Source organism: Shewanella goraebulensis (assembly GCF_030252245.1).
Lineage (GTDB): Bacteria > Pseudomonadota > Gammaproteobacteria > Enterobacterales > Shewanellaceae > Shewanella > Shewanella goraebulensis.
In genome coordinates, this window is sequence record NZ_CP126972.1 from 2,595,219 (window position 1) to 2,652,889 (window position 57,671).

Annotated in this window: 41 protein-coding genes and 5 tRNA genes (2 of these 46 cut by a window edge); 27 read left to right on the forward strand and 19 right to left on the reverse strand. The window is 39.8% G+C overall.

The genetic code is table 11. The annotated features are described in order from the left end of the window. The 6 genes from QPX86_RS10945 to malQ all read right to left on the reverse strand — a co-directional run. Positions 1–1,176: the 5' portion of a glycogen synthase gene (locus tag QPX86_RS10945; RefSeq protein ID WP_285162660.1), read on the reverse strand. The gene continues 573 nt to the left of window position 1, outside the view; 1,176 of the gene's 1,749 nt are visible here — the first part of the coding sequence; the start codon lies at positions 1,174–1,176; the stop codon falls past the left edge of the window. Positions 1,177–1,243: 67 nt separating this feature from the next. After that, a complete protein-coding gene (gene glgC, locus QPX86_RS10950; RefSeq protein WP_220754644.1) occupies positions 1,244–2,506 on the reverse strand; it encodes a glucose-1-phosphate adenylyltransferase in 1,263 nt (420 codons plus the stop codon). 46 nt (positions 2,507–2,552) lie between these two features. Continuing rightward, on the reverse strand, positions 2,553–5,123 hold the full coding sequence (locus QPX86_RS10955) for a glycogen/starch/alpha-glucan phosphorylase (RefSeq protein ID WP_285162661.1): 2,571 nt from the start codon (positions 5,121–5,123) through the stop codon (positions 2,553–2,555). Between the two features lie 127 nt (positions 5,124–5,250). Continuing rightward, entirely contained in the window at positions 5,251–7,488 is a 2,238-nt protein-coding gene (gene glgX, locus QPX86_RS10960; RefSeq protein ID WP_285162662.1) for a glycogen debranching protein GlgX, read from the reverse strand. Between the two features lie 2 nt (positions 7,489–7,490). Continuing rightward, on the reverse strand, positions 7,491–9,719 hold the full coding sequence (glgB, locus tag QPX86_RS10965) for a 1,4-alpha-glucan branching protein GlgB (protein ID WP_285162663.1): 2,229 nt from the start codon (positions 9,717–9,719) through the stop codon (positions 7,491–7,493). A 46-nt stretch (positions 9,720–9,765) separates the two neighbouring features. Beyond that, positions 9,766–12,051 (reverse strand): 4-alpha-glucanotransferase, encoded by a 2,286-nt coding sequence (malQ, locus tag QPX86_RS10970; RefSeq protein WP_285162664.1) that lies wholly within the window; start codon positions 12,049–12,051, stop codon positions 9,766–9,768. A gap of 430 nt (positions 12,052–12,481) precedes the next feature. Here malQ and QPX86_RS10975 point away from each other — a divergent pair, with 430 nt between their 5' ends. After that, the gene (locus tag QPX86_RS10975) at positions 12,482–13,063 is read left to right on the forward strand and encodes a CoA pyrophosphatase (protein ID WP_285162665.1); all 582 of its coding nucleotides are present in this window, start codon (positions 12,482–12,484) and stop codon (positions 13,061–13,063) included. Positions 13,064–13,104: 41 nt separating this feature from the next. Here QPX86_RS10975 and QPX86_RS10980 read toward each other — a convergent pair whose 3' ends face one another. Next, positions 13,105–13,440, reverse strand: a complete 336-nt coding sequence (locus tag QPX86_RS10980; protein WP_220754650.1) for a hypothetical protein — start codon at positions 13,438–13,440, stop codon at positions 13,105–13,107. Positions 13,441–13,688: 248 nt separating this feature from the next. Between QPX86_RS10980 and asnS the strand changes: the two genes are divergently transcribed. From asnS to QPX86_RS10995, 3 genes are all read left to right on the forward strand, one after another. Beyond that, a complete protein-coding gene (gene asnS / locus QPX86_RS10985; protein ID WP_285162667.1) occupies positions 13,689–15,089 on the forward strand; it encodes an asparagine--tRNA ligase in 1,401 nt (466 codons plus the stop codon). Between the two features lie 339 nt (positions 15,090–15,428). Further along, on the forward strand, positions 15,429–17,312 hold the full coding sequence (locus QPX86_RS10990; protein ID WP_285162669.1) for a DUF294 nucleotidyltransferase-like domain-containing protein: 1,884 nt from the start codon (positions 15,429–15,431) through the stop codon (positions 17,310–17,312). A gap of 3 nt (positions 17,313–17,315) precedes the next feature. Further along, entirely contained in the window at positions 17,316–18,032 is a 717-nt protein-coding gene (locus QPX86_RS10995; RefSeq protein ID WP_285162670.1) for a 3'-5' exonuclease, read from the forward strand. Positions 18,033–18,112: 80 nt separating this feature from the next. On the opposite strand, the gene QPX86_RS11000 is transcribed toward QPX86_RS10995, so the two are convergent. After that, positions 18,113–19,690, reverse strand: a complete 1,578-nt coding sequence (locus tag QPX86_RS11000; protein WP_220755656.1) for a BCCT family transporter — start codon at positions 19,688–19,690, stop codon at positions 18,113–18,115. Between the two features lie 302 nt (positions 19,691–19,992). Further along, the gene (uvrB, locus tag QPX86_RS11005) at positions 19,993–22,032 is read right to left on the reverse strand and encodes an excinuclease ABC subunit UvrB (protein WP_285162672.1); all 2,040 of its coding nucleotides are present in this window, start codon (positions 22,030–22,032) and stop codon (positions 19,993–19,995) included. Between the two features lie 1,465 nt (positions 22,033–23,497). Here uvrB and QPX86_RS11010 point away from each other — a divergent pair. The 15 genes from QPX86_RS11010 (at position 23,498) to gloA (ending at position 35,291) form a co-directional block, all read left to right on the forward strand. After that, positions 23,498–23,573 (forward strand) — tRNA-Asn (locus QPX86_RS11010). Positions 23,574–23,612: 39 nt separating this feature from the next. After that, positions 23,613–23,688 (forward strand) — tRNA-Asn (locus tag QPX86_RS11015). A gap of 23 nt (positions 23,689–23,711) precedes the next feature. After that, positions 23,712–23,787, forward strand: a tRNA-Asn gene (locus tag QPX86_RS11020). 29 nt (positions 23,788–23,816) lie between these two features. Then, positions 23,817–23,892 (forward strand) — tRNA-Asn (locus QPX86_RS11025). A gap of 21 nt (positions 23,893–23,913) precedes the next feature. Beyond that, a tRNA-Asn gene (locus QPX86_RS11030) sits at positions 23,914–23,989 on the forward strand. A 188-nt stretch (positions 23,990–24,177) separates the two neighbouring features. Beyond that, positions 24,178–26,079: an EAL domain-containing protein gene (locus QPX86_RS11035; protein ID WP_285162673.1), complete on the forward strand. Its 1,902-nt coding sequence runs from the start codon at positions 24,178–24,180 to the stop codon at positions 26,077–26,079. Positions 26,080–26,203: 124 nt separating this feature from the next. After that, entirely contained in the window at positions 26,204–26,782 is a 579-nt protein-coding gene (rsxA, locus tag QPX86_RS11040) for an electron transport complex subunit RsxA (RefSeq protein ID WP_285162674.1), read from the forward strand. A gap of 2 nt (positions 26,783–26,784) precedes the next feature. Beyond that, positions 26,785–27,402, forward strand: coding sequence for an electron transport complex subunit RsxB (gene rsxB, locus QPX86_RS11045; RefSeq protein ID WP_285162675.1), 618 nt, complete (start codon positions 26,785–26,787; stop codon positions 27,400–27,402). Then, positions 27,396–29,948, forward strand: coding sequence for an electron transport complex subunit RsxC (gene rsxC / locus QPX86_RS11050; RefSeq protein WP_285162676.1), 2,553 nt, complete (start codon positions 27,396–27,398; stop codon positions 29,946–29,948). The genes rsxB and rsxC overlap by 7 nt, the downstream gene beginning before the upstream one ends. 2 nt (positions 29,949–29,950) lie before the next feature. Beyond that, positions 29,951–31,000: an electron transport complex subunit RsxD gene (gene rsxD, locus QPX86_RS11055; protein WP_285162677.1), complete on the forward strand. Its 1,050-nt coding sequence runs from the start codon at positions 29,951–29,953 to the stop codon at positions 30,998–31,000. 33 nt (positions 31,001–31,033) lie between these two features. After that, positions 31,034–31,669, forward strand: a complete 636-nt coding sequence (rsxG, locus tag QPX86_RS11060) for an electron transport complex subunit RsxG (RefSeq protein WP_285162678.1) — start codon at positions 31,034–31,036, stop codon at positions 31,667–31,669. After that, on the forward strand, positions 31,662–32,357 hold the full coding sequence (locus QPX86_RS11065; RefSeq protein WP_220754292.1) for an electron transport complex subunit E: 696 nt from the start codon (positions 31,662–31,664) through the stop codon (positions 32,355–32,357). Before rsxG ends, QPX86_RS11065 begins: the two co-directional genes overlap by 8 nt. Positions 32,358–32,392: 35 nt before the next feature. Next, positions 32,393–33,025: an endonuclease III gene (gene nth / locus QPX86_RS11070; RefSeq protein WP_285162679.1), complete on the forward strand. Its 633-nt coding sequence runs from the start codon at positions 32,393–32,395 to the stop codon at positions 33,023–33,025. 262 nt (positions 33,026–33,287) lie between these two features. Beyond that, a complete protein-coding gene (locus QPX86_RS11075) occupies positions 33,288–34,520 on the forward strand; it encodes a Vgb family protein (RefSeq protein ID WP_285162680.1) in 1,233 nt (410 codons plus the stop codon). Between the two features lie 360 nt (positions 34,521–34,880). Continuing rightward, positions 34,881–35,291 carry a lactoylglutathione lyase gene (gene gloA / locus QPX86_RS11080; protein WP_220754295.1) on the forward strand — a complete coding sequence of 137 codons (411 nt, stop codon included), beginning with the start codon at positions 34,881–34,883 and terminating at the stop codon, positions 35,289–35,291. 68 nt (positions 35,292–35,359) lie between these two features. On the opposite strand, the gene QPX86_RS11085 is transcribed toward gloA, so the two are convergent. The 7 genes from QPX86_RS11085 to QPX86_RS11115 form a co-directional block, all read right to left on the reverse strand. After that, positions 35,360–37,873, reverse strand: coding sequence for a TonB-dependent receptor (locus QPX86_RS11085; RefSeq protein WP_220754296.1), 2,514 nt, complete (start codon positions 37,871–37,873; stop codon positions 35,360–35,362). Between the two features lie 734 nt (positions 37,874–38,607). Beyond that, positions 38,608–39,615, reverse strand: a complete 1,008-nt coding sequence (gene ruvB, locus QPX86_RS11090) for a Holliday junction branch migration DNA helicase RuvB (RefSeq protein ID WP_220754297.1) — start codon at positions 39,613–39,615, stop codon at positions 38,608–38,610. 10 nt (positions 39,616–39,625) lie between these two features. Then, positions 39,626–40,243, reverse strand: a complete 618-nt coding sequence (gene ruvA, locus QPX86_RS11095) for a Holliday junction branch migration protein RuvA (RefSeq protein WP_220754298.1) — start codon at positions 40,241–40,243, stop codon at positions 39,626–39,628. Further along, positions 40,240–40,761 carry a crossover junction endodeoxyribonuclease RuvC gene (gene ruvC, locus QPX86_RS11100; RefSeq protein WP_102526060.1) on the reverse strand — a complete coding sequence of 174 codons (522 nt, stop codon included), beginning with the start codon at positions 40,759–40,761 and terminating at the stop codon, positions 40,240–40,242. The genes ruvA and ruvC overlap by 4 nt, the downstream gene beginning before the upstream one ends. Positions 40,762–40,784: 23 nt before the next feature. After that, positions 40,785–41,531: a YebC/PmpR family DNA-binding transcriptional regulator gene (locus QPX86_RS11105; protein WP_220754299.1), complete on the reverse strand. Its 747-nt coding sequence runs from the start codon at positions 41,529–41,531 to the stop codon at positions 40,785–40,787. 126 nt (positions 41,532–41,657) lie between these two features. Further along, positions 41,658–43,439, reverse strand: coding sequence for an aspartate--tRNA ligase (gene aspS, locus QPX86_RS11110; RefSeq protein ID WP_285162685.1), 1,782 nt, complete (start codon positions 43,437–43,439; stop codon positions 41,658–41,660). 258 nt (positions 43,440–43,697) lie between these two features. Next, entirely contained in the window at positions 43,698–46,529 is a 2,832-nt protein-coding gene (locus QPX86_RS11115) for a diguanylate cyclase domain-containing protein (RefSeq protein WP_285162687.1), read from the reverse strand. A 305-nt stretch (positions 46,530–46,834) separates the two neighbouring features. Here QPX86_RS11115 and cmoA point away from each other — a divergent pair, with 305 nt between their 5' ends. The 8 genes from cmoA to QPX86_RS11155 all read left to right on the forward strand — a co-directional run bounded on the left by cmoA (position 46,835) and on the right by QPX86_RS11155 (position 55,775). Further along, the gene (gene cmoA / locus QPX86_RS11120) at positions 46,835–47,566 is read left to right on the forward strand and encodes a carboxy-S-adenosyl-L-methionine synthase CmoA (RefSeq protein ID WP_220754302.1); all 732 of its coding nucleotides are present in this window, start codon (positions 46,835–46,837) and stop codon (positions 47,564–47,566) included. Beyond that, the gene (gene cmoB / locus QPX86_RS11125) at positions 47,563–48,555 is read left to right on the forward strand and encodes a tRNA 5-methoxyuridine(34)/uridine 5-oxyacetic acid(34) synthase CmoB (protein WP_220754303.1); all 993 of its coding nucleotides are present in this window, start codon (positions 47,563–47,565) and stop codon (positions 48,553–48,555) included. Before cmoA ends, cmoB begins: the two co-directional genes overlap by 4 nt. 77 nt (positions 48,556–48,632) lie before the next feature. Then, complete coding sequence (locus QPX86_RS11130) at positions 48,633–49,400, forward strand: ATP-dependent zinc protease family protein (protein WP_220754304.1); 768 nt, start codon at positions 48,633–48,635, stop codon at positions 49,398–49,400. Between the two features lie 8 nt (positions 49,401–49,408). Beyond that, positions 49,409–50,914 (forward strand): inactive transglutaminase family protein, encoded by a 1,506-nt coding sequence (locus tag QPX86_RS11135; protein ID WP_220754305.1) that lies wholly within the window; start codon positions 49,409–49,411, stop codon positions 50,912–50,914. After that, positions 50,914–51,873 (forward strand): alpha-L-glutamate ligase-like protein, encoded by a 960-nt coding sequence (locus QPX86_RS11140; RefSeq protein WP_220754306.1) that lies wholly within the window; start codon positions 50,914–50,916, stop codon positions 51,871–51,873. The genes QPX86_RS11135 and QPX86_RS11140 overlap by 1 nt, the downstream gene beginning before the upstream one ends. Then, positions 51,836–53,617: a hypothetical protein gene (locus QPX86_RS11145; protein ID WP_285162689.1), complete on the forward strand. Its 1,782-nt coding sequence runs from the start codon at positions 51,836–51,838 to the stop codon at positions 53,615–53,617. The genes QPX86_RS11140 and QPX86_RS11145 overlap by 38 nt, the downstream gene beginning before the upstream one ends. After that, positions 53,595–54,725 (forward strand): DUF3541 domain-containing protein, encoded by a 1,131-nt coding sequence (locus tag QPX86_RS11150; protein WP_285162690.1) that lies wholly within the window; start codon positions 53,595–53,597, stop codon positions 54,723–54,725. The genes QPX86_RS11145 and QPX86_RS11150 overlap by 23 nt, the downstream gene beginning before the upstream one ends. 147 nt (positions 54,726–54,872) lie before the next feature. Next, complete coding sequence (locus QPX86_RS11155; RefSeq protein ID WP_220754309.1) at positions 54,873–55,775, forward strand: LysR family transcriptional regulator; 903 nt, start codon at positions 54,873–54,875, stop codon at positions 55,773–55,775. Positions 55,776–55,812: 37 nt separating this feature from the next. Here the strand turns inward: QPX86_RS11155 and QPX86_RS11160 are convergent, their stop codons facing one another. The 3 genes from QPX86_RS11160 to thiH all read right to left on the reverse strand — a co-directional run. Further along, complete coding sequence (locus tag QPX86_RS11160) at positions 55,813–57,003, reverse strand: putative metalloprotease CJM1_0395 family protein (protein WP_285162691.1); 1,191 nt, start codon at positions 57,001–57,003, stop codon at positions 55,813–55,815. A 9-nt stretch (positions 57,004–57,012) separates the two neighbouring features. Then, on the reverse strand, positions 57,013–57,297 hold the full coding sequence (locus QPX86_RS11165; protein WP_220754311.1) for a chemotaxis protein: 285 nt from the start codon (positions 57,295–57,297) through the stop codon (positions 57,013–57,015). Positions 57,298–57,482: 185 nt separating this feature from the next. Further along, a protein-coding gene (gene thiH, locus QPX86_RS11170; protein ID WP_285162693.1) for a 2-iminoacetate synthase ThiH crosses the window boundary here: on the reverse strand, positions 57,483–57,671 show its final stretch. The gene runs 921 nt beyond the window's last position; 189 of the gene's 1,110 nt are visible here — the last part of the coding sequence; the start codon falls outside the window, past its right edge; the stop codon is at positions 57,483–57,485.

Sequence of the window (57,671 nt, forward strand, 5' to 3'; positions counted from 1 at the left end):
TAAGCGCCCTACTGACGTCATTAAAAAATCGCACTCTGTGCTAGGTTTTGACTGCTTTGTCGTTAATATTTGCAGACGGCTTAAGGCAATTTGATCGACACTTTTTATCCATTCAGATTTACCTAGCCACTTAATTACTGCTTGCTGGGCACCTTCAAATACTTGGCTAATATCTTTGGTCGTTACAGGTTTTATTGCTTTTATCCGCTCAACTTTAGTATTCGACTTACTATTTGATTCGTCATACACACAGCCGTTAAGAATACCGACGATATCACCACGATGATGTTTATCTTGAAGTGAACCTTCTAATCCCTCGCCGCCAAAAAATCCGTTTTGATGATCGGATGGCATTAATACTTCATTGGCATAAGTCGGCGAAACTAAGTGAACTTTATCGCTGAGTTCAATACCCATTTTCATAGGATTTATACAATGTGGATAGCGAGGATCGCATATTTGCGCTTTTTGCTCTTGGGTTAACAATCTTGAGAGTTCAGGAAACCATGCAGTGAATGACGATACATCATCCCGAATTGGCCGAATGCCCTGCAGTGCCAAATTATGAATTGAAAACACACAAGGAATACCTTTAAGCGCTGCATATTCAGGTGCAAAAGCGCGCAGCATAACTAACATACCAGCATGCCAATCATGCATATGTAAAGTATCAACAGGTTTTATCACGCCATCAACATACGCCTGTGCGACCGCTAAGTTAAATAAAGCAAACTTGGTGGCATCTTCAGCGAAAGGACGATCGGCACAGCCTTCGGTATACACTTGATTGTCTGGACTGTTGAAAAAGTGATGGTCAAATAGATACACAGAACTGGTTAACTGGCCATTTTGAGCTTGCGAGTTTTTAGCTTGCGAGTCACTAGCAGTTAAATATGGCGCAGGTATTTTATAGACATCGATTGTTTCGAGGTTTGCGCCAAACTTTACTACGACTTTGGCAATGAAGTCTGCATTATTGTCTTTAGCAATAAAACCATAATTAGGCATTGCGACATCTACATAAACATCAACTTTGGCGAGTGCGGGCGGCAAGTCACGAATAACATCCGCCATTCCACCTACTTTAGCCCCTTTTATGGCGTCATTTTCAGCTGCAATCATCAACACTTTTTTCACGTTAGTTGTTACCTTTTCAATATTAATTCTAGAACTCATTACGCCTAAAGAGATTTCAAAAATAAAAAGCGGCTATTTAGCTTAATAGCCGCTAGTTTATTAAGTCCTACTCGTAGCCCACAGGTAAACCAAGCATTTTACGGGTCACTAATGTGATGCCTTTCTCTGACACTCTAAATCCACGGGCTAAATCCTGCTCTCGGCTGTATCCAATTTCCATTCCTTCAGGAATAACACAGCCACGATCGATAATCGCATTTTGAATTTTGCAATTCTTCAGCACCACAACATCAGGCAATAATACTGAGTCTTTTACAAATGAGTATGAGCACACCCGTACTTCATCAAACAGCACACTACGTTTTACTTTAGCCCCTGAGATAATACAGCCACCAGACACTATTGAGTCCACTGCCATGCCGCGACGGTCGTCATCATCGAATACAAATTTAGCTGGAGGTAATTGTTCTTGATAAGTCCAAATCGGCCACTTAGCGTCATAAAGATTTAAAGCTGGTGTTGGCGATAACAGCTCCATATTGGCCTGAAAAAACGAGTCCAAGGTGCCCACGTCACGCCAATAAGCAGGCTCGTCAGGTACGGCACTGGTAAATGGGAAAGCGAACACGTTGGCATGTTCTATTATCGATGGAATAATATCTTTGCCAAAGTCTCTGTCAGAGTTTGCGTTATCTGCGTCTTTACGTAATTGCTCAAACAAAAACTTAGTGTTAAATACATAATTGCCCATTGACGCTAAGCAATACTCTTCGTTACCTGGAATAGATTTAGGCAGTTCAGGTTTTTCTTCAAAACCGATCACTCGTTTGTCTTCATCAACTTCCATCACACCAAACGCCCCAGCAGCTTCAGGTATTGGGGTTTCTAAACAACATACTGTCATGTCAGCGCCAGATTCCGCATGCGCTGCTAATAAGCCTGCGTAGTCCATACGATATACGTGATCACCAGAAAGAATCATCACGTATTTGGGGATTTCATGACGAATAATATCAATATTTTGGAATACCGCATCGGCAGTGCCTTCGTACCAATTACCCGATGTTTGCTGCGAGGCTGGTAATATTTCAACCGACTCACCAAGCTCCTTTTTAAAGTGTCCCCAACCACGACTGACATGGCGAATTAATGAGTGCGATTTATATTGGGTAACAACACCCACTCGGCGAATGCCTGAGTTAATGCAGTTCGATAACGGAAAATCGATAATGCGGAATTTACCTCCGAAGTACAGCGCAGGTTTTGCGCGCCAATCGGTTAGCTCATGCAATCGAGAGCCTCGTCCACCAGCTAAAATAAGCGCATATGTATCACGGGTAAGATTACTTATATAACGAACATTCGACATAGATATTAACTCCTAACTTTACGACTTTAGTTATAGCAATCGATAACTATTTGGTTAACCAAATTTCGTCACGGTATGCACTAATAGTGTTGTCACTTGAAAAACGTCCGCTTGCTGCAGTATTTCGAATACTCATTCGCGTCCAATGTTGCTTGTCTGCATAGGCTTGTGACACCTTGTCTTGGGCAACTTTATAAGCTTCAAAATCTGCGGCGATCATCCATTGATCAAAAGGATCTTCAATAGCATGAATAATGCTGTCGAAAATACCCGGTTCCACTAGGTTGAAATGACCACTCTTAAGCATTAATAAAACTTGATTAAGTGCGGTCGACTGTTGAATAAATTGTTGAGGGTTGTAGTTGGTTTTTAGTTGGCTCACTTGTTCAGCATTCATGCCGAACAAAAAGAAGTTTTCTTCTCCCACCTCTTCTAGCATTTCGATATTAGCGCCATCGAGTGTGCCGATAGTCATTGCGCCGTTCATCATGAATTTCATGTTGCCAGTGCCTGATGCTTCTTTGCCTGCTGTTGAAATTTGTTCAGACAAATCAGTACCCGGACAAATTTTTTCCATCGCACTGACGTTGTAATTGGGTAAGAAGGCAAATCGAAGGTATGGCGTGACGACAGGATCTGAATTGACCATGTGAGCGACATTGTTAGCTAATTTAATAATTTGCTTTGCCATCGCATAACCAGGCGCTGCTTTACCACCAATAAGCACACAACGTGGATGCAATCCTACGGTGTCACCTGCGACAATGCGTTGATACAGGTGTATCACGTGCATAATATTCAGTAACTGACGTTTATATTCATGTATCCGTTTAACTTGCACATCGAACATCATGTCTGGATCGAACGCCACGTCGCACTCTTCTAATACCAGTTTGGCTAAATCAACTTTGTTGTCGTATTTAACTTGCTGCCATTGCTTCATAAACGCTTTGTCGTCGGTAAAGGCATTAAGTGCGGTTAACTGAGTTAAATCAGTCACCCATTTATCACCTAAACGTCTGTTTAATAGCTTTGCTAAACGCGGGTTACAATGAGCCAGCCAGCGTCTTGGGGTCACACCATTGGTTTTGTTATTAAACTTTTGCGGCCACAGTTGGTAAAAGTCTTTAAACAAACCTTTTTTCAATAGTTCGGTGTGCAGACCTGCGACTCCATTAACCGAAAAGCTGGCGACGATGGCCAAATATGCCATACGAATATGTGGCTCTGGGCCTTCTTCAATAATCGACATACCTGCTAATTTGTCGTTATCACCCGGCCAATGATGGGCAACATCTTCTAAATATCGGGCATTAATTTCGTAAATGATTTCTAAAATACGCGGCAACATATTTGTTAGCATTCGCACAGGCCAGCGCTCTAATGCTTCGGGCAATAAAGTATGGTTGGTGTAGGCTACGCTTTTTGAAGTAATGTCCCATGCTTCATCCCAACCTAAACCATAACTATCCATTAATAAGCGCATCATTTCAGGTACGGCGATACTAGGATGGGTATCGTTTAATTGCATGACGTTAAGCTCACTAAAACAGCTGAAATCCAAGCCATGAACACCAACATAGCGCTGTAAAATATCTTGTAGACTGGCAGATGATAAGAAGTACTGTTGTCTTAATCGTAACTCCTTACCGTTTTCACTGGCATCATTGGGATACAGCACCATGGTAATTTGTTCAGCTAGATTTTTACGTGCTACCGCTTCGGTGTAATCGCCGTCATTAAACTCTGCTAAATCAAAATCATCAGTGGCTTCTGCTTTCCATAAACGTAGAGTATTAATACGACCATTTCTAAAACCTGGTACTGGCATATCATGAGGCACAGCTTTTACATCTTGGGTATCTGTCCACACATAATGACGATGGCCTTGTGGGTCGACATAGGATTCTGTGTGACCGAAAAATGGCACTGTGATGGCATGGTTTGCCATGCGCACTTCCCACGGATTACCTTCTCGCAACCAGCGATCGGGTTGCTCTACTTGATAACCATCAACCAGTTTTTGCTTAAACATGCCGTATTCATAACGAATACCGTAACCCACAACTGATAAATCAAGGCTTGCGCAACTGTCTAAGAAACACGCAGCTAAACGTCCTAAACCACCATTGCCTAAACCCGCATCTAACTCTGCTTCTTGCAGTGTTTCTAATTGAGCAGAATAATCCGTTAACGCATGACGAGTTTCTTCGGTTAAGTCTAAACTCAGTAATGCGTTACCAAGAGTTCGCCCCATTAAAAACTCTAACGAAAGATACGCCACCTGCTTTTGCTGATATTGATTATCTTTAACTCGTGTATCACGCCATTGTGGCAATAATTGAGATTTAACGGTTGTCGCTAATGCGCTGTACATGTCATTTACGGCAAGTTCATCGCGGCATAATGCGCTGTGAAACTGACGTTCAAAGGTTGCTGCTAAAGTGTCACAAGGATCGCAATCATTGGTTTTCGACTTGGTGATCGCTGTTTTTGCTTTTGCAGCAGATTTAGCCTTGGCTGGTGATGCTGACTTTTTCACTTTTTCAACCCTATCTGTAACAGCGTTATTATTGGTAACATTACTGGTTGCAGCTTTTCCTTTGGTGACTGGCATCGATAAACTCCTTCATAAAACCTATTAAATTCAATTTCTTGATTACATTTTAAAACCTGAATAAAACATAAATTCTTGACTAATATTCAAACTAACCATTAGCTGATGTTGTTTTTAGTTTTAGTGCTCAATCATTAGATTTATTGCATGCATGAAATAGCATCAGACTTCGACCAAGTAGGGTCAGCTGTTGGCTACATGCGTAACTGGGTTCAGTCTTTTGGTTATTGGTTTCATCAATCGCTTTATCATCAATAGGATTGTCATCGATTGCAGTAATCAGCACTTTCACTTTGCTTTTTGCAAGTAAACTTTCAATATCTGCATTATCAAGTTGTTGAGTGTTAATCAGTGGCTGCCATTGATTAAATCTATCAATGACAGGCAGAACAAATTGCTGTGACTGCTCATCGGCATTGAGTAATAGCAACAAAGCTTGAGGGTGTTGATAAGGCGGTAAAGTTTCGCACGTCAGTACTACTGCAAGTGTTCGCGCTTCAAATTCACTCCACTGTCGTTTAGCCATTGGTTCACCATGACGGCTATACCAGATAAAGCCATTGTCATATTGATCTTCAGGCTGGTGAATAAACTCTCTGTGACACAAGACAGGAAATCGCTTACGTAACTTGATGAGCTCTGTCGTAAATTCCACCAGCGGCCAATCAATATTTTGCCAATCAATCCAACAAATACGGTTATCTTGGCAGTAAGCATTATTGTTACCTTGCTGACTGTGACCCATTTCATCGCCGCTTAATAACATTGGCACACCTTGGGACAACATTAAGGTGGTTAATAGATTTCGTTGCTGACGAGAACGGACTTTTAGGATTTCTCTATTATCTGTTTTCCCTTCAGCGCCATAGTTACAGCTGAGGTTTTCATGGTGACCGTCTCGGTTATCTTCGCCATTCGCTAGGTTATGACGCTGCTCGAAACTCACCACATCATGCAAAGTAAAACCATCATGGCTGGTAATAAAGTTAATACTGGCTGATGGGCTACGACCATGATGCTCAAAAAAGTCACCTGAACCATGAAAACGGCGGGCAAACTCAGGCAGCATGCCGTTATCACCGCGCCAAAATCGGCGCATAGTGTCACGATAACGGTCATTCCACTCGCTAAATGCAATTGGATAATTACCCAATTGATATCCACCGGGGCCAATATCCCAAGGCTCAGCAATCAGTTTCACTTGACACAAAACAGGATCTTGACAAAGCGCGTCAAAGAACCCGCAGCCTGGATCAAAACCATAAGTTTCACGGCCAAGACAACTGGCTAAGTCGAATCTAAAGCCATCCACTCCCATTACCTCGACCCAATATCGAAGTGAGTCCATAATTAATTGCAGCACTTGCGGATGATTGGAGTTAAAGGTATTACCGCAGCCGGTATCGTTAATATATAAGCGTTGTTCATTCGGTACTAAACGATAATAACTGGCGTTATCGATACCGCGGAAACTTAATGTGGGCCCTAAACGATTCCCTTCTGCGGTATGGTTATAAACCACATCCAAAATGACTTCGATATTGGCGTCATGAAATGCGTCCACCATCTCCCTGAACTCAGTGATAGTGTCACCACTCAAATAGCTCGGATTCGGAGCAAAAAAGCCAATACTGTTATAGCCCCAATAATTACTCAGCTGCTTTTCAACTAAAAAAGGTTCGTTAAAAAAGCTTTGAATCGGGAGTAACTCAATACAGTTAACCCCAAGTTGGCTTAAGTACTGTATAGAACTCTTTGAGGCTAAACCTGCAAAAGTACCTTTAACGTCATCATCAACCTCATGATTAAGTACACTGAAACCTTTGACGTGGATTTCGTAAATGATGCTTTGCTCAAGAGGAATATTGAGACGTTTTACTGGTTTTTGTTTTAAAGCGCGATCGTCAATGACCACACATTTTGGCATATGCTGAGCGTTATCAATTTCACAAAAGGACAAGTCAGAACCAGTATTGGTTAACTCATAGCCATAATTGGCATCATTAGGTTCGAGTTCACCCAGTAATTGCTTGGCATAAGGGTCAAGTAACAGTTTATTGTGATTAAAACGATGACCAAGTAATGGCTCATAGGGACCATAAACTCGATAACCGTATAACTGCCCTGCGCTTATTCCCTCAAGGTAACCATGCCAAACCTGTCTGGTTTTTGCCGTTAAACAAATCTGTTGTTCGTTTAAGCCAAACTTATCGAAAAAACATATCACAACTTTGGTGGCATTAGCTGAAAACAAAGCGAAGTTAACCCCGTTGTCATCAACTGTAGAGCCAAGCGGATAAGGCTTACCTGCAAACAAACTGACATTGCTAGTGAATATATTTGATTGAACATGCTCAGTAGGCATAATCAGTCCTCTTCATGTTCAATATCGTTGTTAATCGCTAATACCACACAACTTAATGGCGGAACAGTCATTACCCCGCTAGTTTGCATTCCTTGCCATGGCACGTTTTCTTGTTCAATAATGCAGCTTACGACACCGCTACCTCCATAAAAATTCATATCACTATTGAGTACTTCGACGTATTTATTAGCGCTTGGTAAACCAACTCGAAAATGATGATGCACTTGTGGCGTCATATTGATGATAAAAATCAAATGGTCATCAGAAGATTTGGCATAACGAATAAAACTAAACACACTGTCTTGGCTGTTATCACAATCGAGCCACTGAAAGCCGGATGTATGATGGTCAAGCTCATACATACAAGGATGGTGCTGATAAAGGTTATTTAAATCTCGTACCCAATTTTGCATCCCTTGGTGTGGAGCGAACTGTAATAAATGCCAATCAAGACTTTGGTTATGATTCCATTCGTCACGCTGTGCAAACTCTGCCCCCATAAAGATGAGTTTCTTACCCGGTTGCCCCCACATTAAGCCGAAGTAAGCGCGTAAAGTGGCGAACTTTTGCCAATCATCACCAGGTATTTTATGCAGCAACGAACCTTTACCATGAACCACTTCGTCATGACTAACCGATAAAATAAATTGCTCTGTATAGGCGTAAACCAAAGCGAATGTCAGTTCGTGATGATGGTGACAGCGATAAATGGGGTCGCGTTTTAAGTAACTCAAGCTGTCATTCATCCAGCCCATGTTCCATTTAAAGCCAAAACCCAAGCCTCCGTTGTCAGTTGAGTTAGTCACTCCCGGCCAAGCAGTCGACTCCTCAGCAATCATGGTGACACCGGGAAAAGCCGCATAAATACGCTCGTTAAGTAGTTTCAAAAACTCAATAGCTTGAATGTTTTCACGGCCGCCATATTCATTAGGCAACCATTGGCCTGAGTCGCGGCTGTAATCGAGATAAAGCATTGACGAAACTGCATCTAAACGTAGGCCGTCAAAATGAAACTCTTCTAACCAATAACAGGCATTACTGAGTAAAAAGCTTTGTACTTCGCCACGGCCATAATTAAAAATTAATGTATCCCAGTCAGGGTGTTCACCTTTACGAGGGTCTTCATGTTCATACAAACAGCTGCCATCAAACTTCGATAAACCATGGGGATCTTTAGGAAAGTGTGCTGGCACCCAATCTAATAGCACACCAATGTCCCGCTGATGACAGGCATCAATAAATGCCTTTAAACCAACGGGATCACCAAAACGATAAGTGGAAGCAAACAAACCTACAGGTTGATAACCCCAAGAGCCATCAAACGGGTATTCACTGATTGGCATTATCTGTAAGTGGGTAAACCCCATTTCTTCAACATAGGGGATGAGATCATCAATCAAGTCTTGATAACTAAGGTATTCATCGCCCCATTCACCTTTGCGCTTCCATGATGCTAAGTGCACTTCATAAGTCGACATAGGCGCTTGATGCAATTGCTTTTTAGCCCGCTCTTTGAGCCAAACACTATCATTCCACTGATAGTCATGCTTTGCAGGTATAACCGATGAGTTACCCGGCGCCGACTGCATTTGTACTGCATAGGGATCGGCCTTTTCTATCTGCTCACCATATTGATTCGTAATTTGAAATTTATAAAATTGTCCCGCGCAGGCATTGGGTAAAAATATCTCCCAAATGCCGTTGCTTGGATGAAAACGCATTACGTGCTGTCTGACATCCCAGTGATTAAAATCACCCACCAAAGCTACTCGCTGTGCATTCGGCGCCCAAACACAAAAGTGTACCCCTTCAACGCCTTGGTTTTCTTTCCAGTTTGCGCCTAAAAACTGATAGCTTTTTTGTTGTTTACCTTCAGCAAATAGATACACATCATTTGGGTCAATTAAACTGCCAAATTGATAGGGGTCGATTATGGTTTCGACACTCATTGGGTAGGTCACTTTCAAGCTGTATAAGAAAGGCTTTACCCGTCTTCCCATTACTCCTGCAAATAGTCCTTGGTCATCCATTTTTGATAGCGAAGCAATTTTTTTGCCGTCTTTTAAACTCAACACTTCAACTGCAACGGCGCCTTTAACAAAACAGCGCACGATTAATGACTTAGCATTTTCCGCTTTATGCATACCTAACAATGAAAACACATCAGTGTAATCACCGTTTAAAATTGCGATATCAGTTCCATGATTAAAAAATGGGGCATTAGTCGTCATTGGTTATTGCTCCGTTTAAAAGTTAATTTATTTCCGCTATGGCTTGCTACTTAATGCAATCCGTCATCTTTTGTATTTGTTGACTGTATTCAGGCACTTTGCCGTGGCGAACTTGGTTGATTATTTTCAGCTTTTGCTTTACTTCATCTGACGCCATAATCTGCTCTAAACTCACAGATAATCGACGTTGCCAGTTGGAGTATTCTTTCCAAGTTCCGGGGATATTTATCGGTTTGGTTTCATCAATTAAATCGTCTATTTGCACGCTATAGAGCATCGACTCACCTGATGCCGTTAATGAAAACCATGCAGGTAATAATTGATTTAAACTGAGAGTTTCAACCACGGTTTGTGGCATAAGTAATTGTTGTTCTTTAAGTAAATTAACCAGTTGTTGCTTTTCACTTTCACGTTGCTGTAAAGACGTTTGAAACTGCTCATAATCAATTAATTCAAGTTCGTGCCTAAGCTTAATGTCATCGTTACTCCACCATGCTGAAAGAGTCGGAACATCATGATTTGCTAGCATCATTAAACTATGGGTTTTATAGAACTCAGGCGCAGAAAAGCCATGATGATTTTTGGTGAAGTAGAACAATTCATTTGAAAAGATTTTCGCTTTAGATAAGTTTTGCACAATCTCTGGCGGAACAATGCCTAAATCCTCACCAATGAGTAGACATTGCGCCCGCTGGCTTTCGAGACACAAAATGGCGAGTAAGGTATCAAGTGGATAATAAACATAAGCGCCTTTACCGTTATCAGTGTCTGTTGGCCACCACCATAAACGCAGTAATCCCATAACATGATCGATGCGTAAACCGCCACAAGACTGCATATTAGAGCGGATTAACGAGATAAAATGTTTGAAGTTATTTTGCTGTAGATTAATTGGATCAAGCGGTGTTAATCCCCAATTTTGTCCTTGTGGCGCAAACGGATCTGGCGGCGCACCGATACTGGCTTGCTGACAAAAATAGCCGCTGTTTTGTTGAACCTCAGCACCATTAGGTGATGCCCCAACAGCCATATCCCTGACAAGCCCTATTAGCATGCCAACTGACTTCGATTTTAATTGGCATATGGCGAGTTGTTCAGAAGCAATAAATTGCAGATAACAGATAAAATCTGCATCAGAGCCAGTATCACTGTTGTTAGAGCATGTTTTTATCAGCTCAGTGTGATGGGTGACATACTGAGCTAATGCTTCCCCTTGTTGCTGTTTAAATTGATTAAATTGATCGTAGCGCTTGGTCCTAACTAATCTATTCTTGCTAATAAATGCATTAAAAAGCAGACGGTATATCGTATATTTGAGATCATATACAGCAGCATAATTAAGTAAGCTGCCGTTAATTAAATATGCCCTTTTGTCTTGGAACTCTTGGGACTCTATTTGGTTAGCAATGCAGGCATATTCATCAACTGATTCAATATGAATATATAAAGGATTTAACCAGCGGCGATCGTCTGGACTATAAGGACTGAGATTGTTAGGTAAATCTAGCGCATGCAATGGATTAAGTAATATAAAATCAGCGCCTTGTTCAGCCGAATAACTAATGAGTTTCAGTAAATCGTTAAAATCTCCTATTCCCCATTGTGTATCGCTCTTGATGCTATATAACTGAGTACTTATTCCCCAAGGTTTGTGTGTATCGCTGTTGTTACAGAAGTTATTGCTTCTGAAATCGTTGCTACTGAAATCGTTATTGTTAATGCTTTTAGTTCTGATGTTTTTAGTACCGATAATGTCAGAGCTAGAGCTGTCACTATCAATGCTACCGCAATATGCACTTCGAGGAGCAAGCATATATTGGCCTGTATAAGTGTGAACAAAATTGTCAGACTCAACAGCCAAGCTAATTTGATGGTAACCCAGACCAACAGGGATATTGGATAGTTGGCTTAAGGAGTATTGATATTTAAAATAATTGCTGTCACCAACTCGGTAATCCCCAGCGACAGTTAATTGGTTACTGTGGATCTGAAAACGATAGGTGTCATTAAGCTCAGTCACTAACTCGAAACGAAGGTTTCCGTCAAAAGTTTCGGGAAGATATACCTCAACACTTGGTGTATCCACATAGCTCCATTGAAATTGACGCAGTGGATTTAACCAAGGTTTCACGTCTAGCTCATAAATACGTTGTTCAATATAAGAACCAGACAATACATCTGCATCAGATTGGCGCTGCAAGCCTAAATAGCCCAAGCACATTGACTTAAGAATTCCATTTCTATCTTCAGGGCTGATCTGAACATTGTTGCCAAAGCAATCAATAAACTCTGCCCCTACGCCTTGCAAATATAGTAACTTCTCCAGTCCCATATTTGTCTTCCTCGCAAATAACATAACTGGTTAATAACTCAGCAGTAACCATGCCAGTAAAACATCACAGTTTAACTACAGTGATATTTCATTCTAGTGACAAAATATATTATTTAAATTCATAAGCTTAGAAAGGAAGGGTTTGGGAGGGTAAAATTCATCCGTTTGAATTATTAGATTTGAATTTATTTTTTCTATATGTTTTGGTGCAAAAATGCACAAACCAAGTGCATCTAACAAGTTAGAATTCACAAGAAACCAATATGACATCAATAAGATTTTTAATTCATACTTTAAAATCAACAATCTCGAGAGTGAATATGGTAATTTAAACTTTGCTAATAATCATGTGGCAGATAGAGTTTTGCAAAGTAATCTTTTCAGACAATATTTCAATTGTATTTAATCGATAAGGGGAAAATGAAGCTTAATGAACACAAATCAATTTAATGTGCATTTTTCTCTTCAGCGTTTAGCCACTGAAATAAGCTCTGCGCCAATTAATAAAAGCTTGCGTAAAGCTGCTGTTCTAGTGCCCTTGTTGGAAGTTAATGGTCAACTGCAAATATTACTCACTCGACGAGCTCTGCATTTACGAGCGCATCCAGGGCAATACAGTTTTCCTGGTGGTAAAGTAGATGATGCTGATAACAGTCTGGTGGAAACCGCATTAAGAGAAGCTGATGAAGAAATTGGGTTGTCGCCTGACAATGTGACCATTGTTGGTAGCTTCCCATCCCATGCGACATTCACAGGCTTTGAAGTCACGCCGATAATCGGGTTAATTAATCAGCCATTTGATATTATTTTAGATCCAGGTGAAGTAGCTGAAACGTTCTGGGTGCCACTGCAATACTTTACTAATGCTAACAACCGCTACACCTTTAGCTTTTTCCGAAAAGGCAATGACTTTGACGTACACTATATGCCATATAAAGGTAAGTTTATTTGGGGTGTAACTGCTGCCATTATTGATTTACTTTGCCGTCATATTGAATTATCAAAAAGCTAAAATTAAATTCCAACCCTAATTAAAGCCAATTATTACTACAGTTAAACCACATATCGGATATAAAAACCTGCCGCCAATGATACTAACAACAATAATGGAATATTCACCCAATACTCAATTTTTCTAGCGGTTTGTGCATAATAATTAACTGCTAAGTTAACCAAGCTTATCCCAGCACACCACCAAATCAAATACTCAAGTTTGATTGTTAATACAGGGTCCCAATCTAAACGCACCTCAACACCTTGGCTTAAAAAGTAACCTACAGCCCGATCAGGTCTAGCTTCACCGAATACAACCAAAGCATAAACCGCCAAAGACCAACCAGCAATGGAAAGGACAGCCAATACAATTTGCAAAATTTTAGTTTTGGACATTTAACCACCTACATCATCAAGATGATAATAAAATATACTCTTTCATCATACGCTTACAAGTCTATTTAAAGATCAATTAGAAGATATTTTTAGCTTTTTAAGGATGTTTTAAAGTATTAAAACGCTAATAACGTTAAAAGTTGGCGAATTATCTTGTTATAAGGGGTTTTTCGGCTTGTGAAAAGCCGATATCAAGGTAATATAAAGCACTTATTTATATCATTGATCCATTGGAGAACTAAGCAACAATGAGCATTACATCTGTCGCTTCTGTATTTAAAGGTGACTTCGCGATTGGTTCGCAAGTTACAGTACGTGGTTGGGTTCGCTCTCGCCGCGATTCTAAAGCTGGTATTTCTTTCCTAGCTGTTTATGACGGTTCATGCTTTGATCCTATTCAAGGCGTTGTTCCGAATAATTTAGATAATTATACTGAAGAAGTGCTTAAGCTTACTGCTGGTTGTTCAGTGATTATGACTGGTGAAGTGGTTGAGTCTCCAGGCAAAGGTCAAGCATACGAAATGCAAGTAACCAAAGTTGAAGTGACAGGTTTTGTTGAAGATCCTGATACTTACCCAATGGCTGCTAAGCGTCACTCAATTGAGTACCTTCGCGAACTTGCTCATTTACGCCCACGCACAAACATCATTGGTGCAGTTGCCCGTGTTCGTAACTGTCTATCTCAAGCTATTCACCGTTTTTATAACGAACAAGGTTACATCTGGGTTTCAACCCCGCTAATCACTGCTTCAGATACTGAAGGCGCTGGTGAAATGTTCCGTGTATCAACTTTAGATATGGAAAACTTACCGCGCACTGATAAAGGTGAAGTTGATTTTGCTGAAGACTTTTTCGGTAAAGAATCTTTCTTAACGGTTTCAGGCCAGTTGAATGCAGAAACATACGCTTGTGCTCTTTCTAAGGTTTATACCTTTGGTCCAACATTCCGCGCTGAAAACTCAAACACGAGTCGTCATTTAGCAGAGTTCTGGATGGTTGAACCTGAAATTGCTTTTGCAGACTTAGATGATGCAGCAAAGCTTGCTGAAGACATGCTTAAATACTGTTTCCGCGCAGTATTAGAAGAACGACGTGACGATTTAGAGTTCTTCGCACAGCGAGTTGAGAAAACCGCTATAGAGCGTTTAGAAGCATTCGTAACCAGTGATTTCGCACAAATCGATTACACTGATGCGATTGAAATTCTTAAAGCTTGTGACAAGAAATTTGAGTTTGATGTTGAATGGGGTATCGACTTACATTCAGAACATGAACGTTACCTTGCAGAAGAACATTTCAAAGCACCTGTTGTTGTTAAAAACTATCCAAAAGACATTAAAGCATTCTACATGCGCTTAAATGACGATGGTAAAACAGTTGCTGCAATGGATGTATTAGCACCAGGTATTGGTGAAATCATTGGTGGCGCACAGCGTGAAGAACGTTTAGATGTACTTGATGCACGTTTAGCTGAAATGGAATTAGACCAAGAAGATTACTGGTGGTACCGTGACTTACGCCGTTATGGCACAGTCCCTCACGCTGGTTTTGGTTTAGGTTTTGAGCGATTAGTTTCATACGTGACTGGCGTAAGTAATATTCGTGACGTGATCCCATTCCCACGTGCACCAAAATCAGCAAATTTCTAATCTATTGCTAATAAAGGCAATCTTTAGATAATAAAAACGCGCTTTAAGCGCGTTTTTTTATGCCAGAAACTAAACTCTAATTGACGCAATAAATTTCATCGTAAAATAATGTTATCAATAACTATCACACTGAAGACAAGGTAATCATAACTATTAGATTGAATTAATTTCATTTAAACCTCAGAAATTAACTAATATTTCATGCATTGTCATCAATTATGAATACAGATAACTCATCTGGTTCAAGTATTCCCCATCTTGATAAGCAGGTTAACTGCATAGTCTCAATAAATGCCATATAATGATTGTTATTACTAAATCAATCATATCGAGCGAATAATGGAAGTCGAACTACTTGAAATTCGTAACTTTATCCGTCAATACCCGCCTTTTGATCTACTGCCAGAAAAAGCATTAATTGAAGTATCAAAGAGTATCGAAATTTCCTACTACCGCGCAGATAGCATGGTGATTGATTTTGAAGATAATATTCACGACCTTTATATGATCCGCAGTGGTGATGTTGAGATATATCGTCGCAGTGGTGAGCTATACAATCGACTGGATCAAGGCGAACTGTTTGGACAAATGGGCCTACTGACAAATAACAAGGTTCGTTACCCCGCAAAAGCACTAAAAGATACTCTACTGTACTGTATACCTGAAAAATTATTTGATGCATTTTGCGAGCGTTACGATGTGTTTGCAGATTTTGTAGAAGTAGAAGGTAGTGTAAGGCTTCAACAAGCAGTCGAGGACAACAGCGATGATGCCAATTCATTAACCACCTCAAAGGTTAAAACCATCCTCAGTGGCGAGCCGGTAATGCTGTCGAACACAACGTCTATTAAAGATGTTGCGCGTATTATGTCTGAGGATAATGTGTCTGCAGCGATTATTAATGACCCTAACTTAGCCGATGAAGGCGGTAATAGTTTTGTTGGTATTATTACAGTGCGAGATCTATGTGCCAAAGTTATTGCAGAGGGTTTAGACGTTGAAACCCCGGTTGGCGAAGTGATGTCGACAGAGCTTATTTCGCTCGATCACAATGCCTATATATTTGAAGCTATGTTATTAATGCTTCGCTATAACGTCCATCACCTCCCTATTTTAAAGAACAAACAACCTATTGGGTTAATTGAAGTTACTGACATAATTCGTTATGAATCACAGAACAGTTTGCTGATAGTCAGTAGTATTTTTCAACAAAATAGTATTGACGATTTAATCTTGTTATCTAGTCAAATTAAAGATTGTTTTGTCCGTATGGTTAATGAAGATGCTAACTCGCATATGGTTGGCCGCGCAATGTCAGAAATTGGCAGAAGCTTTAAACAGCGACTACTAGAGCTAGCTGAAGAACAGTTTGGCCCCCCTCCAGTGCCTTATTGTTTTCTTGCGCTTGGTTCAATGGCTCGTGATGAGCAGCTTATCGTTACCGATCAAGACAATGCGATAATTCTTGATAATGACTATCAAGAGTCATTGCACGGTGAATACTTTGCTCAATTGTCAAAATTCGTCTGCGATGGATTAGCCGCTTGCGGATACACTTATTGTACTGGCGATATCATGGCCACCAATCCTGAGTATCGTAAAACTCAGACAGAATGGGAAGAGTGCTTTTCCGATTGGATTGAACATCCAAATGGCCAAGCATTGCTTAATTGCTCCATTTTCTTTGATTTGTATGGAGTCTATGGCCGCCCCAAATGGGCTGAGCAATTAAATGCATTTATTTTAAGAAAAGCCAAAAAAAATAATCGCTTTTTGGCATGCCTTGCCCGAAACGCCTTAAATCGTACTCCGCCATTAGGTTTCTTTAAAGACTTCGTGATGGAAAAAGACGGGCGTCATAACAATTCAATTAACTTAAAACGTCGCGGTACAGCCCCTCTTGCGGATTTAATTCGTGTGCATGCCTTAGCAATCGGCTCACAATCTCAGAACTCATTCGATCGCCTGGAAGATATTATTGAAGCCGGTATTTTGCCACCTTCAAAAGGGAAAGATTTACAGCATGCTATGGAGTTTATTTCGTTAGTTCGTATACGCCACCAAGCATTAGACATTGAAGCGGAGCAAGAACCCGATAACAATATCGAACCTGAAAATATGTCTGATTTTGAAAGACGAAATCTTAAAGATGCATTTTTGGTGCTAAGTAGTGCGCAGAACTTTTTAAAGTTCCGCTACAGTGCAAACAGTATGCAGGGATAATTCATGCACCATTTTACCAATCAAGAAGTCCTGAACTGGAAAGCGTTTTTAGAAATAAAAGCCAAGGAAAGCAAAGATAAAAGGCTAACCCATTTTTATAATGCCAGTACCTATCATGACGAAACTAAAGTTAAAGATATTGAATTTGTTGCTTTAGATTTTGAAACCACTGGTTTAGATGCCGATCAAAATAGTATTATCAGTATTGGCTTAGTGCCCTTCACGCTTCAACGGATAGCACTAAGGAGAGCTAAGCACTGGTTTGTAACGCCTGAAGATAAATTACAAGAAGACTCTATTGTCATTCATGGAATTACCCATTCAGACTTAAAAGGCGCACCAGATCTTTTACGTATTTTAGAACAACTGCTAGATGAGCTAGCAGGTAAAATCGTCGTTGTGCATTACCGCAGGATTGAACGTGATTTTTTTGATGCCGCGCTACGTACATTGATCAATGAAGGCATAGTGTTTCCCGTTATTGATACCATGCAAATTGAAGCTGAAGTCCTTCAGTCTAAGCCTAAAAGCTTCTTAGACTGGTTTAAACACAAGCGCCCTGAGTCAATCAGATTGGGCGGCAGCCGCATGCGATATAATTTGCCTACCTATCCCCCCCATGATGCGTTAACTGATGCTATTGCCACTGCAGAGCTACTTCAAGCGCAAATCTATCATCACTTTAGTCCTGACACACCAATCAAAAAACTGTGGTTGTAATCGTTAACTTTTAATCCCCCCATAAAAAAACCGAGCAATACCTAATGTATTACTCGGTTTTTTAATAAAAGACATAAAGATTAACGCGCGCGTCTCTCTGTTCTTAGCCCCATAATTAAACTGACACACATCACCAGCAAAATAACGGTAAATGGCAAGGCTGTTGAAATTGCCCCAGCTTGTAATGCTTCAATGGCTTCTGTGCCACCAACCCATACAAGTACTGCAGCAATTGCACCTTCTATTAACGCCCAAAATACACGTTGTGGAGCAGGCGCATCAACTTTACCACCAGAAGTAATGCTATCAATAACCAGTGAACCTGAATCCGAAGACGTTACAAAGAATATTAATACAAGTACTACTGCTAACATTGATAAGATATTACCTAGTGGCAGTTGATCAAACACTTGGAACATGGCTAAAGGCACTTCTGTTAAGCCTTTCTCACCTAGCGAGCCGATGTTATTGACCACTTGATCAATACCTACGCCGCCAAATACTGACATCCACAGAATAGTGACAACTGTTGGTGCTATTAATACTGCTGTCATGAACTCACGGATAGTACGACCACGTGATATACGCGCGATAAACATACCAACAAATGGGGACCATGAAATCCACCAAGCCCAGTAGAATACAGTCCAGCCATGCATCCAAGCTTCGTCTTCACGACCTACTGGATTACTTAACGGTATAATATTTTTAATGTAACCCATAATTGTCGTAGGAATGGTTCCCATCGCCACAGCAAAGCTTACCAGCGCAACAAATACGACTAATATTAATGCCAGTAGCATATTAATATTACTGATAACTTTTACACCACCATCAATACCACGAACCACTGAAATAACAGCAATTAACGTCACAGCAAAGATAATTGCAATTTGAAGACCAAGGCTATTATCCATGCCAAATACATGGTGGAAACCACTGGCAGCTTGTTGAGCCCCCAAACCTAAAGACGTCGCTAAACCAAACAAGGTCGCGATAACCGCAAGAATATCGACAACATGACCAGGCCAGCCCCATGTGCGATCGCCCAATATTGGGTAGAATACTGAACGCATCGATAGCGGTAAGCCTTTGTTATAAGCAAAGAAAGCTAACGATAATGAAACCACACCATAAATTGCCCAAGGGTGAAGCCCCCAATGGAACATCGTCGCACCAAGGGCTAACTCGGCAGCTTCAGGCGTGTTAGCAGTGACATTTAACGGAGTTTCATACCAACCCGTGAAATAAGCGACTGGCTCAGCGACAGCCCAAAACATCAAGCCAATCCCCATACCAGCAGCAAATAACATTGCCACCCAAGATAATCTAGAATAATCTGTTTTTGCTTCATCTCCGCCTAATCGAATTTTACCAAAAGGCGAAATAATCATGGCTAAACAAAATAAAACGAATATGTTAGCTGACCACATAAATAAACCATCAAAAGCACCGATGATTTTCCATTTAATGCCATCTAATACCGACTTAGATGTTTCAGGGTCAACTAATAATAATGCGACGATGAACAATCCAATTAAGGACGCGCTGATCCCAAAAACGGGGTTATGAACATCAAAACCCCACTTTTGAATGTTATCTTGACCGACAGTGTAATCAGTATTATCGATACTGTATTTATCTTTATTAGTATTCATTAATCCTCGTTTAGAAGAATTTTCATCCGTAAAATGTAATTACATTTTACGTTATTAAGGGATATTTTGCAGCCAATGTAGAAAAGCAAACACGTTCCACATCACTTTTTAGAGTAAAAGTTAGATATTCTTAACAAAAGGGGTTAAATAAAAGACTCGATGATTAAGATAACTAAACGATAGGTCAATTAACCTATAGTGGCGTTATCAATAACCCTTAGCAAAAAAAAGGCTTAGCATTCGAGCTAAGCCTCTATGGAATCTCATAAACATACAATGAAATATTGCCGTGAAATTGTCCGTTAACTATTTAGAATAATTTGTTCACGTAGTTTTTTCACCTCATCACGTACAGATGCTGCCTGCTCAAATTCCAGATCTCTAGCGTGCTGATGCATTTGTTTCTCAAGTACATCAATTTGCTTCGATAGCTCCGCAACACTTTGAACTTTGCCCGAACTCTGAACGTATTCAGCCTCTTTTTCAGCAACTTTACCAAAAGCTGTGTATTGATGTTTACTGTTACCTCTATGAGGATCGCCTAAATCCATCACATCTGTAACTTTTTTAGTGACTCCTCGCGGTGTTTGGCCAAGCTTAACATTATGAGCATGTTGCTTCTCGCGGCGTCTCTCAGTTTCACCAATGGCTTTCTCCATTGATTTAGTTACCTTGTCGGCATATAGGATAACTTTACCGTGGACGTTACGCGCAGCTCGACCAATGGTTTGGATAAGCGATCGTTCTGAACGTAAAAAACCTTCTTTGTCAGCATCTAAAATACAAACTAACGATACTTCAGGCATATCCAAGCCTTCACGAAGTAAGTTAATTCCTACCAGTACATCAAAGTGGCCTAACCTTAAGTCTCGTATCACCTCAACCCGTTCAACGGTATCAATATCAGAATGTAAATAACGAACCTTAACGCCATGCTCATCAAGGTATTCTGTTAAATCTTCAGACATACGCTTGGTTAAAGTTGTAATAAGTACCCTTTCATTAGCAGCAACTCGTTTGGGGATTTCAGAAAGTAAATCGTCCACTTGAATGGCTACAGGTCTAATTTCGATCTCAGGGTCTAGTAAGCCTGTTGGTCTAACTACTTGCTCGGCAACTTCGCCATCACTTTGTTCAAATTCATAATCACTAGGAGTTGCTGACACAAACACTGTTTGCGGCATTAATTGCTCAAATTCTTCAAATTTAAGCGGTCTATTATCTAAAGCTGACGGCAAACGGAAACCATATTCAACTAATGTGGTTTTACGGCTTCGATCACCTTTATACATAGCTCCAATTTGCGGCACTGTCACATGGGATTCATCAATGATTAATAAACCATTGGCAGGCAAGTAATCTAATAAGGTAGGAGGCCCATCTCCTTCAGCGCGCCCGGATAGATAGCGTGAATAGTTTTCAATACCTGAACAATAACCTAGCTCAACCATCATCTCGATATCATATTGCACACGTTCAGAGATTCGCTGAGCTTCAATAAGCTTATTGTTATCTAATAGCTCTTGACGGCGTTCACGTAATTCTTCTTTAATATGCTCGGTCGCTTCGATAATTTTTTCTCTAGGAGTGACATAGTGGCTCTTAGGATAAACTGTCGTACGAGCTAGGCGTCGAGTCACCTGACCTGTTAATGGATCGAACTCGCTTAGCTGCTCTATTTCGTCATCAAATAATTCAACTCTGACGGCATCACGTTCGGATTCTGCTGGGAAAATATCAATCACTTCACCACGTACCCGGAACGTACCACGCTGCAAGTCAATATCATTGCGGGTGTACTGCAGTTCACCTAGTCGAGTGATAATGTCGCGCTGCCCCATCATATCGCCTTGACGAAGGTGCAATAACATTTTCATATACAGTTCTGGATCGCCTAAACCATAAATGGCTGATACAGAGGCGATCAACACCACATCTTTACGTTCTAATAATGCTTTTGTCGCCGAAAGGCGCATTTGTTCAATATGGGCATTAACTGATGCATCTTTTTCAATAAAGGTGTTAGATGCTGGAACATACGCTTCAGGTTGATAATAGTCATAGTAAGAAACGAAGTACTCAACGGCATTATTAGGAAAGAACTCTTTCATTTCACCGTATAGCTGAGCAGCTAGAGTTTTATTCGGCGCCATAATGATGGTTGGACGCCCTAATGTTTGAATCAAATTAGCCACGGTAAATGTTTTACCGGAGCCTGTCACACCAAGTAGTGTTTGTTTGGCGACGCCTGCTTCAAGTCCATCCACTAATTGTTTTATCGCGGTTGGCTGATCTCCTGCAGGTGAGTATTCTGAAACAAGATTGAAAACTGATTCTGTCACGACAAACATCCTTAAAAAGTTAATGATTCATTTTATACCGAACAGGTAAAACAATGCGACTATCTTCATTTATATCATTATGCTGGTCATGTAAATGTCATTAACACAATCTTACCCGCTCAACTCTTTCTGCTGACTTTTGATTAGGTAAGCAACTATCCATCGATGTGCAGCTTAATTCGCCAGAAAAGTGTTTGGACTAAATTCAAACAATAAATCAATTAAGAAAGACTTTAAGACAAGTAAGCTTAAACAAGTTTATCGGTTACCAACTATTGCCATAACAGTGCTTTATTACAATTTAACGAATGAAAAATGAAATAATGCTACAACAGCCACAAAATATTGAATTTGACTACAAAACCGCCAAAAACCTCTATTCTATGGCAATTTAATACACAATAGACCTTTCACTTAGACTACATTCGACATCACTAAACAATGAGGCTAAACAGAAATCTATTGCATTTTATAACACACTGAAATTCTGACGTTTTTTCGATTAGTTGATTCTGAACAATTTTTAACTTCCACCCAATGGTTATAAGGGCTTCAGAGGGTATTTCGTGAGTAACTCACAGGCTTATCCACAGATTTAGTGGATAAGTCACTCTAGCCCAATATTACTGGGCTATAGAGGTAAACAGAAATTCATGAAACAGTAAAAAAAGTTACATGAAATAAAATTACATTTGTAAGTCAGACTACGCAAATACATTTAAATGATTCATTTCTTTGCAACCATCACTGCTGTTTAGCCCATCAAATTGATCACTTCAACCAGTTAGGATTTTAGTTAGCATTCAAACAAGAACTTGCCTAATATTTTACAAACTAAATTAATGCGTAGGTTATATAGTTAACGCTAAGCAAGCTTGATTCTCAGTAGCCTTTTTGAATGAAGAACTACTCTTTGTATGTGTAATTTAATTGATTAACGATCATTCATCGCTATAGAGAGCCAGATATGTGATTAGTCGTATTTGATAATAAATCATAAAGAAAGCAACACATACATAAACTAGCCTACTTATTTATTGGTGGTCATGGTTATCAACACACCTACCAACCAAGTATTTAATTACTTTCACCTGCAAGCCGCCATATCAGAACAGACAGAATGATGTGCTTATACTTATAATGCATCCTTTACTTTGTGTACCTATAAAGTGAATAACATCGGTTAAATCAAATAACATCGGTGATATATGCTCAATAGAAGCGTTAAGTCGTAATAAGTAAATCAATAATCTTAAAAGATTGGCATAAATGCAGTTATTAATTAATTCCTTAGTAATCAGATTGCTTGCGAAAAAACACTCATTTTGACGTTTTATAAGCCACGATGCGTATTAGATGACCAGTTAACATCAATTTTTCAATTTTTTTTATATCTCGAGTTGACTGATTGTTCAGGGCGTTTTACTATGCGCTCCGTTCTCAGCAATACATTGCTAAAAACGATTCCCCTGTAGTTCAGTTGGTAGAACGGCGGACTGTTAATCCGTATGTCACTGGTTCGAGTCCAGTCTGGGGAGCCAATTTAGCATAGTTAGTTGAAAATAAAGATAAAATAAAATTCCCCTGTAGTTCAGTTGGTAGAACGGCGGACTGTTAATCCGTATGTCACTGGTTCGAGTCCAGTCTGGGGAGCCAATTTTATCTTAGTTTTAATCGATTCCCCTGTAGTTCAGTTGGTAGAACGGCGGACTGTTAATCCGTATGTCACTGGTTCGAGTCCAGTCTGGGGAGCCAATTAAAACACAATATAATGAAGTATCGATTCCCCTGTAGTTCAGTTGGTAGAACGGCGGACTGTTAATCCGTATGTCACTGGTTCGAGTCCAGTCTGGGGAGCCACTTTTTATATAAATCTTCAAATCCCCTGTAGTTCAGTTGGTAGAACGGCGGACTGTTAATCCGTATGTCACTGGTTCGAGTCCAGTCTGGGGAGCCAAGATTTTGACGCTTTGTCAATTTTATTCTTTCCTCTGATATCTATCTTTTAAAAATTCCCTTATACTTTCCCAGAATTTACACTACAATTCTCAGTGTTAACTCCTTTATTTGTTATAGATTTTTGGTTTTTTGCCGTTATATATAAACATATAATGACATCAGATTATTACAGGAAACGGACTCTTCATGGGCTTATCAAAATCATTCCAATTAGTTCTGTTTGTGATTTTTGGACTTCTTCTTTATCGGATTTATGATCTAGAAAATAAGGAAATGCAACTCCAAGGTTCATTGGCTATTCAAAATTATAGCCAGCATCTTAATCAAATGACCGAATGGAATGAAGACGGCGAAGCCTTATATAAAGAATTATCGAAAACATTCACCTTTAAATTTTTTCAATACATTCACTCAAATGACAGTGAGCTCAATTACACTTTTGGCAGTTTAGCGAAAAGTGATGACGAATTTGAAGATAAAATTTTTAAGATAGAATTAAGTGATACTAAGTCTTTCCCTGATGGTCGATTGCAAGTTCGGTTAAGCACCCAGTCTGTTATTTCAACTAGTTTTGTTAATTTGGAAAAAGCGGCAACCCTGACGATCTTTGCTTATTTGATCATAATGATAAGTTTCGCTGTTTTAATGGCTATTCACCGCAGAGGAATTAAATATGCCTGTGATTATATTGAGCAAGTTCCCAACTTAAGCTTTCAAGCTGTTGAGACCTCTCGTCTTAGAGGATCTTTAAAACCTATCGGTTTAGCTTTAGAAAAAAGTCGTATGGAATTAAAAACCAGCATCGATAATTTTCATAAAGAAAATAACTTACTCGCAAAAGCTGCCAACCAAGACCCTGTAACAGGCTTTTCCACTCGCCGCCGCTTTAATGAACACATTAAGAAAATTAGCCAATCAGATAAACAACAATTTGGCGTATTGGCGATTATCAAGGCAGCAGAATTATCTAGTATTAATCAATTACAAGGTCGTGAGGCTGGCGATGAATATTTAAGCCAAATAGCAGCATGCATTCGCCGTGCGGCTGCAAAATTCGGTATTAATGAATATTACCGCGTATCTAGCAGTGACTTTGCCCTTTTCATTCAAGACATCACGGTCAAAGAAGCCGAAAAATTTTTAATACTTTTAAAAGGCTATTTAGATGAATACGCTCAAACAATTGAACCAGACAGTATTGCCCATAGTGGCATGGTGCCATTTGAAAGTAATAGTGACACCCATGCATTATTAACGTTGGCAGATACCGCTGTCAGCATCGCCCAAACCTCTGGCCCAAATCGTTATCATATTCTCGAAAAATTCTCGGGTAATGAACAATTAGGGGACGACCACTGGAAAGTCACTATCAATGAATTAATTAACCGCAAAGGGCTTAAATTTTTTCAGCAGCCTATTCTACCGTGCAACAATCATGTGGATGTATATCGTGAGCTCTATGCGCGTTTCTTTAATACAGAAGGCTCAAACCTACCCACAGCTAGTGTAATAGCAATGTCGGAACGTCACGGATTAAACGTTGATTTAGACAAAATGATTGTTGTTCACACATTGCAGTTACTCAATGCAAATCCAAGCTTAACCGGCAATTTTGGTGTCAACATAAGCGCATCTTCAGCTCTGCAAGAAGTCTTTGTTTCATGGCTTAGAGATATTTTGTCTAGCCACCGCACTACTTCTGCAAGACTTATATTTGAAGTAAATGAATCTGGAATGCAAAAAAACGTCACCGCAAGTCGCCGTTTTGTTCATGAAATGCATAAAGTAGGGGCTAAAGTTGCCATACAGCAGTTTGGTTTAGGTTTTTCCTCGTTTAAATTTTTCCGCGAAGTTAAACCTGATGTCATAAAACTAGACAGCAGCTACAGTGAAGGGATTGACCAAGACAATAACAACAAGTTCTTTGTCAGAATGATTGTTGATATTTCACGTCGTATTGGCATAAAAGTCATCGCTACCGGTGTTGAAAGACAAGATGAAAAACTCACATTGGAGAAAATGTTGGTGGATGGACTCCAAGGTTATTATATTGCTAGACCTGAAATTATCGCTAAAACAGATAAATAAATAATCAATGTAAGATCAATCTTCCAAAATAGGGTTATTATTTACATAACCCTATTTTTTATCCGTTGTTTCTCAAGCCTAAACCTTAGATAATATAGCTAATCTCAAATAGAAAAGTGTAGTAATGACAGACTATCTCTTACTGTTAATCGGCACAGTACTGGTTAACAATTTCGTTTTAGTAAAATTTCTTGGCTTATGCCCTTTTATGGGGGTATCTAGCAAACTTGCCTCCGCTATCGGAATGTCGATGGCTACCACGTTTGTATTGACCCTTGCGTCTATTTTAAGTTACCTCACTAACGAGTTTATACTCCAGCCTTTCGATTTAACTTACTTGCGGACAATGAGCTTTATTCTTGTTATTGCAGTAGTCGTACAATTTACTGAAATGCTAGTGCAAAAAACCAGTGCTTCTTTGCACAGAGCATTAGGCATCTATCTACCTTTGATCACCACAAACTGTGCCGTGTTAGGTGTCGCGTTATTAAACGTCAATGAAGACCACAACTTTATTCAATCTGCGGTATATGGCTTCGGCGCTGCTGTAGGTTTTTCTTTAGTATTAGTATTGTTCTCCGCTATGCGTGAAAGACTCGCCGCAGCTGATGTACCAGTACCTTTTAAAGGTGGCGCCATTGCGATGATAACTGCCGGTTTAATGTCTTTAGCCTTCATGGGCTTTGCGGGGCTGGTTAAATAGTCATGTCGAGTATTGCAATTGCTGTCATAGTGCTGACAATCCTAGCACTCATTTTTGGCTTAATTCTTGGCTATGCTTCAATTAAATTTAAAGTTGAAGGCAACCCAATTATTGATCAAGTCGAAGCATTATTACCTCAAACTCAATGCGGTCAATGTGGTTATCCTGGTTGCAGACCATACGCTGAAGCTATTGCTAATGGCGATAATATTAATAAATGTCCACCTGGTGGCACAGCCACAATGGAAAAGCTTGCAGGCCTGATGGGCGTTGACCCTGAGCCATTAAATGAAGTCGCGCAGGAGAACGTTAAAAAAGTCGCCTACATTCGTGAAGATGAATGTATCGGTTGTACTAAATGTATTCAAGCATGCCCTGTCGATGCCATTTTAGGTGCCGGCAAACTCATGCACACCGTTATTACCAAGGACTGTACAGGTTGTGACTTATGCGTAGAGCCATGTCCAGTTGACTGTATCGATATGATCCCTGTAGCGCAAAATCTTAAAAATTGGGATTGGAAATTGGCCAGTATTCCTGTGACAGTCGTAGAAGATAAAAAAGTCACAATTAACGTGAGTAAAAAAGATATTGAAGTAAAAGAGGATTCTCAGTGCTAACTTTATTAGAACAAATTGATAAAGGGACTTTATGGCACTCTCCTGGAGGGATCCATCCGCCGCAATTAAAATCATTATCAAATCAGACATCGACGGCCCATATTGCGCCTGCCAAGCAATATCGTATTCCGTTACCACAAGTAGGTGACTGCGCAAGGCTGAGTATTAACGTCGGAGATAAAGTCGCTAAAGGCCAGAAGTTAACTGATGGCGAAGGCTTTATGTATTTACCAGTTCACTCACCTGTTTCAGGGGTAGTGAATGAAATCAGTTTACAAGCAAGTAACCACGCATCTGGTTTACCTACCCTGACCTGCGTTATTGATAATGACGAATTAGATGCGCAAATTGAGTATCAAACATCAACTTTAGAAGAGTTATCTAATCAACAAATATTAGAAAAAATAAAACAAGCGGGTATTGCTGGCATGGGCGGAGCCACCTTTCCAAGCCACATTAAACTGAATCCTGCCAGTGAAATTGATTTAGTCATTATCAATGGCGTTGAATGTGAGCCTTACATCACATCTGATGATGTATTAATGCGTGAAAATGCATTAGAAATCTTTAAAGGCATTCAGGTCATTAATCAATTGCTAACACCGCAACGCATAATTGTCGCCATTGAAGACAATAAACCAGAAGCTTGCGCATCAATGCAGCAATGTTTAAATCAGTTTGATGACTTACAAAACATTGTAAAAATTACTGTTATTCCGACCAAATACCCTTCTGGCGGTGAAAAACAGCTAATACAAATCATTACTGGACGTGAAGTACCAACGGGTAGTATTCCAGCTCAGCAAGGCATTGTCGTGCACAATGTAGGCACGGCTTATGCTATTCAAGATGCTGTGCTGCAGGGTAAACCGCTTATAGAACGTTTAGTAACATTAACGGGCGAACAAATAAAACAACCAGGCAATTATTGGTTACCTATAGGCACCAGCGTTGAACACGCCCTGTCTCAAGTTGGCTTTTCTGCCGATGATAATCAGAAAGTCATCATCGGTGGCCCTATGATGGGTTATGCCCTGCCAGATAATAATGTACCAGTATTAAAAGGCACTAACTGTATTCTTGCACCTAGTGCTCATGAAATAGCGCCTGAAGTTGATGAGAAAGCATGTATACGATGTGGTGAATGTGCGGTTGCTTGCCCTGCCTTGTTATTGCCTCAGCAATTATTTTGGCATGCAAAAGCTGAAGAATACGACAAAGCAGCTAGCTTTAACTTAAAGGACTGCATTGAATGTGGTTGTTGTAGTTTTGTCTGCCCAAGTGACATTCCACTAGTAGAGTATTACAGAATAGCGAAGTCCGCGTTAAAGAATGAAGCAGAAGAGAAACAACAAGCTGAACAAGCCAAAGTACGTTTCGAAGCACGCTTAAAACGTTTAGATGATGAAAAACGTGCACGCGAAGAAAAATCCAAATTAGCAGCAGAAAAACGTAAAGCCGCAGCCAATGCTAGTAGCAATAAAAATACCGTTGCTGAAGCCATGGCACGTATTGCAGCCAAAAAACAAGCAGCCGAGCAAGCTAAACAACAAGAACCTGCAAACGGAAAATCAGCAGCTGTTAAAGCTGCCATTGAGCGTGCAAAAGCTAAAAAGCTTGCCAATAAATCAAGCGAAACTGCTGATTCTGTTGAAGACAAGTCGACGTCTGACAATCAAGTTCAACCAGCTGCAAATGATAAAAAAGCTCAAATAGCCGCTGCTGTTGCACGGGCAAAAGCTAAGAAATTAGCTCAGAAAAATACTGATTCAAATATCAATGAAAATGTTGGTAACTCTGCTGAGGCTGATATTGATACAAGCTCCGATGCTCCTAGCACTGAACCCGTTGATGATAAAAAGGCGAAAATTGCCGCTGCTGTAGCACGGGCTAAAGCTAAGAAATTAGCTCAGAAAAATACTGATTCAAATATCAATGAAAATGTTAGTAACACTGTTGCTGATGCTAATACAAGCACTGATGCTCCTAGCACTGAACCCGTTGATGATAAAAAGGCGAAAATTGCCGCTGCTGTTGCGCGCGCGAAAGCTAAGAAGTTAGCACAAAAAATTGCTGATTCGAATGTCAATGAAGGTATGAATAATACTGTTGTAGATGCAGGTACGAGTGAAGTATCTGCTATCACTGAACCCGTTGACGAGAAAAAGGTAAAAATAGCCACTGCTGTAGCCCGTGCTAAAGCTAAGAAATTAGCACAACAGAATGCTGAGACTGATTTAGAAAGCGAAAATGCAACAGTCATTGTTCCTGTTGATGAAAAAAAAGCTAAAATCGCTGCCGCTGTCGCTCGAGCTAAAGCGAAAAAATTAGCTCAGCTAAATGCTGAAAACGAAACAGTTGCTGAAATAGCACAAGACAATCTAGTAGAAAATAATCTAGTTAAAGAAAGCCAAGCGACAAAAACAATAGAAACACCTGACATCACTCAATCAGTTGATGACAAGAAAGCAAGAATTGCTGCAGCTGTTGCCAAAGCAAAAGCGAAAAAATTGGCAAATCAACAAAAGTTGAGTGAAAAGGAATAATCATGGCATTTAAAATTGCATCATCTCCACATGTCAGCACTAGCTTACAAACTAATAAAGTTATGCAACGTGTCGCTTTATGCCTTATTCCTGGTATTTTAGCGCAAGTCTACTTTTTTGGTATGGGTACTTTAGTTCAAATACTCATCGCAGTAGTTACGTGTTTAGTCGCTGAAGCTGCAATTATGAAGCTTCGCAATAAATCGATTAAAAATGCCTTATCTGATAACAGCGCCCTCGTCACTGGATTATTAATTGCAGTTGCCATTCCCCCACTTACCCCTTGGTGGATGACAGTCATTGGTTGCAGCTTTGCTATCGTGATCGTAAAACACTTATATGGCGGTTTGGGCAACAATATATTTAATCCCGCCATGGCGGCTTATGTTTTATTGCTAGTATCATTCCCACTGCAAATGACTAACTGGGTTGCTCCTATTGAGCTAGCCGCTAATCATGTTGGCATAGTGGCAGCTTTTGCCCATATTTTTGAATTTAGTTCTGCTGGTTTAGATCATTTCAGAATCGCTATTGATGGTCACACCATGGCGACTCCGCTTGATACTTTTAAAACAGATTTATCCATGGGAATGACCAGTAGCGAGAGCTTACAGCGAAATGTATTTGATGGCATGACCGGTGTTGGGTGGTTTTGGGTGAATTTAGCCTACCTTGCTGGCGGCTTAATTATGCTTAAACTCAAGGTGATCCGCTGGCATATCAGTACCGGTATATTACTGGCCATATTTGTCTGCGCCGGTATCGGTTTCTTACTCAACCCAGATACTCATGCCAGTCCTATGTTGCACTTATTTTCTGGTGGCACCATGTTGTGCGCATTCTTTATCGCAACCGATCCTGTCACAGCGGCGACCAGTACCCGTGGAAGGTTATTATTCGGTGCGATTATCGGTGTGCTCATTTTTGTGATTAGAACTTACGGTGGTTACCCTGATGCTGTCGCTTTTGCAGTGTTACTGGCCAATATGTGCGCGCCATTTATTGATTATTATATCCGCCCACGTTCATACGGTCATCGTGCGGGTAATTAAGCCCAAAAGTATTGGTTTCAAACAGGATTAAACATGTTCAATATTATTACTAGAAACGGCCTCATTCTCGCCCTGTTTGCACTGTGTTGCACTGGCTTGGTCGCTTCAGTGAACTTTTTTACGCAAGAACGCATTATCGAGCAACAACGAAAGCAACTCGCAGGAGTATTAGAACAAATCATTCCCACTGATTTGCATGATAATGAATTAACCGAAGACTGCATTCTTGTCACCAATAAAGAGTTTTTGGGTACAGATGAAGCCCTACCTGTATATATTGCAAAAATGCAGCAACAACCTGTTGCTATTGCGATTGAAGCGATTGCACCAGATGGATACAACGGCGATATAAAAATTATTTTGGGTGTCAATAATGATAATGAGTTATTGGGTGTGAGAACGTTAACCCATCAAGAAACACCGGGCTTGGGTGATAAAATTGAATTACGCAAATCAGATTGGGTATTAGGTTTTAGCGGATTACTAATTGATGTAGACGCTAAACCTTTCGCCGTAAAAAAAGACGGTGGAGATATCGATCAGTTTACAGGTGCAACCATCACCCCACGCGCCTATGTTAAAGCGATTAATAAAGCGCTTACTTTTGTCAGCCAAAACCGTGAAACGCTTTATAACACCGTTAACCATTGTGGACGTGAACATGACTAATTATCGCGAAATTGCATGGCAAGGACTTTGGAAAAATAACCCTGGCTTAGTACAACTCCTTGGTTTGTGCCCACTTCTTGCCGTAACCGCAACAGTAACTAATGCCTTAGGTTTAGGTTTGGCGACCTTAATTGTCTTAGTTGGTTCCAATGTATTGGTTTCTTTAGTACGTGAATTTGTACCAAAAGAAATTCGAATTCCCGTTTTTGTCATGATCATTGCAGCCCTAGTGACGTGCGTACAATTACTCATTAACGCCTATGCTTACGGACTATATTTATCATTAGGTATCTTTTTGCCACTTATCGTGACTAACTGCGTCATTATTGGCCGAGCTGAAGCATTTGCATCTCGCAATAATGTCACCAGCGCTGCCTATGACGGCTTAATGATGGGTATCGGTTTTACTGCTGTTCTAGTTGTTTTAGGCGGTATGCGTGAATTACTGGGTCAAGGCACATTATTTGATGGCGCCGAGTTGTTACTCGGTGATTGGGCAAGTTCGCTAACGATTCAAGTATTCAATGTCGACACCCCCTTCTTACTCGCCATGTTACCCCCAGGCGCATTTATAGCGATGGGGTTACTTATTGCGCTTAAGAATGTAATCGATACAAAAATTGAACAACGTAAACCTCAGCAAGCGGTAGAAACTATTGCCCGCGCTAGGATCACCAAAGTTAGCTAATGTTTAATTAATTTAAAAAATAACGAATAAATAAAATGAATAAACAAAAACGCTATGAAATGCTGACAAGGCTTAGGGATAATAACCCTAAGCCGGAAACAGAACTTAACTTTGCATCGCCGTTCGAGCTACTCGTTGCAGTGACACTATCAGCACAAGCAACCGATGTCAGTGTTAACAAAGCGACCGACAAGTTGTTTCCTGTAGCCAATACACCTCAACAGATATTTGATTTAGGTGTTGAAGGACTTAAAACCTACATTAAAACCATAGGTTTATATAACAACAAAGCCATTAACGTTATTAAAGCCTGTGAAATGCTGATTAACCTTCATGATGGCGAAGTCCCAGAAAATAGAGAAGCATTAGAAGCATTACCCGGAGTTGGTCGCAAAACCGCAAATGTGGTATTAAATACCGCGTTTGGCTGGCCAACTATTGCAGTCGATACCCATATTTTCAGAATGGCAAACCGGACTAAGTTTGCAATAGGTAAAAATGTCGATCAAGTTGAAGAAAAAATGCTTAAAGTGACACCTGCTGAATTTAAAGTAGATGTACACCATTGGTTTATCTTACATGGTCGCTATACCTGTATTGCTCGAAAACCGCGTTGTGGCAGCTGCATCATTGAAGACTTGTGCGAGTTTAAGGATAAAATAGACTAGTTTTATATCGAACATAATTTGTACCATAAAAGCGCCTTTGAATCAGCAGCTACTCCCAGTAGTCTTCAGAGGCGTTTACCCCTCGTTAGCTAAACCCTCCTAAATAAAAATCTTTCGTCTATCTTCAATAAAACTTGACCAATTACAAAACTTCGTGTGTAAATTAGTTATTGTTTATTTAGGCAGCAATTAACTAAAACTGTAATTATTTCAAACTAAATACCAACTTTAAATGGCATTAACCGAACACTGAGGTTAACTAATGACACTTCTCAAACTATCAAAAAGCAACCTACCAACTATTGGGTCATTATTAATTTTAGCATTATCCCCTAAGTCAGTGATCAGTAATGAGATTGAGAATACGGTTAATCAACTTTGTTCGACTTGCCACAGGGTGAGTAATCTTGAGCGAAGTTCTGGTTACAGTAAACAAGATTGGAATTCTCTTGTTAGTTACATGGTCGATGTTGATGCTTCAAACAAAAAATTAAATCAAATTAGTGAATATCTCGCTGAAAAATACCCTATCAACGATAAACGTGCATCAAAGGTCATTGAAGGCGATATAAAGCTGCAGTTTAAATACTGGCAGGTTCCTACATTGGGTCAAAGAGCGCGAGATCCTGTTCAAGGCAAAGATGGGATTATATGGTGGGTAGGACAATGGGGTAATATTCTAGGTCGACTTGATCCAATAAGCGGCGATTTGAAAGAGTATACGCTACCAGATGGTACCTACCCTCACAGTGTCTCGTTAGATAAAGATCTCAGACCATGGTTTTTGGGTAATAAGAACGGAACAGTTGGTTATTTAGATCTGAACACTGAAACATTCAAAGTGTTCAAGATGCCAGATAAAAATGCGCGAGATCCTCACACTGGTGTGTTCGATAACAAAGGTTTATTTTGGTTTACATTACAACACAGTAATATGATAGGTAAGTTAGACCCAAGCACTGGTGATATTCAATTAGTCTCTTTACCCACGCCAAACTCTCGCCCCTATGGGATTAAACTGGACTCAAATGGCACACCTTGGGTGTCATGCAATGGCTCTAACTGTCTCATTAAAGTTAATAAACAAACAATGGCATTAGATGAAATTACGCTACCAGGAAAGGAAACTCATACTCGCCGTCTCGCCATTACATCTGATGACATGGTGTATTATGTAAATTCTGGCATGGGTAAATTAGGTAAGTACAATACAAAAACAGGCGAAGTTTCGGAGTGGAATACTCCAAGTGGAAAGGAAAGCCATCCTTATGCTATCGAATATGCTGACGGCGCAATTTGGTTTAATGAGTCAGCTAAAAGACCAGAAACCTTAGTGAGATTTGATTTAAAAACACAGAAGATGCAGAGCTGGCAAATTCCAAGTAAAGAAGGCGTTTATTCAGGGCTAATTAGACATATGAGAATGGGTAATAACGGCTTAATTATTCATCAAACGACTACCAATCAATTAGCTGAAGTAACTTGGTCAAAATAACAGTTTTGATTATAGATCTGGCAGCTTTTAATGACTAAAATTAAGACACAAAAAAACCGCCTTAAGCGGTTTTTTTATGGCTATTTGGTCAACGTTATTAAAACAAAGATACAAAAAAAGCACTGAAACAAATTGCGATCACGACTGAGGTACCAAGAGCCATTTTTAATTCTGTTGTCATTGTTATAGTCTCCAAATGAATATAATTTAATTTTAGCGAGTATCGATAATTTTCCCAGTGTTAAGCCACAATTATGTGAACTGAAACCAAAATTTTTCTAGTTAAAATCAATTTTTTAACTGTAATAGAAATTTGCTATGCTAACAAAAATTACCCTAGTAATAATTAAAGAGCACCTTATGTCGCAATTACTTCATACAATGATCCGTGTTGGAAACCTTGACCGCAGCATTGAGTTTTATACTCAAGTGATGGGAATGAAATTACTCAGAAAATCTGAGAATGCAGAATATAAATATACCCTAGCCTTTGTTGGCTTTGGCGAAGAGTCTACAGGTCAAGCTGTGATCGAATTAACTTATAATTGGGGCACTGATAGCTATGATTTAGGTAATGGCTTTGGTCACCTTGCTATTGGTGAAGAAGATATTTATCAGCGTTGTGATGCCATTGCCGCTGCTGGCGGTAAAGTTACACGCGCACCTGGCCCTGTTGCTGGCGGTAGTACTGAAATCGCTTTTGTTGAAGATCCTGACGGCTATAAAATCGAACTAATCCAAAAGAAAGCCATGAGCGAAGGCTTAGGTTAATTAGCTTTTAATGAATAAAACACAATAAAAAAGCCAGCATACGCTGGCTTTTTTGCTCTAAAGCTCGATTAGAACTTCATTGTTACACCAGCAAAGTAAGTACGACCGATTGTGTCGTAAACTTCTGGTACTGTACCACCGTCACTACCGTTAGAAACTCTTGATGGCTCTTCATCAGTTAAGTTCTTAACACCAGCACTTAGCATCCAGCTATCATTGATAAAGTAACTAGCTGAAACGTTGTGATAAAGAATTGAATCTACTTTATTGCCAGCACTTAAGTCATCCATTTCACCGATATAACGGTTGAAGTACATTACACTCCAATCGTCTTGACCTGCTTTAATACTAAAGTTGTTACGAACTTGGGCGTACGCGCCGAAGTTACCGTCGATAGTATTAGTGTAGTCAATGCCATCTTGTTCAAAGTTCAACAAGTAAGTCGTATCGTTGCTGATAGTCCAATCTAAGTTAAGCGCATCGAAAGTATAAGCTAAGTTGAAATCAATACCGCTTGTATCTTGGTAACCTACGTTAGTTAACGAGTTTGTTAGGTTAGATAAATCGCCATTCGGTCCGATATTAAATAATTCACAAGTTGCTTGGTCGCCACCATAACATGCATCAAGACCTGCTTGAGTATCTAGACGTGTAATTGCGTTTTTAACTTTAAAGCGCCAGTAATCAAGAGTTAACGACATTCCATCTACGTAGCTAGGTGAGTAAACTAAACCAGCCGTGTAAGACTCTGACTCTTCTGGTTGTAGATCTTCGTCAGATGTGTAGTTAACCAAGATTTGTGGATCTTGCTCATTACCCCAAGGATCATTTAAGTAATCGAATGAACCTGAATTACCACCGTATAGCTCACTAACACTTGGTGCACGGAAACCAGTCGCAGCTACAGTTCGAATCATTAAGTCATCTGTTGCTTCGTACGTTAAACCAATTTTCCAAGTTGATGCATTACCGAATGTAGAGTAATCATCAAAACGTAATGCGAATTCACCGGTTAGTTTTTCAGTAAACGGTACACTCACTTCTTGGAAAATAGAGATAACGCTGTAATCACCATCCGTTGGATCCTGCTGTGCGGCTGTACTATCGCCGGCAACAACAATTGGGTCTGGATTGTAGTAACCACTTTCGTAACGGTATTCAGCACCGATTGCAAAAGCAACTGCACCAGCATCTAAGTCAAACAATTCACCAGTTAGACCTGCTGAGAAAACATGTTGTTCGTTGCCGCCATCAGCCTCTTCAGTGTAAGCAACGCTATCTAGTAACGCTTGGTCAGTCATAGGCTGACCAGTTAACCAAGGATCTTGATCTGCATAAATTGCATCTGTCATGATTGATGCATTAATCGAGTTTTCAACGGCTGTTTTAGCTTTGTTTTTACCGTAAGTGTATGAAATATCCCAATCCATACCAGTATTAACATCAACATAACCAGCTAAACCAGCAGATACACGTAGAGTGTCAGTATCTTGAGTATAAACACGTGGGCCGACGTCATTCATACGTTTTCTGTAATTAACTTGGCCTTTATCATCTGCAGTGATACCTGCATCAATCATATTTTGATCAAGTTCGAAACATGTTGCTGGATCATCACCTGCTTCACATACATCAAGAGTTAAGTTGGCAGGTTGTGGTGCTAATTGCTGATTAGACTTACGTTTGGTATAAAGAATATCACCTGTAAGGATTAAGTCATTGCCCAGCTCTTGGGTCATATTAGCGAATAAACTGTAACGCTTACTTGGCGTTTGATAAAAACTATCTTGAGTGTAGTCATATCCTTCACCGCGCTCTACCCAGTTACCATTTTCATCTTTAACCATTCCGCCTAAAGAACCATCTGGGATGAATGAGCTATCACCTGGAGTTGTCCAGTCACGGTCTGATTGCACAACACCTTTACGTTCAGAGTAAGCTGCACCAATGGTGTAGTTACCACGTTCAGTGTTAAAACCATATAGAGCACTGATTTCGCCGTTTTCACCGTCGCTCTTATCAGTCATGCCGCCTTGAACGTCTACTTGGAAACCTTCAAAGTCTTTCTTAGTGATAATGTTCACAACACCAGCAATCGCATCCGAACCATATACTGCTGAAGCGCCATCTTTTAGAATTTCTACTCGTGCAATCATTGCAACTGGGATAGCGTTTAAATCCACAGCACTATCAGCACCAGAGCCGGAGTTAACCATACGACGGCCGTTAAGCAATACTAATGTACGTTGTGAACCCATACCACGAAGGTCAACCTGAGCCACACCGTCAGAACCGTTGTTGGTACTTGAACCAACTGCAGCACCAGCCATAGATGTTTGAGCTTGTAGTAATTCATCTACCGTTGTAAAACCTTCTGAACGAATCGCAGCAGCATCAATAACAGTCACTGGCGAAGCAGTTTCCATGTCTTGACGTTGAATACGGGAGCCTGTAACTGCAATTCTTTCTACATTTGCAGATTCTTCTTCAGCATAAGCACTTACTGAAACAGCTGAAGCAGCAGAAACTGAGGCTAATAACGCCACATTTATGCTGTTTGATATTTTAGATCTTTTAATCATTTGTTGCTCCCTGGTGATATCTTTTCTTATTCTGTTTACGCAATTAAATAAGTATTTAAATTTGCGTTGGACTAGATACTGAATAACCAGAGATATTTCGTCAAACCACTAACTTGTAACTTTTGAGTCGTTTTTTGTTAATAACTATGCGGTAGGTTTGTAAAGCAAATTAAGTGACGTGTATCTCAAAACATTATTACTTTAGTATTTCAGTTGAATAAACTAGAGAAACACCTTTAAAGCAGAATTATTATCTAGGTCACAAATAACATTTTTAAAACTTACCCAAAGCTAAAAGTGTGATACAGATCACACAAATATATTGAACCTTGATGATGTTAATTCAAATTTCTTCAGTTTTGATTCAGGTTTTAAGCTTTTCACCATTTGAAACACTGAAACCTAGGCCTGCACTGAGACAGAGTGATTTGGGCTTTATTGATGTTTAATTGGTCAATTAAAATAGCAACAATGAACGGTGATTATTTTACGGTAGTTGTTTTATTTGCCTGGCTTTATAAAGCACATTAACCAATAAATTTTCACATAGCTTGAACAAGTAAGCTCTCGATTACAAAATACTAACATCTGACCTTTTTTAGGAACTTTCTTAATAAAGATTAATTAGACTGAAATGTTAATATTCTGGTTAACCTTACTTTGAATAGTTATTCATTTTATTTAGGCAATAAAAAAGGAAAGACTATGCTTTCCTTATTCATATCATTAACAATTTATTCTGCGGGTTTCATAATATCAAAGTGTTGATAGGCCCTATCTGTTGCAATACGCCCTCTTGGAGTGCGCTGTATAAACCCTTGTTGAATTAGAAAAGGCTCTAAAACATCTTCAATAGTTTCTCTATCCTCACCAATGGCAGCAGCTAAGTTATCTAACCCAACTGGCCCGCCCATAAATTTATCAATAATCGCCAGTAACAGTTTTCTATCTAAGTAATCAAAACCTTCTAGGTCGACATCTAATAAATCCAATGCCTTTTGTGCGACGTCTTCGGTCACAAAGCCATCATGCTTCACTTCAGCGTAATCTCGAACACGTCTAAGAAGACGGTTGGCTATTCTTGGAGTGCCTCGCGAACGTTTTGCAATTTCAAACGCTCCTGCTTCATCAATAGGTAATTCCATCACTTTAGCTGAGCGTTTGACAATAGTGCAAAGGTCTTTGACGTTATAAAACTCTAAGCGCAGAGGTATACCAAATCTTGCTCGTAGTGGTGATGTTAACGCACCAGCGCGAGTGGTAGCACCAATCAAAGAGAATGGCGGCAAGTCGAGCTTAATAGAACGCGCTGCAGGCCCTTCACCAATCATGATATCTAACTGGTAATCTTCCATAGCAGGATAAAGAATCTCTTCAACCACAGGACTCAGTCGATGAATTTCATCAATAAAAAGTACATCACCGTGTTCAAGGTTCGTTAATAACGCTGCTAAATCCCCTGCTTTTTCAAGTACGGGCCCAGATGTGGATTTAATGTTTACGCCCATTTCATTAGCCACAATCATGGCTAATGTTGTTTTACCGAGTCCTGGAGGGCCAAAAATTAGCATATGATCGAGTGCTTCTTCACGCTTTAGCGCTGCCTCAATAAACACCTTCAACTGAGCACGAGTATCATCCTGCCCAGTATAATCCTCCAACATTTTAGGGCGCATGGCTCTATCAATATGAACTTCTTGTTCAAATTCTTGTGGTTGGATTAAACGATCCGCTTCTATCATTGTGGCCTCTTTATAACATCGACTTCAATGAGGCTTTAATTAACACCTCACTTGTCATTCCTTCGCTATAAGCACTTAAAACAGCTTTACTTGCTTGAGCAGGTTTATAACCTAATGCAATTAACGCAGCAATGGCGTCTTCTTCTGCGTTATTTTCAACAGCAGCCGGCTTATAATTACTTTGTAGAGCAAACTCACGCTCAGAACCTACTGAGGCTTCTAGTAAACTTTTCAACTTATCACGCATTTCAACGACTAAGCGCTCAGCAGTTTTTTTACCAACGCCAGGCAATTTGACGAGAGTCACTATGTCATCACGCTCGACACAATTCACAAACTCGCTGGCAGTCATACCCGATAAAATGGTTAACGCAAGTTTAGGGCCCACACCGTTAGTTTTGATTAGAAGACGAAACAGTGCTCGTTCTTGCTTGGTGATAAACCCATAAAGTAGCTGCGCATCCTCACGCACCACAAAGTGGGTATAGAGCATTGCTGATTGATTGAGTTCTGGGAGCTCATAAAAACTGGTCATAGGCACTTGTAGCTCGTAACCAACACCGTTTACATCTAAAACAATTTCAGGTGCTTGTTTTTCAACAACCAACCCGCTTAATCTTCCTATCATTTATATCGTCCATATGTGCGGCTTTGGGCTTTTCCGCCCATCGCAATTAAACTTTGGAAAGTATGATTATGACAAACTGCGACACCTAAAGCATCGGCAGCATCGGCTTGCGGTGCTGCTGGTAATTTAAATATTTGTTGGATCATATGCTGAACTTGGGTTTTCTGCGCGCGACCTGTACCAACTACTGCGCTTTTGATTTGGGTTGCACTATATTCAGCTACAGGTAACCCCGCATTCATCGCAGCAACGATTGCTACGCCTCTCGCTTGCCCTAATTTAAGCGCAGAATCCGCATTTTTTGCCATAAAAACCCGTTCAATGGCAAATTGGTCAGGTTGATACTGCTTGATGATTTCAGTAACGCCATCAAAAACCTGTTTCAATCTAGTAGGTAAATCATCTGCTGACGTGCGTATACAGCCACTTCCAAGGTATCTTTGTTGTCTACCTTGACATTGAATAACACCATAACCTGTGATCCGCGAACCTGGGTCAATCCCCAAAATGATCGTCATCGATTTACGCTTCCTTGGAACAATTATTCAAGGCTTTCCATCACTTCATCTGAAATTTCAGCATTATGATAAACTTCTTGAACATCATCATGATCTTCAAGGTTATCAATCAAACGCATAAACTTAGCAGCAGTATCGGCATCTAACTCTGCTTTAGTGCCTGCAATCATAGTAACTTCTGCATTTATTGCTTCAAAACCGCCGGCATCCAGTGCATCTTTTACAGTACCGAAAGCATCTGGTGTGGTAAACACATCAAATGCGCCATTTTCATGAGTAATAACATCTTCTGCGCCCGCTTCAAGCGCAGCATCCATTAGTTCGTCTTCATCAACGTCAGCATTGTAAGAAATTACACCCGATTTGGTGAACATATAAGCCACTGAGCCATCTGTACCTAAATTGCCACCTGACTTACTGAAAGCATTACGTACACCTGATACGGTACGGTTTTTATTATCTGTCATGGTTTCAACCATCACCGCGGTTCCGCCTGGGCCATAACCTTCATAAATAATGGTGTCTAATTGCTGGCCATCAAGCTCACCAGCGCCGCGTTTAACAGCACGTTCTACCGTGTCGCGGGTCATGTTATTTGATAATGCTTTATCAATTGCGGCACGTAAACGTGGATTTGCATCAGGGTCTGAACCACCTTCACGGGCAGAAACCGTTAGCTCGCGAATAAATTTACTGAATAGCTTACCTCGTTTTGCATCTTGAGCAGCTTTACGATGTTTAATGTTGTCCCATTTACTGTGGCCAGCCATGGCAACTCCTTGGATATGTATTTCAGTTTTTTAGGCTACATAAAAACAGACCGAGGCAAAAGCCTCGGTTTGTGGATTAACGCTTAATGTACAAACCAATTAAGTTTGTAAGTTGACTAATTAACATTACTCGTCAGCGGCAGGCTTTTCTTGCTCAATAACGCTAATCCCCAAATCAACTAATTGTTGAGGGTTAGCAAAACCTGGTGCATTCGTTAATGGACAAGCTGCCGTCGTCGTTTTCGGGAATGCCATCACATCACGAATAGAGCTAGCACCTGTCATCAACATGATAATACGGTCTAAACCGAATGCTAAACCTGCGTGTGGCGGTGTACCGTAACGTAATGCTTCTAATAAGAAGCCAAACTTCTCATTTGCTTCTTTATCATCAATACCAAGAATACGGAATACAGCACTTTGCATATCGGCATTATGGATACGAACAGAACCACCACCTAACTCACAGCCGTTTAATACCATGTCGTAAGCATCTGAGATTGCCGCACCAGGATTTGCTTCAAGTTCTTTAGCGGTTACACCACGAGGAGCCGTAAATGGATGATGAACTGCGTGGTATCCACCGTTGATTTTCTCAAACATTGGGAAGTCTACGACCCACATTGGGCGCCACTCACCTTCAAGTAATTCGAAATCTTCACCAGCTTTTAGACGCAATGCTCCCATCGCTTCAGCAACGACATTTGCTTTGTCAGCGCCAAATAAGATGATGTCACCAGTTTGTGCATTAGTACGTGCAACAATTTGATTAACGATATCTTCGTTTAAGAATTTAAGTACTGGAGATTGAATTCCTTCAATACCTGCACTTAAATCATTAATCTTCATCCACGCTAAGCCTTTAGCGCCGTATATGCCAGCGTACTTAGTGTAGTTATCAATTTGCTTACGAGACAGTGATGCACCTGTTGGGATACGAAGCGCAGCAACACGACCTTCTTCATCGTTAGCAGGACTACTAAATACTGCAAATTCAACATCTTTCACCAAATCCGCAACGTCCACTAACTCAAGTGGATTACGTAAATCAGGTTTGTCTGAACCATAACGCGCCATCGCTTCTGCATATGACATACGAGGAAACTCGCCTAATTCAACATTCATTAAATCGCTGAACAAGCCACGAACCATAGTCTCAGTTTTTTCCATTACCTGCTCAGCAGACATGAAAGAAGTTTCGATATCAATTTGAGTAAATTCTGGTTGGCGATCTGCACGCAAATCTTCATCACGGAAACATTTAACGATTTGGTAATAGCGATCAAAACCAGACATCATCAATAACTGTTTAAACAGCTGTGGAGATTGTGGCAAAGCAAAGAATTGACCTTTATAAGTACGACTTGGTACTAAATAATCACGAGCACCTTCTGGAGTCGCTTTAGTCAAAATAGGTGTTTCGATATCTAAGAACCCACTATCGTCTAAGAAACGACGCACAGCGCTAGTAACTTTCGAGCGGAATACTAAACGGTCAGCCATTTCAGGACGACGTAAGTCAAGGTAGCGATATTTTAACCGCTGCTCTTCACTGTTGTTTTGATGATTGTCCATGCTTAAAGGCAGTGGCGCAGAAGCATTGATAATGGTTAGGCCTTGGCCTAATACTTCAATTTCGCCAGTTTTCATTTGTGCATTGATTTGACTGTCAGGTCTTGCACGTACTAAACCTTTAACTTGTACGCAGAACTCACCACGTAAGCTGCTCGCTATTTTGAAAACGTCTTCCAAGTCTGGATCGTAAACAACTTGAACAATCCCTTCTCTGTCACGAAGATCTAAAAATATAACACCACCTAAATCGCGGCTACGGTTAACCCAACCGACTAAGGTGACTTCTTGACCAAGATGAGACTTATTAACGTCTCCACAATAATGACTGCGCATTTAACTCTACCCTTTGTTCGGAAATAGGTGTCTAAAAAACAATTTATTTTGGCATTATATTAAAATAATGCAGGCAACTATAGCACTTATAATACGTCAAAAACGTGATTATTAAACGTGTGCTACATTTTTGCATGGAAGTATCAATTAGTTTACTGCAATTGAACAGACTTTAGGGAAAGTTCCCTTTGTAACCGAGTAAAAAAACAGCAAATACTATGATTTATTGTATTTAACTGCTTAAAACCCATTAGTTAGTTAAAAGCTGTGCTTATCACCGCCTTGCTTTTTGACCTTATACATTTTCTTATCTGCAGTTTGCAGTAAAGCAATAGCGTCATCTCCATCATCAGGGTACACGGCAATGCCTATACTAGCTGATGCGGTTAAAGTGATTCCATCGACTAAAAAAGGATCAGATAAGACCTTGATGATATTGTCAGCAACTTTAGCTGCGCACTCAGCGCTTTCGACTTTATTTAGCAAGATAACAAACTCATCACCACCAAAACGCGAAACCGTATCAGATTTACGTACAACCGACTTTAATGCCGAAGCTATGTGTATCAGCAAACTATCACCGATATGATGTCCGTATTGATCGTTTACATTTTTAAATTTATCTAAATCAATAAACAATAGAGCAAATTTAACTTGTTCACGTTCATGGGCCTTGACTGCACACGCCAATCTGTCATCCAGTAAACCACGGTTTGGTAATTGAGTAACTGGATCATGCTCTGCAACAAATTTAATTTTTTGCTCTGCATTTTTTCTAAGTGCTATTTCTAATTTAAGACGTTTGTTAGCTAAAAAGACCGCAAAGGTAATCACGCTAATAACCAGTAGACCAAGTAAAACAATGTTGAACCATTTTTGATATTTATCAGCTTCTGAACGTAGGTCAACTGCAACCCATTTTTGGTACATTTGTTGCTGTTTCGTCTCATCGATAGTTTCGATTGCTCGATTAAGTAATGGAATTAACTCTTTTAGTTTTGGATAAACCCCAATATGACTTCTTTGTTCAGTTAAATCAGCCACTAATGCCATTTTCAAATCAGGAAACTCACCTTCATTTAATGCATAGGCAAGCGTGACGACTTGTTCAATGAACAAATCAACATTACCAGATGAAACGGCTTTTAATCCGTGTTGTGTGCTGTCAACTAGAACAATTTCAAGCCCAGGGAATTGTTGTTGCAACAGATTTATTAAGTTATAACCCTTAACCACTGCAATCCGTTTACCATTATACTGGCTTAAATTAAATAACGGTTGTTGAGTTAAACTAGTGGCAATCGCCCACGGTGATGGCCAATAACCTTCTGTAAACTCGAGTGCAGGTTCGCGATTTTTATTCTTCGCCATGCTGCCTACTAAATGAATACTACCGTTTTTTAAATCTTTATTGAGCCTGTCCCAGTTCTGATAAGCAACAGGGATGATATCAATATCTAATTGGTCAGTGATTATTTCGATGACTTCTTTATTAATGCCAGAAAACTCACCTAATTCATTTTGATATTCCATTGGCGCCCATTGTGTTAAGTAACCCAACTTGATCGCACCTAAAGAATCTATGTATTTCTTCTCTTTATTACTGATGTAAATTTGCTTATCTACTATAGAGAATGTTCTATCAGCCTTATTTAATAACCACTTCTGTTCAAGTTTAGCCATTTCAAAGTCACTGATTAATTTAAAACCATTTGCAATACGTTCAGCCAGTTCAGCGTCTTCAACCCTTGTCAGGTTATAGATTTGGGTATTGAAATCTAAGTCATTAAATTGGTAGAAGTCGGACCAAGACTTGTGATGCAACAAGTAATGTGCTGTATAGGCACTGGATGCAACAAAACCAGCAATGTCGCCATCACGACTTGCCTTAATCAATTGCTCAACAGATTCGTAATATCGAATTTGCGCGTTAGGAAGGACTTTTCTTAATTCGATAATGTATGGTGATGTTGCGAATAAACCTATACGTTGACCATCAAGTTCGCTGATGTCTTTAATTTCTTTGTTATAGCTAAAAAAGCGACTTTTAACTGAATAGAAATGATTCGCTCGATTAAGTCCTGTATTAATTTCATCACTTTCAGGGTATCCAATATGCACATCAGCATGGCCATCTTTAATAAGCTCAATACTGCCATTCATATCACTGGGTATAAAGTCAATTGCGATTCCTGTTTTCTCAGACCAAAGGTGCCATAAATCGACAAATAATCCATGTGGGAAGCCATCTAAACCAATATCAACAAAAGGCTCGACTTTCATTTGCATAGCGATAAGTATGCCGTTTGATTCACGGCGATATCCAAACCAACGTTTTTCAACTTCATCAATATGACTCGTGGAGATTTGTTTGAAGCCTTCATTAATCAACGGCAACCAAGATTTATTGGAGATTAATACGGCGGGTGCTAAATCTATTTCATTGATCAAAATTCGTGATGATATATGAAAGTTATTAGCTAACTCGAAGTTAATCGGAATTCCTTGGTTATAACCTTGAATCGTCGCGAATGCGTACAGCTCTCCAGCAACAACTGCATCATATAAAGCTTTTTTAGTTTTAAAGTTTTTGAATGTCAGGCTGGGTTCTATTGCCAGTAAGTCATCTTTGTGGGACGTACCTTCAATAATGCCAATTTTAAATGGCCTAATATCCTCAACATTTTTTTTGTCTGCGATGTCTTTATGAAGATATAAATAAGAATTAAGTGAGGAAACTTTTTCGCCATATGAAAATTGTTGTTGTCTTTCGTCGGTAATCGCCATTCCAATATGAATGTCGACATCACTATCAGCTAATTTTTGTAAAGATTCTTTCCACTGCATAGGTTTAAAATGCACTTTAATGCCTGTTACAGAGGACCATTCACGCCATATATCAACCATTACTCCTGCAGCATTACCATTGTCATCAACAAATTGATAAGGATAAGCATCCTCACTCATTGAAATAGTCATCGATTGGGGCATCGATGATACAGTGGTTATTGTATTGATCTCATCTGCCACCACAGGCAACGTCATCAAAATAAACAGTAAATAAGTAAAAATAGTGCTAATTAACTTCAAGCCCGTTCCTTTGTGCTAAGTTTTGAATGAAAAATCATTCTATTAGTCGTTATTTGTTTAATTTGTTCTTAACTACACACCTTTAAACAGTTGTCACTTTGTTAACTGGACATAGGTTTGTTTGTAAATGATTTTAATTTTTTGTTTATCATACCGATTTATATCGGCCATTTAACCAACTAGATTAAATTTTTACCCTAATTTAAGTAAATAAACAAAATAAAACAAAAAATACCAATAGGATACTTGCTGCTATTTGCTAGGATTGGCTAAAATGAAGCTATTATTTTTTCAAGTTACCTCAGATGAACTCTCAACTAGATACAATATACGCAGCAGCAACTGACAAAATATCCGATTTTCAGTTCGATAATCGTGTTGCTGGTGTATTTAATGACATGATTAGACGGTCGGTGCCAGGTTACACCCAAATCATTAATACTATTGGTGATTTCGCTGACCGCTATGTTACACCTAAATCTAATGTTTACGACTTAGGTAGCTCTTTAGGCTCAGCAACACTAAGCATTCGTCGTCAAATAGAGCAGCGTCAATGCAGAATTATTGCTGTCGATAATAGTGAGTCAATGGTATCTCGTTGCCAAGAGAATTTATCTGCCTATGTCAGCGATACGGAAGTAGAACTAATTTGTGGTGACATTCGTGATATCGACATTACCAATGCCTCAATGGTCGTGCTTAATTTCACGCTACAATTTCTTCCCGTAACCGATAGAGACGAATTGATTGCTAAGATTTATCAAGGTTTACTCCCTGGCGGCATATTAGTGATATCAGAAAAATTACGGTTTGAAGACAATGTGATTCAGACCTTATTAGATGAACAGCATTTAGATTTCAAACGCGCAAATGGATACAGCGAATTAGAGATTAGCCAAAAACGCAGTGCACTTGAAAATGTTATGCGTCCAGATAGTTTATCCATGCACCAACAACGCTTCACTGACAATGGTTTTAGCCATTCAACAGTGTGGTTTCAATGTTTTAATTTTGCATCAATGGTGGCCATCAAGTGATTAGTTTTAGTTCCTTTTACCAACAAATTGCCGACTCTAGCTTACAACATTGGCTTGAAGAACTTCCTGCAATTCTTGGGAAATGGCAAAGAGAGCACAAACATGGCAACTTGCCAAAATGGGAAAAAGTACTTAATAAACTGCATTACCCAGCTCCGACCCATATTGACTTGTTTAATGGTGTGAAAATTGGTGACGGAAGTCAGCTAACCGCTGGTCAAACTGAAAAGTTACAAAACCTATTAGGGTTATTCCAACCTTGGCGTAAAGGCCCTTTTTATATCCATGGTATTGAAATTGATACAGAGTGGCGCAGTGATTGGAAGTGGGACCGTGTAAAAGAACACATTTCACCTCTGGACAACCGCACTGTATTAGATGTGGGTTGTGGCAGTGGCTATCATATGTGGCGAATGCTAGGTGCTGGCGCAAAACGTGTTGTAGGTATTGACCCTTCACCATTATTTTTATGCCAATTTGAAGCGGTTAAACGTTTAGCAGGTAATGAGCAACCGGTGCATTTATTGCCTTTGGGTATTGAAGAGTTACCGCCATTAGATGCATTCGACACTGTGTTTTCAATGGGCGTGCTATATCATCGACGCTCCCCTATTGATCATATTCTACAATTACGTGACCAACTTAGAATGGGCGGCGAACTTGTATTAGAAACCTTGGTCATAGATGGTGACGAAAATGCGGTTCTAGTGCCTGAAGATCGCTATGGAAAAATGAACAATGTTTGGTTCTTGCCATCAGTAGACGCGCTCATGTTATGGTTGAAAAAATGCGATTTCACCGATATTCGCTGTGTAGATGTCGATATCACCTCAATGGCAGAACAAAGGTCAACTCAATGGATGAAGAATGAATCATTAGTTGATTATCTTGACCCAAATGATGTTAGTTTAACGGTCGAAGGTTATCCGGCTCCAAAGCGTGCAACTATTATTGCCATAAAAAACCAACCAAATCACGACCTAGTTTGATGTTGTAACCCTATAAAATAGCCCATTAAAGCAATAAATTAGAAAGATTAGCTTAGATTATAAAAACAGGAATTGTCATGTTAAAGCAGGTAATTATTTTATCCGTCACCGCCGCGTTAATATCAGGCTGTGCATCAACTGAGAAAGTTACTCCAGTTGGAAGTGAAGAACTGAGTGCTAATCTTGCCACTTCACAAACAGCGATTATCGATGCGATAAACGCTCAATGTGAAAGTTCTTCATCTGAAATGCAAAACCTAAGCGCTGAAGTAAACGATTTAAAATTACAAATCACTGACGCATTAGCCAAGCAATCCAAAAAAATGAATGACGATGCGGCTGCTCTCGCTCAATTAAGTGAGCCGCCACAATGTCCTGAATCTGTTGTTTCAGACAAAATTGTTTTAGGCGAAGTTGAGCATGTATTTGTTGACGAGCTTAAAGCCTCTTTTGAAACGCGTATTGATACGGGTGCAGAGTCTTCTTCATTAGATGCTAGAAATATCGTGTTGTTTGAACGAAACGGTGTTCAATGGGTACGATTTGATGTCATGACCAATGGAGCAGATCAGCCTGGTAACACCTTTGAGCATAAAGTTGAGCGTTTTGTTCGCATCAAACAAGACTCGGATATGCCAGATGACCGCCGTCCAGTCATCCACGCACATTTAAAAATTGGTCAGTATGCTGCTGAAACTGACTTGAACTTAACAGATCGTAGCCACTTAGAGTTCCCGTTATTACTTGGTCGTAAATTTATGAAAGACATTGCTGTTGTAGATGTTGGCCAAATATACGTTCATGGCAAAAAACCACAAACAGAATCGACTAAAGAAGCTAAATAGGAATTCAAATGCATTCTCGTAAGCCGTTTTTTATCTTTGTTGCCCTACTTTTCATTTCAGGGATAACTGCGAGTATTTACCGCAGTATTGAACATAACGTTCCATTTTTTCCAGGCGAGCAAGTTCAAAGCTGGTCCGTTGAAGCTAAAGTCATGTTTAATGGCATTAATAAACCTGCTGAAGCCTCACTTTCACTACCTCAAGACCCAGCCTTTGATGTGTTGGCCGAAAACGCAACATCTGCGGGGTATGGTTTAAATATATCTGAAGGCGATGATCGACGAGCTGTTTGGTCAATTCGTGAAGCTTCTGGTGGTCAGTCTTTATACTATCGCGTAACTCTGGTACCTACTGGTCAACTTAAAGTCGATGCCGATGAAGAGCCTGCGACCCCAGAACCATACTTATGGCAAGTGACCGAGCGCGGTGCAGCTGAACAAATCATTAATCAAGTTTGGGAACGAAGTGCCAGTAACATTTCTTACGCCCAACAGCTAATGGATGTGATTAACAACAGCAATCAATCACAAAACTTGGCTTTATTACTTTCAGTTAATTCTCGTACTCAACTATTTTTGCAAATGCTGCAATCTAAAGGTGTACCAGCAAAGCAAGTTAGTGGCTTGATGCTAGAAGATCAACGTCGCCGTCAACAGCTCAATCCGTACGTACAAGTTTATCAAGACGGTGAATGGATCTTATTTGATGTTGAGAACAACAAACAAGGTCGCCCAGACAACTTAGTACTATGGCAACACAATGGTATGTCAGTACTTGACGTTATTGGCGGTAGTAATTCACAAGTCAATTTCTCAATGTTACAAGAAACGCGTTCTGCATTAGCCACATCAATCGATATGATGATGAATACAGATTCGCTGGACTTTTCTCTGTATCAATTACCGCTTGAAGAGCAAAGCACGTTTAAAGGGATTTTGTTGATTCCTATCGGTGTCTTAGTCGTGGTTTTTTTGCGCGTTATTATCGGCATTAAAACTTCAGGTACCTTCATGCCAGTGCTTATTGCACTGGCATTTATTCAAACTACCTTACTGACAGGTTTGATTGGATTCTTACTCATTGTCGCGTTTGGCTTAATGATCCGTTCCTATTTATCACAACTCAATCTCTTGCTCATATCCCGAATATCCGCGGTGATTATTGTGGTGATATTTATTATTGGGTTATTTACTTTAATTTCATACAAGCTTGGTTTGAGCGAAGGACTAACTATTACATTCTTCCCAATGATCATTCTTGCGTGGACCATCGAGCGGATGTCTATCTTATGGGAAGAAGAAGGGCCTAAATCAGTATTTATGTCTGGTGGCGGTAGCTTATTTGTGGCGACATTAGCTTATTTAGCAATGAGCAACTCTTGGATCCAACATTGGGTGTTTAACTTCTTAGGTATTCATTTAGTCATTCTGGCATTGGTATTGGTAATGGGTCAGTACACTGGTTACCGCCTAACAGAACTAAAACGCTTTAAGCCTTTGGCTGAGGAAAAGTAATGAAAAATTACGCTTGGCCTTGGGAATTACGCCGAAACGGCGTTTTGAATATGAATAAGCGCAATATCGATTACATTGGCAAGTATAATCAACGTAAATTTTATAAGCGCGTCGATGATAAGCTCATTACTAAGCAATTAGCTTTAGCCAATGATATTGCAGTACCAGACTTAATCGGTGTTGTTGAAGAACAACATAAAATTAATGAAATACCGCAAATGGTACTGGGCAGAACAGGTTTTGTTATTAAGCCGGCTAAAGGTTCTGGTGGTAAAGGTATTTTAGTCATAACACACGTTGAAAACGGCCGTTATTACAAACCAAATGGCGATGAAGTCACACCAAATGAAGTATATCGTCATGTCTCGAATATCTTAAGTGGCCTATTTTCACTTGGTGGTATTCCTGATGTCGGCTTAGTCGAAGGCTTAATCGAATTTGATCCTGTGTTCGATGGCTTTAGTTACGAAGGTGTACCAGACATTCGCCTTATCGTATTTAAAGGCTATCCGGTCATGGGGATGCTTCGCTGCTCCACTGCTGCATCTGATGGTAAAGCGAACTTACACCAAGGTGCTGTTGGTGTTGGCTTGGATATAGCGACGGGTAAAAGCTTATATGCAGTTCAATTTGATAAGCCTGTGTTAACTCATCCAGATACCAATTATGAACTGTCACAAATCCAAGTGCCTAACTGGGATGTGCTATTACATACTGCATCAAGTGCCTATGAAATGTGTGAGTTAGGTTATTTGGGCACTGATATGGTATTGGACAAAGTACGCGGCCCGCTACTATTAGAGCTGAATGCTAGACCAGGATTGGCGATTCAAACAGCTAATGGTAAAGGGATTTTAGGTAGACTAAAACATGTAGAAGGTCTTAAAGGACCGACGTTATCAGTGGAAGAGCGCGTCGCATATGCAAAAAAACATTTTTGTAGTAATCCTAACTTTTAGTTTATTGGCAACTGCTCCGGCAGTTGCCAACCCGCTAAACCTTTTCATTCAACAATGTCTGCGTTATCAGCCGTCTCTGGTTGAATTAGATTTAAATCAGCCTGTTGCTAAACAGGCTGTTCAATTTGAACAACTCACCTTAGGTTTCAACAATTTTAATGACCGATTAAATTATTATCGTGACTTAGCCGCTAACAGCCAACGCGAAAGCATTTTGATGTGTCAGCTGCATTTAGCCGATGAGCTTCAAGTTTTACTGAAAGACCCTACACTTGAACATTTCATTGATAACCTGTCACAAGCACAGCCACCCTATTCGTCTTTAGCTGCAAAACTTAAATCAATTCAAAGTAGACAGTTAGACATTACCTCTAAATCCAAACTGCATAATGCTCAAGCCACTATAAGAAGAAACCTTAGCAATAATCATGTCGAATTAGTATTTAACGACAAAAAATGTCAGTTAACATCTCCTGCATTCGAGCATTCTCAGGAAGATACGACCCGTAATAATGACAATCATGATAACAACAACTCAGTCAACACCACTGCAAAATATAACCTCGATGTTAGCCTTGCTAAATATCTTATTTTACAACCAAATGAGCAATGTCGAAAAAGTGCTTGGCTTGCTTATCAATCGCGAGCCAAATACAAAAATGCAGTCTCGTTAGACATCATCAAGCAAATTAAACAACCAACTGCAGCGCAACATCTCGACACTCACTTTTTAGATAGTGATGCTCTAATTAATTATTTGCAGCAAATCACTACCAATATCAACATTGCACCGTGGAATATTGGGCAACATCTTGCGAGTTTACCTCACGAAAAATACACAGGTTTCACCTCAGCAAATGACATAATCGCGCAAGCGTTCCAACAATTAGAAGAGGTTGGAATTCGTTTTGAAATTTTATCTGTAGCTGCAATAACTCAGCAACAAGATCGCTTTGAACAAAAACGCGAAGAAACTCAGCTGTCATCAGAAAAAACGATTAATCAACTTGCCGAAAACCAAATCTATCGGGTGTGGCATCAACAACGTTTACTCGGCGAACTGTTTGTAACACCAGCAATGAAAACTTCTGCACACATTATTCGTTACCCCGTAATCGGGCATCAATTTGCACAAGCCAGTATCAGTTACGTAAAAAAAATCTCTAACCGAAGGCAAGCCAATCAATTAATCGATGCAGTAACAGAAACTATCGCAGGTTTAGCTCGAGGAAATAAATTTTATTTAAATAACAAACAGGGTCTGGCAGACAATCACTCACTAGGACAGCTTTGGTTAGCACAATATTTACGTCAACACCTCAAGTTAGACCTATCAGAGCGAGAACAAGCCGCAATTGATTATCGACAGCAATTACGTGTTTTTCGCTCTAAAGTGATTTTGGACTTCTATCTTAATGAACATATTAACCAACAGCCGCTAGCAATATCGTTTGAGCAAAGTTTTAATCAAGAGTGGCAAGGTGCTCAAGAACTAGCATTTAGCTTTAATGGCATTGCTAATGAGGGGATAGACTATTATTTACCTCTCTGGCATCAAAGCCTTGTTAGGATCATTTTTGAAGCAAGTAAACCTACAGTAACAGAACGTCAAGTTTTTGATATTTTTGTAGTTAATGAAGAAAATTTAACCCTAAATGAGCAAATGATCATTATACTTACCCCACCCAATGATCCATCATCAATCATCAGGAGAGCCTTCAATGTTGGCCATTCGCAAATTTAAATCCTTATCTTGCCTTGTAGGTTCAAGCATCGTCGGCTTGTCACTTGTGGTCGCTTCAACGGGAAGTTTCGCTGAAACAAAACCATCCTCAGCAACGCTAACACATCAACAAGTTCGAAGTGCGATTCAGCTAAACCTTGAACAAAATATGTATACTCTCCCACCGCGTATTCAGGGCCATTACGGCCTAAGAATGTACCGTATGACAGGTGATGAAAAATACACTAATGCTGCACTTATCGATTTAATTACTATTACTGAACGCCAAAATTACTTTGCTTGCAATATTGATACACCTAAATTTATTGAACAGCAAGCAGAGCAAGCTATCAGTGTATTGGGTAAAGGGCCTCGTGCTAAAGCACGCAAGAAAGCATTAAAACCTTTCCCTGAGTTTATTTTTTATAGCGATATTTTATTACGGTACGCCAGCCGGATTAATGAGTTAGGTTTTAATGGTCCATGCCACCAACAGATGGTCGATGCTCTAAAGGCTTACGATCTAACACCAGGATTAACTGCCCCTAAAATGATTAAATCTTGGGCTGCTCAACTAATTAATTATGCTTATTGGGCAGAACAGCTTGAAGTTGGAAGCTATGTTGAAGATTACAAAAAAGCCTTTATTGCAGCTTACCCAAATGACAAAGACAGTGAACTAGACAAAAAACAGTTCCAAAATAAACTATATGGCATGACGCACTTTATTTTCGCCGCAAGTGGTTATTACCAAAAAGAAGTTAGTGCGAAAGAATTTAAATGGATCTTAGATTACTTTGATAACAACATCGACCGTATTCTAAAAGATGCAACTGACGACATTATTTCTGAAGTGGGCATCAGCTTTTATTTAACTGGTTTACGTGATCACCCTGTGATTAAAAAAACCCAAAACCATATAGCAGCTTCGTTTGAACCAGAATATCAGATCATTCCATCGCCTAGAGGTAACCCTGATATGGTAATGGGTGAGCACCGAAATGTATTAGCTATGATGTTATTAGACTGGCCAGAAAAACTTCACAAAGGCCCTTATCTTGCAGACATTAAAGCCACTAAAAAATACTTACCTGTGCAAGTTGCACCTATAAAAACTGATAAAAACTGACAAAAACTAAGGGCGTAATTATCAATACGCCCTATTTCTTATTGATAAAAATTGGGGCGGCTAAATTGTTTAACATTACTGTGTTGTTTCTTCGCCCATAATTAACTCCTGCATCGACAGTTAAGAACAATATCATTCGAGAATAATATGAGCAGAGCAAAGTCAACATTAGAACAATGGCGTATCCTTCAATCTGTTGTTGATTTTGGTGGATACGCACAAGCAGCAGATCAGCTCAATAAAAGCCAATCATCACTTAATCATGCAGTGGCAAAACTACAAAGTCAGTTAGGTATCCAATTACTCGAAGTTAAAGGCCGCAAAGCTTACCTTACTGAACAAGGAGAAGTATTACTGCGCCGTTCACGTCATTTAACACAAACAGTCGATGAACTTGAACAATTAGCCAGTAACTTAGGTGAAGGTTGGGAACCCAATTTAACTATTGCCCGCGAAATTATTTACCCTATGGACTTTTTAGTCGATGCATTAAAAGCATTTTTACCCCATAGCCGTGGGACTCGAGTCACTATCATCGATTCGGTAATTTCAGGAACTCATGAGCTAATTTTAAATAGCACGGCTGATATTGCCATATGTGCTATTCCCGCAAAAGGTCATATTGCAGAACCTATTTGTGAGTCAGAGTTATTTCTAGTTTGCTCTCCAGATCATCCTTTAGCTTTGCAAAAGGTTATTGCTGATGATCAAGTTCTTGCGCAATACTTACAGGTGGTAATCAAAGACACTGCGATTAATAAAGCCTCTGATACTGGTTGGCTCAAAGCAGAGCAACGCTGGACGGTTTCAAATTTCCACGAAGCGATAAATATACTAAAAACAGGCATTGGTTTTTGTTGGGCACCAGCCTACTTAGTTAAAGATAATATAGTATCAGGAGAGCTAAAACGGTTAGTGTTAAAAGGCAGTAAGAGTCGTAAAATACAACTATCTTTACTGATCCCAAATCGCGATAAACAAGGGCCTGCATCTAAACTACTAGAATCTTTGATACTACTTCAACATGATATAAATCAGAGTCTTGATTAAAATTAAACAAATAAAATTTGGCAAGGTTTAGGTGACGTTATACAGCAATATTGATTGGTGTGTATGCTTGTTCTGACTGTAAATCCGATACGTTAATGTTGGCATTATTGATTGTTGTTTCAGTATCGCTATTTTGATAGTTCGTTTGGTCAAATGGATAAGTGGGCGTAAAGTCTTGCTGACCAAACAATTCTAAGTGTTGAGCTAAATCATTAATTTGTTTTGAATCTTCACTACTTATTATCTTCTCTTGCCGCTCAGCAGTTAATTCTTTTTTCGCTTCATTCATTTTTTGAACCGCTTCATTAGCCACTTGAATATCGGCAATTGAAGGTTGAACTGGTGCCATGGCTGCTGCATAAACCTTTTGCATCTTGTTATAGGTTGCTTGGGCATTACCTTCAATCACACCAACATCGATATTAACCTTACCTTCAACAGCATAGCGTTTACCGTCGGGGCCTTTTTCGTAAGTATATTGAGGAGTGTGAGCAAAACTTCCACCTACGGCGGCGTGGGCCTGTTCATGTGTTTTAACTTCAGAGTCTCTTGCAGAAAGCTCCTTAATCACTTGGGCATCAAGTTGAACTTGTTGCTCCACTTCTTGCTTAACCGCTTCTTGTTTTTGTTCTGTTTGTGCTTTGTTTTCAGCTTCATTTTCAGCGCTGTTTTCAGCATTATCATCAACCTCAGCATTTTGTGCTTCCGTTTCTTTATTACCAATCCCTTCAAAGCCTGACACAGGCTTACCAACTAAATTATTTTCATCAATATTCTTAGAAAGCTTAACATCTTGATTAAAAACATTTATTGCTTTATCAGTTTCTTCCTGAGTTCCACCAGCTGATAAGCCCAGCACTGATATAGCGCCACTTTTCATATTAAATTGCGAAGCGGATGGGTTAAGCGATTCAGGAGTCATTGACTGCTGAACTGACATGTTTGAACTTGGATTAGTCTCCGATGTAATGTCGGCAAAATGAGTTGCAGAGTTATTGGCTAGAGGGCGATTAACTAGAGAGCCAGTTGCTAGAGAGCTCTTTGTTAAAGAACCATTTGTTGGGAAGGTACTTGTTAGTGTGTTCGCGGCCGGTACAGAGCTATTAGTAACAGAATTATTAGCAACGCTATTAGCACCATGACCTACAACCGAACCTCGAGTTGAGCGAACGCTTTGACTCGAGGTTAGGTTTGTTGCTTGTATAGAGGTTTGACTCTGAACATTCATAATTATCGATTAAACGGATAAATCGATAATAGTGCCGACATTTTCAGATGTAACATCAATGACTTCTGCAGAAGCTTGCGCTTGAGTCACCGCTTGCTCAGCATCAATCAAAGCAGATACTTTATCTGTTGGCTGCGTTGTTTGAGAACTTAAGGTTACAGTATCTTGTTCCGCTTTAATTGGAGCAGCTGTTGCTGGCTCTGGAGCAGCAACAGCTGTCGTTGCTTGCGCTAAATCGTTTTGGGCACTTTGTAAACCTTGTATTCCTGAGGTCATTGCTGATGGTACTTGCATGTCATCAATCCTTTTAAAATCAAACCTAAAACAATATAAAAATGAATTTAGTTCATATTATTATCGTTAAGTGTTCTTTATTAAGTGTTTAATTATCATTCAAGACTTACGGTTTGTACAGCAATAGGATACTTGTTATGCGCATTGTTATAACAAGTGCTAAAATCAAACACTAATACCAAGTTCTAAAACCATGCGCTCTCCCAGTCTTTCCAAACAGGATTCAAACCAATTCGTTGCATTTTTTCAATAACTTGACTAACACTTCGATCGTCACTGATTTCAAATTGATCCAGCTGCGCATTGGGATTTTGATAACCTCCTGGTTCAGTCGAACTACCAGCACTAATATTTGTCACCCCAAGTGGTAGCAA

Excerpts from the sequence above, each read along its gene's own strand:
- glgB (WP_285162663.1), bottom strand. The coding sequence starts at position 9,719 with ATGACGACTAATGCCCCATTTTTTAATCATGGAACTGATATCGCAATT.
- QPX86_RS11140 (WP_220754306.1), top strand. The coding sequence starts at position 50,914 with ATGAAAAATTACGCTTGGCCTTGGGAATTACGCCGAAACGGCGTTTTG.
- ruvB (WP_220754297.1), bottom strand. The coding sequence starts at position 39,615 with ATGATAGAAGCGGATCGTTTAATCCAACCACAAGAATTTGAACAAGAA.
- rsxG (WP_285162678.1), top strand. The coding sequence starts at position 31,034 with ATGTTCAATATTATTACTAGAAACGGCCTCATTCTCGCCCTGTTTGCA.
- ruvC (WP_102526060.1), bottom strand. The coding sequence starts at position 40,761 with ATGACGATCATTTTGGGGATTGACCCAGGTTCGCGGATCACAGGTTAT.
- QPX86_RS11000 (WP_220755656.1), bottom strand. The coding sequence starts at position 19,690 with ATGAATACTAATAAAGATAAATACAGTATCGATAATACTGATTACACT.
- QPX86_RS11135 (WP_220754305.1), top strand. The coding sequence starts at position 49,409 with ATGCATTCTCGTAAGCCGTTTTTTATCTTTGTTGCCCTACTTTTCATT.
- QPX86_RS11075 (WP_285162680.1), top strand. The coding sequence starts at position 33,288 with ATGACACTTCTCAAACTATCAAAAAGCAACCTACCAACTATTGGGTCA.
- QPX86_RS11145 (WP_285162689.1), top strand. The coding sequence starts at position 51,836 with ATGCAAAAAAACATTTTTGTAGTAATCCTAACTTTTAGTTTATTGGCA.
- cmoA (WP_220754302.1), top strand. The coding sequence starts at position 46,835 with ATGAACTCTCAACTAGATACAATATACGCAGCAGCAACTGACAAAATA.
- rsxA (WP_285162674.1), top strand. The coding sequence starts at position 26,204 with ATGACAGACTATCTCTTACTGTTAATCGGCACAGTACTGGTTAACAAT.
- QPX86_RS11155 (WP_220754309.1), top strand. The coding sequence starts at position 54,873 with ATGAGCAGAGCAAAGTCAACATTAGAACAATGGCGTATCCTTCAATCT.
- QPX86_RS11085 (WP_220754296.1), bottom strand. The coding sequence starts at position 37,873 with ATGATTAAAAGATCTAAAATATCAAACAGCATAAATGTGGCGTTATTA.
- QPX86_RS11130 (WP_220754304.1), top strand. The coding sequence starts at position 48,633 with ATGTTAAAGCAGGTAATTATTTTATCCGTCACCGCCGCGTTAATATCA.
- aspS (WP_285162685.1), bottom strand. The coding sequence starts at position 43,439 with ATGCGCAGTCATTATTGTGGAGACGTTAATAAGTCTCATCTTGGTCAA.
- rsxD (WP_285162677.1), top strand. The coding sequence starts at position 29,951 with ATGGCATTTAAAATTGCATCATCTCCACATGTCAGCACTAGCTTACAA.
- QPX86_RS11160 (WP_285162691.1), bottom strand. The coding sequence starts at position 57,003 with ATGAATGTTCAGAGTCAAACCTCTATACAAGCAACAAACCTAACCTCG.
- glgC (WP_220754644.1), bottom strand. The coding sequence starts at position 2,506 with ATGTCGAATGTTCGTTATATAAGTAATCTTACCCGTGATACATATGCG.
- QPX86_RS11105 (WP_220754299.1), bottom strand. The coding sequence starts at position 41,531 with ATGGCTGGCCACAGTAAATGGGACAACATTAAACATCGTAAAGCTGCT.
- QPX86_RS11035 (WP_285162673.1), top strand. The coding sequence starts at position 24,178 with ATGGGCTTATCAAAATCATTCCAATTAGTTCTGTTTGTGATTTTTGGA.
- QPX86_RS10980 (WP_220754650.1), bottom strand. The coding sequence starts at position 13,440 with ATGTCCAAAACTAAAATTTTGCAAATTGTATTGGCTGTCCTTTCCATT.
- QPX86_RS10975 (WP_285162665.1), top strand. The coding sequence starts at position 12,482 with ATGAACACAAATCAATTTAATGTGCATTTTTCTCTTCAGCGTTTAGCC.
- QPX86_RS11165 (WP_220754311.1), bottom strand. The coding sequence starts at position 57,297 with ATGCAAGTACCATCAGCAATGACCTCAGGAATACAAGGTTTACAAAGT.
- QPX86_RS11065 (WP_220754292.1), top strand. The coding sequence starts at position 31,662 with ATGACTAATTATCGCGAAATTGCATGGCAAGGACTTTGGAAAAATAAC.
- malQ (WP_285162664.1), bottom strand. The coding sequence starts at position 12,051 with ATGGGACTGGAGAAGTTACTATATTTGCAAGGCGTAGGGGCAGAGTTT.
- QPX86_RS10995 (WP_285162670.1), top strand. The coding sequence starts at position 17,316 with ATGCACCATTTTACCAATCAAGAAGTCCTGAACTGGAAAGCGTTTTTA.
- QPX86_RS10990 (WP_285162669.1), top strand. The coding sequence starts at position 15,429 with ATGGAAGTCGAACTACTTGAAATTCGTAACTTTATCCGTCAATACCCG.
- nth (WP_285162679.1), top strand. The coding sequence starts at position 32,393 with ATGAATAAACAAAAACGCTATGAAATGCTGACAAGGCTTAGGGATAAT.
- QPX86_RS11150 (WP_285162690.1), top strand. The coding sequence starts at position 53,595 with ATGTTGGCCATTCGCAAATTTAAATCCTTATCTTGCCTTGTAGGTTCA.
- ruvA (WP_220754298.1), bottom strand. The coding sequence starts at position 40,243 with ATGATAGGAAGATTAAGCGGGTTGGTTGTTGAAAAACAAGCACCTGAA.
- rsxB (WP_285162675.1), top strand. The coding sequence starts at position 26,785 with ATGTCGAGTATTGCAATTGCTGTCATAGTGCTGACAATCCTAGCACTC.
- QPX86_RS10955 (WP_285162661.1), bottom strand. The coding sequence starts at position 5,123 with ATGCCAGTCACCAAAGGAAAAGCTGCAACCAGTAATGTTACCAATAAT.
- gloA (WP_220754295.1), top strand. The coding sequence starts at position 34,881 with ATGTCGCAATTACTTCATACAATGATCCGTGTTGGAAACCTTGACCGC.
- glgX (WP_285162662.1), bottom strand. The coding sequence starts at position 7,488 with ATGCCTACTGAGCATGTTCAATCAAATATATTCACTAGCAATGTCAGT.
- asnS (WP_285162667.1), top strand. The coding sequence starts at position 13,689 with ATGAGCATTACATCTGTCGCTTCTGTATTTAAAGGTGACTTCGCGATT.